The sequence below is a fragment of the Streptomyces adustus genome, assembly GCF_009377175.1.
GTDB classification, from domain to species: domain Bacteria; phylum Actinomycetota; class Actinomycetes; order Streptomycetales; family Streptomycetaceae; genus Streptomyces; species Streptomyces adustus.
Window position 1 is genome coordinate 1 of record NZ_VJZD01000062.1, and the last position, 40,715, is coordinate 40,715.

Annotated in this window: 33 protein-coding genes; 9 read left to right on the forward strand and 24 right to left on the reverse strand. The window is 71.5% G+C overall.

What is annotated here, in order from left to right:
• Positions 1–156: 156 nt before the first annotated feature.
• Entirely contained in the window at positions 157–873 is a 717-nt protein-coding gene (locus FNH09_RS17610) for a DUF4232 domain-containing protein (RefSeq protein ID WP_152888943.1), read from the reverse strand.
• A 559-nt stretch (positions 874–1,432) separates the two neighbouring features.
• On the opposite strand from FNH09_RS17610, the gene FNH09_RS17615 reads away from it, so the two are divergent.
• The 3 genes from FNH09_RS17615 to FNH09_RS17625 are packed head-to-tail and all read left to right on the forward strand — an operon-like array spanning position 1,433 to position 4,047.
• Positions 1,433–2,065 (forward strand): RNA polymerase sigma factor, encoded by a 633-nt coding sequence (locus tag FNH09_RS17615; protein ID WP_152888945.1) that lies wholly within the window; start codon positions 1,433–1,435, stop codon positions 2,063–2,065.
• A complete protein-coding gene (locus tag FNH09_RS17620) occupies positions 2,062–2,748 on the forward strand; it encodes a hypothetical protein (protein WP_152888947.1) in 687 nt (228 codons plus the stop codon). Before FNH09_RS17615 ends, FNH09_RS17620 begins: the two co-directional genes overlap by 4 nt.
• A 24-nt stretch (positions 2,749–2,772) precedes the next feature.
• Positions 2,773–4,047, forward strand: coding sequence for an acyltransferase family protein (locus FNH09_RS17625; RefSeq protein WP_152888949.1), 1,275 nt, complete (start codon positions 2,773–2,775; stop codon positions 4,045–4,047).
• A gap of 118 nt (positions 4,048–4,165) precedes the next feature.
• Here FNH09_RS17625 and FNH09_RS17630 read toward each other — a convergent pair whose 3' ends face one another.
• From FNH09_RS17630 to speB, 9 genes are all read right to left on the reverse strand, one after another.
• Positions 4,166–6,997: a SpoIIE family protein phosphatase gene (locus FNH09_RS17630; protein WP_152888951.1), complete on the reverse strand. Its 2,832-nt coding sequence runs from the start codon at positions 6,995–6,997 to the stop codon at positions 4,166–4,168.
• Positions 6,998–7,061: 64 nt separating this feature from the next.
• The gene (locus tag FNH09_RS17635; protein WP_274390237.1) at positions 7,062–8,492 is read right to left on the reverse strand and encodes an MFS transporter; all 1,431 of its coding nucleotides are present in this window, start codon (positions 8,490–8,492) and stop codon (positions 7,062–7,064) included.
• A complete protein-coding gene (locus FNH09_RS17640; protein WP_338017602.1) occupies positions 8,489–9,346 on the reverse strand; it encodes a class I SAM-dependent methyltransferase in 858 nt (285 codons plus the stop codon). The genes FNH09_RS17635 and FNH09_RS17640 overlap by 4 nt, the downstream gene beginning before the upstream one ends.
• Before the next feature lie 104 nt (positions 9,347–9,450).
• On the reverse strand, positions 9,451–11,361 hold the full coding sequence (locus FNH09_RS17645; protein ID WP_162468727.1) for a cellulase family glycosylhydrolase: 1,911 nt from the start codon (positions 11,359–11,361) through the stop codon (positions 9,451–9,453).
• Between the two features lie 316 nt (positions 11,362–11,677).
• The gene (locus FNH09_RS17650; protein ID WP_152888953.1) at positions 11,678–12,082 is read right to left on the reverse strand and encodes a nuclear transport factor 2 family protein; all 405 of its coding nucleotides are present in this window, start codon (positions 12,080–12,082) and stop codon (positions 11,678–11,680) included.
• A gap of 296 nt (positions 12,083–12,378) precedes the next feature.
• Positions 12,379–13,827 (reverse strand): gamma-aminobutyraldehyde dehydrogenase, encoded by a 1,449-nt coding sequence (locus FNH09_RS17655; protein WP_152888955.1) that lies wholly within the window; start codon positions 13,825–13,827, stop codon positions 12,379–12,381.
• 228 nt (positions 13,828–14,055) lie between these two features.
• Positions 14,056–14,448, reverse strand: coding sequence for a YybH family protein (locus tag FNH09_RS17660; RefSeq protein ID WP_152888957.1), 393 nt, complete (start codon positions 14,446–14,448; stop codon positions 14,056–14,058).
• Between the two features lie 183 nt (positions 14,449–14,631).
• Positions 14,632–16,173, reverse strand: coding sequence for a purine-cytosine permease family protein (locus FNH09_RS17665; protein WP_152888959.1), 1,542 nt, complete (start codon positions 16,171–16,173; stop codon positions 14,632–14,634).
• Complete coding sequence (speB, locus tag FNH09_RS17670) at positions 16,170–17,117, reverse strand: agmatinase (protein WP_152888961.1); 948 nt, start codon at positions 17,115–17,117, stop codon at positions 16,170–16,172. Before speB ends, FNH09_RS17665 begins: the two co-directional genes overlap by 4 nt.
• Positions 17,118–17,254: 137 nt before the next feature.
• Between speB and FNH09_RS17675 the strand changes: the two genes are divergently transcribed.
• Positions 17,255–18,691 carry a PucR family transcriptional regulator gene (locus FNH09_RS17675; RefSeq protein WP_338017603.1) on the forward strand — a complete coding sequence of 479 codons (1,437 nt, stop codon included), beginning with the start codon at positions 17,255–17,257 and terminating at the stop codon, positions 18,689–18,691.
• Between the two features lie 21 nt (positions 18,692–18,712).
• Here FNH09_RS17675 and FNH09_RS17680 read toward each other — a convergent pair whose 3' ends face one another.
• The 7 genes from FNH09_RS17680 to FNH09_RS17710 form a co-directional block, all read right to left on the reverse strand.
• Positions 18,713–19,339 carry a DinB family protein gene (locus FNH09_RS17680; RefSeq protein WP_152888963.1) on the reverse strand — a complete coding sequence of 209 codons (627 nt, stop codon included), beginning with the start codon at positions 19,337–19,339 and terminating at the stop codon, positions 18,713–18,715.
• 87 nt (positions 19,340–19,426) lie between these two features.
• Positions 19,427–20,941, reverse strand: coding sequence for an arabinosylfuranosidase ArfA (gene arfA, locus FNH09_RS17685; RefSeq protein WP_152888990.1), 1,515 nt, complete (start codon positions 20,939–20,941; stop codon positions 19,427–19,429).
• 51 nt (positions 20,942–20,992) lie between these two features.
• Positions 20,993–21,958, reverse strand: a complete 966-nt coding sequence (locus FNH09_RS17690; protein WP_152888965.1) for an arabinan endo-1,5-alpha-L-arabinosidase — start codon at positions 21,956–21,958, stop codon at positions 20,993–20,995.
• Between the two features lie 22 nt (positions 21,959–21,980).
• Positions 21,981–22,844 (reverse strand): carbohydrate ABC transporter permease, encoded by an 864-nt coding sequence (locus tag FNH09_RS17695; protein WP_152888967.1) that lies wholly within the window; start codon positions 22,842–22,844, stop codon positions 21,981–21,983.
• Positions 22,841–23,797 carry a carbohydrate ABC transporter permease gene (locus FNH09_RS17700; protein ID WP_152888969.1) on the reverse strand — a complete coding sequence of 319 codons (957 nt, stop codon included), beginning with the start codon at positions 23,795–23,797 and terminating at the stop codon, positions 22,841–22,843. Before FNH09_RS17700 ends, FNH09_RS17695 begins: the two co-directional genes overlap by 4 nt.
• Positions 23,797–25,143 carry an extracellular solute-binding protein gene (locus tag FNH09_RS17705; protein WP_152888971.1) on the reverse strand — a complete coding sequence of 449 codons (1,347 nt, stop codon included), beginning with the start codon at positions 25,141–25,143 and terminating at the stop codon, positions 23,797–23,799. The genes FNH09_RS17700 and FNH09_RS17705 overlap by 1 nt, the downstream gene beginning before the upstream one ends.
• A 139-nt stretch (positions 25,144–25,282) precedes the next feature.
• Complete coding sequence (locus FNH09_RS17710) at positions 25,283–25,594, reverse strand: hypothetical protein (RefSeq protein ID WP_238426740.1); 312 nt, start codon at positions 25,592–25,594, stop codon at positions 25,283–25,285.
• A 290-nt stretch (positions 25,595–25,884) separates the two neighbouring features.
• Here FNH09_RS17710 and FNH09_RS17715 point away from each other — a divergent pair, with 290 nt between their 5' ends.
• From FNH09_RS17715 to FNH09_RS17725, 3 genes are all read left to right on the forward strand, one after another.
• Positions 25,885–27,132, forward strand: coding sequence for a sensor histidine kinase (locus FNH09_RS17715; RefSeq protein WP_152888973.1), 1,248 nt, complete (start codon positions 25,885–25,887; stop codon positions 27,130–27,132).
• Positions 27,133–27,149: 17 nt separating this feature from the next.
• Positions 27,150–27,788: a response regulator gene (locus FNH09_RS17720; protein WP_162468731.1), complete on the forward strand. Its 639-nt coding sequence runs from the start codon at positions 27,150–27,152 to the stop codon at positions 27,786–27,788.
• 61 nt (positions 27,789–27,849) lie between these two features.
• A complete protein-coding gene (locus FNH09_RS17725; protein ID WP_162468729.1) occupies positions 27,850–28,209 on the forward strand; it encodes a cupin domain-containing protein in 360 nt (119 codons plus the stop codon).
• A 94-nt stretch (positions 28,210–28,303) separates the two neighbouring features.
• On the opposite strand, the gene FNH09_RS17730 is transcribed toward FNH09_RS17725, so the two are convergent.
• The 5 genes from FNH09_RS17730 to FNH09_RS17750 form a co-directional block, all read right to left on the reverse strand.
• Positions 28,304–30,532 (reverse strand): N-acetylmuramoyl-L-alanine amidase, encoded by a 2,229-nt coding sequence (locus tag FNH09_RS17730; RefSeq protein WP_152888996.1) that lies wholly within the window; start codon positions 30,530–30,532, stop codon positions 28,304–28,306.
• A gap of 193 nt (positions 30,533–30,725) precedes the next feature.
• Positions 30,726–31,586 carry a hypothetical protein gene (locus tag FNH09_RS17735; protein ID WP_152888998.1) on the reverse strand — a complete coding sequence of 287 codons (861 nt, stop codon included), beginning with the start codon at positions 31,584–31,586 and terminating at the stop codon, positions 30,726–30,728.
• A gap of 78 nt (positions 31,587–31,664) precedes the next feature.
• Positions 31,665–32,081: a hypothetical protein gene (locus FNH09_RS17740; protein WP_152888975.1), complete on the reverse strand. Its 417-nt coding sequence runs from the start codon at positions 32,079–32,081 to the stop codon at positions 31,665–31,667.
• Positions 32,082–32,310: 229 nt separating this feature from the next.
• Positions 32,311–33,321, reverse strand: a complete 1,011-nt coding sequence (locus FNH09_RS17745; RefSeq protein WP_162468730.1) for a helix-turn-helix domain-containing protein — start codon at positions 33,319–33,321, stop codon at positions 32,311–32,313.
• Positions 33,322–33,605: 284 nt separating this feature from the next.
• Entirely contained in the window at positions 33,606–36,608 is a 3,003-nt protein-coding gene (locus FNH09_RS17750; protein WP_152889002.1) for a carbohydrate binding domain-containing protein, read from the reverse strand.
• A 242-nt stretch (positions 36,609–36,850) separates the two neighbouring features.
• Here FNH09_RS17750 and FNH09_RS17755 point away from each other — a divergent pair, with 242 nt between their 5' ends.
• Positions 36,851–37,423: a hypothetical protein gene (locus FNH09_RS17755; RefSeq protein WP_152888977.1), complete on the forward strand. Its 573-nt coding sequence runs from the start codon at positions 36,851–36,853 to the stop codon at positions 37,421–37,423.
• A gap of 58 nt (positions 37,424–37,481) precedes the next feature.
• Here the strand turns inward: FNH09_RS17755 and FNH09_RS17760 are convergent, their stop codons facing one another.
• Complete coding sequence (locus FNH09_RS17760; protein WP_338017604.1) at positions 37,482–38,762, reverse strand: PP2C family protein-serine/threonine phosphatase; 1,281 nt, start codon at positions 38,760–38,762, stop codon at positions 37,482–37,484.
• A 198-nt stretch (positions 38,763–38,960) separates the two neighbouring features.
• On the opposite strand from FNH09_RS17760, the gene FNH09_RS17765 reads away from it, so the two are divergent.
• The gene (locus tag FNH09_RS17765; protein ID WP_238426741.1) at positions 38,961–40,031 is read left to right on the forward strand and encodes a tyrosine-protein phosphatase; all 1,071 of its coding nucleotides are present in this window, start codon (positions 38,961–38,963) and stop codon (positions 40,029–40,031) included.
• Positions 40,032–40,115: 84 nt separating this feature from the next.
• On the opposite strand, the gene FNH09_RS17770 is transcribed toward FNH09_RS17765, so the two are convergent.
• Positions 40,116–40,715, reverse strand: a 600-nt coding sequence (locus FNH09_RS17770; protein ID WP_202919684.1) for an FAD-dependent monooxygenase, incomplete at its 5' end; no start/stop codon positions are given.

Consider the following 40,715-nt stretch of genomic DNA (forward strand, 5'->3'; position numbering starts at 1 on the left):
TTCCCGTCGTCGCCCGGAGGGCGGCCCGCGGCGTCTGGTGCGTGCTCTCGGCGTGCCGGGCGGAAGTCCTCGTACTGGACGTACTCGGGCTTTCGCCCGGTGCGGCGAGAGTGCGTGCCAGGCGTCGCGGGACAGACGGGAATTTGACGACAGGGCCTAGAGGCTGAGCGCGTCCTCCGCGTTGTTCACCCACGGGGTCACGGAGTTGGTGTGCGGCGAGACGTACAGGCCGGGGGTGGTGGCCTTGAGCGGCTTCTGCTCCAGGTCGGACTCGGTGTTCATGGTCATCGCGATCGAACCCACGGTCCGCCCCTTGCCGTCGTCGGCGCCGCCCATGAGCCCGGCGTAGGCCGACTCGCCCGGCTCCAGCCGGAGCGCGTCCTCGATGCCGGGGGCGGCGCCCCGCTCCGTGGCCGCACCGTCCAGGTCGCCGAAGGTCACGATCGGATGGCCCAGCGCCCGGCACGCCTTGGTGCCCTTGTTGGTGATCTTGAGGAGGTAGCTGCTGGTCGTGGGTTCCGCCAGGCTCGCGGTGAACGTGACGTCGTACGTGCTGCACGGGAAGACGTCGAAGTCGGCCGAGGCACCGTCGCCGCCGGACGAACCCGCGGACGAACCACCGGCAGAGCCGCCGGAAGTGCCACCGGACGAACCACCGGACGAACCGCCGGAAGTGGAACCCGCCGGCTTCGCGGACGGCTTGGACGCCGCGGTGGGCTTGGACGGTCCGGACGGTGCCGTGGACCCGGGCGTACTCGCGGTCGGCGGCGTCGCGGATCCGCCCGCCGCACCGTCGTCGGAGGGCCCGCAGGCGGTCAGCGCGAACGCGGAAACGGCGGCCAGGACGACGGCGGCTCTGTGAACGGTGCTCATAGGTGCTCTTCCCCCGAATCGAGAAACGTGCGGTGTGCTGTGCCGAGCACCAGCCTCCCGGGGTTTCTTCACAGTCAGGTGACAGGTTCTCGCCGGATTCACCACTGCTGTCCTGCGCAGAGGGGAGCGCGGTCGTCACCACGCCCGACGCGGGCCGTCACAGGCTCGGTCCGGCGGGGTCGAATTCAGGCTGAACCCGCAGCCGAGCCGGCGTCTCGCGCCGGCCAGGGCGTTCGGGTGCGCACGGTGCGGAGCGCCGGCGGGACCAGAACCCGTTCCGGCACAGCGCGAAGAAACAGGAAGCCGCGGAATCCCGACCGGAAACCGTGCCGCTCAGCAGCACGCAACCAGTCGAGCTGGCCGGAATCCTCGGGCTTCAGCCCTTCACATCCATCGACGCCGTCCGCGCGTCGGCGCCTTCCCGGCCACCCGTGGTAACGCTTTTCGCGCTTCGCTCCAAGAACAGGTGAAGTGCCTTTGAGAAGCTCCGGTGAACCTCCCTGGCGGAGGTCCCCGGGACGCCAGCGCCGAGGAGGAGACGCCTGTGGACGATGCGGAAATGTCAAGGGGAGGTCCCGCCGCGGCGGTTCGCGACCCACGGCTCTTCGAGGAGTTCTACCGGCGCCATGTGGACGCGGTCATGCGCTTCGTGGCCCGCCGGGTCGACGACCCGCACACCGCGGCCGATCTGACGGCCGAGATCTTCCTCGCCGTCCTCGACTCGGCCCGCTCCTACCGGCCGCAGCTCGGCAGCGAGACGGCCTGGCTGTACGGCATCGCACGCAACGTCGTGTCGTCGGAGCGCCGCCGGGTCGCCCGGGAGGCCGAACGCGATCTGCGCTTCCGCGGGCGGAGGTTGCTGGAGGCGGACGACATCGCCCGCATCGAGGACAGGCTCGACGCGGAGAGCCCGGGGCGGCGGGCCCTGGCCGCGCTGGCGCGGCTTCCCGAGGGCGAGCGTGCCGTCATGGAGTTGGTCGCCGTGGACCAGCTGACGGTCACGGAGGCCGCTGCCGCACTGGGCATCCGCCAGGTCACGGCCCGGGTCCGGCTGCACCGGGCGCGCAAGGCGCTGCGGGAGGACGCGGAGTCCAGGACCGCCCAGGCCGCTCCCCCGACCGTCCGGACGGGCTTCCCGGGAGCCAGGACGCCGGACGCATCGCTGGTGTACGTCACGAGGGGTGAGGCATGAGCGCGAGGACGACGTTCGAGGACCGGCTCCTGGAAGAGCTGAAGCGGCACATCGAACTGCGCGAAGCGGGGTCGTGCCGCACCGGACCGGCCGAAGCGGCGATGGACGACGGCGGCAGGAGCGAAGCCGCGGACAGCGCGGCCGGAAGCGGTTCGGCCGACTGGAGTGAGGCGGGGACGCGCCGGGGCCGGGGGAAGTCTCCCGCGGGTCGTCTGTTCGCTCCGCGCCGGCTGGCTGTCGTCGCGGCGGCCTGCGCTGCGGCCTGGCTCGGCGTGGCGGGCGTCCCCGGATCACCGTCCGGCTCGACGGCGTACGCGGTGGAGCGTCATGACGACGGCAGCGTCACGCTCACCGTCAGGGAGCAGAGCATCGATGTCGGGGCGCAGCGTGAACTCGCGAGAAAACTGCGTCCGTGGGGCATCCGGGTGATCGTCGACGTGCTCTCCCCCGGATTCGTGTGCCAGGGCAGCGAGGTCACCCCGCTCGTGGCGATCGACCGGCGTGGCGACCGTGTGCCCGTCATCCCGGTCAAGTCCAGCTGGGACATCACTCTGCACTCGGGCAATGTGCTGGCCTTCGAGAACGTCCGGGGCGACTCCCGGCCCCGTGCGGTCTCGGTCTACGAGGTCACGAGTGAGGCCGAGCCCTGCCGCCCGCTGAAGGTAACCCTGCCGGACGCGTAGCTCCTGGAGAAAACCGGTCGACGCATGGAACCCCTGTCCGCAGTCCCCCCAGCCCCGAACTCGTCACTCTACGCACCAACTCGAACACTCTCGGGCACCTCACGGGTCGGTGACTCGCGCTGGGGATGGCTCGACGCCCTGCGCGGCGTCGCCGCACTCGTCGTGGTGTTCGATCATTCGTCGTATGCCTTCATGCCCGGATTCCGACAGGAGCTGGCGGCGCAGTTCAGCACCAGCCGGTACGCCGTCATGTTGTTCTTCCTGGTGAGCGGTTACGTCATCCCGGCGTCGCTGGAGCGCGGAGGCTGTGTCCGGACGTTCTGGATCGGTCGGGTCTTCCGCGTCTATCCGCTGTGGGCGGTCGCCGTGGCGGCGATGCTCGTCCTCCATCTGACAGGCGTCGTCGGTGTCCGCGCGGGCCTCGACCGGCAGAGTCCGGCCGGCGTGGCCGTCGCCCACGCCACAATGCTCCAGGAGCTGCTGGGCACGCCCAGTCTCCTTCTCGTGCTGTGGACGCTCTCGTACGAGATGGCCTTCTATCTGCTGGTCGTGGCGCTGTTCACGGTCCGTCTCCAGCGTCGGACGGCGGCGGTCGCCGTCGCCCTGGCCGCTTCGGCCGCCGTCAGCGCTGCGGCCGGTGCTGTGCTGCCGGCCTCCGCGCTGTCCAGTGCGGTCGGCACCGGCCGGCTGATCGCACTCGCCTCGACCGTCATGGTGACCGCCGTCTGCTGCGCGAGCGCCGGGGTGCCCGCACTGCGGGTGGCCGGGGGTGTGCTGGGCGGGGTGCTGGCGCTCGTCCTGGTCGCCTTCAACGGCACGGTTCCACTGTGGGAGGGGCTGGTGATCCTGGCCGTGATGTTCCTCGGCACGGCCGTCCACCGGGCCGAGAGCGGTCAGGGCACATGGCGGTGCGCGGCCCACACCGCCGCCGTGGTGGCCGTGTGCGCCGTGGGGAGTGCGTACGGGCTCGGCGGCGGCCCCGGTTTCGTCCGGCGCGGCTGGATCGCGGCCTTCCTGCTGGCCCTGCTGACCTTCGGCGCCGGGCTGGCCGTGCGCCGTCGGCGGATGCCCCGGGTGCTGACCGGACTGGGGACGATCAGCTACTCGGTCTACCTGATGCATCCGGTGCTGCTGGCGGTGAGCGACGGCACCGTCGGCCGGTGGCGGCGGGACACTCCCGTGCTCGAAGCGGCCTTCTTCGCCGTGCTGCTGCCGCTGTGCGCGTCTACCTACCGCCTGGTCGAGGCGCCGGGCCGGAGGTGGGGGCGGGCCCTGGCACGGCGGGTCGGGTCATCGTGACGAGGACCGCGTCGGGGCCCGTGCATCCCCGCCCGGTTCACCCGGCGCCGCGCGGGTGCCGGCGGGACTGCCGGCCGACTCTCCCGGCGCCGGGCCGGGCGCCGTCCGCCCGGCCCGGTCACAGGGCCTCGTCGCCCCACTGGTCCAGCAGCGCGTCGGGCATGCCCTCCGCCAGTTCCGCCGTGGTGTCCTCGTGCAGGGCCTGCTCGGTCCAGATCACCTTGCCGTTCGGGGTGTAGCGGGTGCCCCAGCGCTGTGCGAACCGTGCCACCAGGTACAGGCCGCGACCGCCCTCATCGGTGGCGGCGGCGCGGCGCAGATGCGGCGAGGTGTGGCTGCCGTCGGAGACCTCGCAGATCAGGGTCCGGTCGTAGAGCAGACGGACGGTGATCGGCGGGGCGCCGTAGCGGACGGCGTTGGTGGCCAGCTCGGACAGGATCAGTTCGGTGGCGTAGCCGATGCCGTCGAGGCCCCAGTCCCGCAGGCGGCGGCCGCACGCGGCGCGGACCGGGGCCACCGCCGCCGGATCCGGGGGAATCGCCCACTGGGCGATCCGGGCCGGATCGAGCAGCGCGGTGCGGGCCACCAGCAGGGCGACGTCGTCCCGGGGGCGGACGGGCAGCACGGCGTCGAAGACGGCCCGGCAGGTCTCCTCGGGGCCCCGCCGCGGGTGACCGGCCAGTGTGTCCCGCAGCAGTGCGAGGCCGACGTCGATGTCGCGGCCGCGCTCCTCGACCAGCCCGTCGGTGAACAGCACCAGTCCGCTGCCCTCCGCCAGTCGCAGCTCGGCCGACTCGAACGGCTCCGCGCCGCCCAGGCCCAGCGGCGGGGAGACGGGCACCTCGGGGTCGTGGACCGTGCCGTCGGGCAGGACCAGGAGCGGCCCCGGATGTCCCGCGCGGGCCACGGTGGCGAGGCCGGAGACGGGGTCGTAGACGGCGTAGAGGCAGGTGGCGCCGGTGAGGCTGCGGCCGCTGCCGACGTCCGCCTCGTCGGTGTCGATCCGGGTGACGAGTTCGTCGAGATGGGCCATGAGCTCGCCGGGGACGAGGTCGAGGGCCGAGAAGTTGTGCACGGCGGTGCGCAGCCGGCCCATGGTGGCCGCGGCGTGCAGACCGTGGCCGACGACGTCCCCCACCACGAGGGCCACGCGTGCGCCGGGCAGGGGGATGACGTCGAACCAGTCGCCGCCCACGTGTCCCGACTCGGCGGGCAGGTAGCGGTGGGCGACCTCCAGGCCGCTGAGCGTGGGCAGGGACGCGGGCAGCAGGCTGCGTTGCAGGGTCACGGCCATGGCGTGCTCGCGGGTGTAGCGGCGGGCGTTGTCGATGGCGACCGCGGCCCGGGCGGCCATCTCCTCGGCCAGGGCCAGATCGTCGTCCTCAAAGGGCTCGGGTTTCTCCGAGCGCCAGAAGCGGGCCACCCCCAGCACCACTCCGCGGGCGCGCAGCGGGACCGTGATGAGCGAGTGGAAGCCGTGCTCGACGACCCTCCGGAAACGGTCGGGATCCTGGGGCCCGAACCCGGGGACGTACCCGGGCACGTATCGGGGGACGGTACGCAGGTCGTGGTCGATCACCCCGTGGCCCCGGGTCGGGTCCGCGAGGGGGGACCCCGACGGCGCGAAGGCGACGGTCTCGCCGACAGGTGTGAACGGCGCGTCCGCGCGGATGCCGGCGGCGGCCACGCGGCGCAGCGACTGCTCCGTGCCGGTCGGCTCCTCGCCGCGCAGCACCGGCTCGGCGAGGTCGACGCTCACGTAGTCGGTGAACTGCGGGACCGCTGCCTCGGCCAGTTCCTCGGCCGTCCGGGTCACGTCCAGGGTGGTGCCGATGCCGATACCGGCGTCGTACAGCAGCTTCAGGCGCTCCCGTGCCTGTTCCGCCCGGCCGGACAGCACCCTCAACTCGGTCGAGTCCCGCAGGGTCGCGACGCTGCCGGAGCCGCCTCCGTACCGTTCCAGGGGCCGCTGGTTGACCGCGAGGACCCTGCCGCCGGCCAGCAGCACCTCGTCGGTGGCCTCACGTCCGGAGGCCAGCAGTTCGGCGATCGGCGGCGCGAGGCCCAGCTCGTCCGCGCGCCGACCCTGGGCCTGCGGCGACAGTTCGAGCAGGCGCCGCGCCTCCTCGTTGACCAGCAGCAGTCTGCGGTCGGCGTCCACGATGACCACGCCTTCGCGGGCGGCCCGCAGGACCGCGTCGTGATGGTTGTACAGACGGGTGATCTCGGCCGGTCCGAGGCCGTGCGTCTGCCGCAGCAGCCGTCTGCCGACCACGAGCGCGCCGACGGTGCTGACGACCACCGCGGCGGCCGTGATGCCGAGCAGGACGGGCAGCTGTCTCATGGCCTCGGCGCTGATGCTCGCCACCCTGACGCCGACGACGACCCCGCCGATCACTGAACCGTCGTCCTTGATGGGCTCGAAGGTACGGATCGCGGTGCCGTGTCCGACTCGGCTGCGCCCGGTGACGGTGCGCCCGGAGCGCAGCGCCGCCAGGTCGTCGGGGTAGGGGATGCGCTTGCCGATCAGGCTCGGATCCACACCGGTGTAGCGGACTCCGTTCTTTCCGACGATCACGATGAAGTCGAGATGGGTGGCCATTCTGATCGCCTCGGTCTGCGGTTGCAGCACCGCGGACGGATCGGGCGACTTCACGGCCGCCTTGATGCCCGGGGCCTGGGCGATGCCCGCCGCGACGGCGACGGAGCCGGCGGTCGCCGCGCGGGTGGTCTGACGCCGGACCGTCAGAGCCAGCAGGACGCCGCCCACGAGGGCCAGCAGCAGCAGCATCACCACTTGGATCACGAACATCTGCCCGACCACGCTGCGCACGTTCAGCAGCGACCTCAGGTCGGGTCGGCCGTGCCACTCGCTGTCCGGGACCTCGTCCGCCCGCACGGCATCGTCGGCATCGGACGAAGAGCTCGACCGGCGACGCAATCGCACCATGAACCCTATTTACCCCGATTTACGACATCACTCGCCGGACCGCACTCCGCGATTGGGCACCCGGTCAGCCGCGCCCCGTCTTCTCCGGCTGCTCCGGCTTCTCCTGCTTCTCCTGCTTCGCCGGCACGCAGCGCCAGGCGAGGGCCGCGGCGGTCAGGTAGGCGAGGGCGCCGACGGCCATGCTGGTGCGCAGCCCCGCCTCGTAGCCGGCCCCGGTGGCCAGCAGGCTGCCCCCCAGTGCCACGCCGGTGGCGCTGCCGATCTGGCGGGTGGTGTTGAACAGTGCGGACGCGGCGCCCGAGTACGCCGCGGGTGCCGCCCCCATCACGGTGGCGGTCGCGCCGGTCAGGGCGAAGGACGTACCGAACCCCGCCGCCATCATCGGCACCACCAGTACCGCGTAGTCGGGGTCGGCTCCGGCCGCCGCCCAGCCCGCCAGTCCCAGGGCGCCCAGCAGCATGCCCGAGACCACCAGCGGACGGTCGCCGGTGCGGTGGGCCAGCCGGGCCGACAGCACCGAGGCGAACGTGGTCATGACCACGGCCGGGAACAGCGCCAGTCCCGTCACCAGGGCGCTGAAGCCGCGCTGGTGCTGGAAGTACAGGCTGGCGGTGAACACCATGCCGTAGAAGGCGAAGTTGAACAGCAGGCCGATGACGGGGGTCCCGCGCAGCTCACGGGAGCGCAGCAGGCTCGGCGGCAGGGCCGGGGCGCGGGCCAGCCGCTCACGCAGGACGAACGCCAGGGCCGCCAGCACGGCCAGGCCCAGCCCGGCGAGCACGGCCGGATCCGTCCAGCCACGCCGCCCGGCCTCGTTCAGCGCGCCGGTCAGCAGGGCCACCGCGGCAACCACCGCGCACTGCGCCGGCCAGTCCAGGGCACGGGTGCCGTGCCGGGGCGAGGGCGCCACGTGCCGCAGGGTCAGCAGCAGGCAGGCCGCGCCCACGGGCAGGTTGATCAGGAAGACCGAGCGCCAGCCCACCGTGGAGACCAGCAGCCCGCCCAGCAGCGGCCCGGCGGAGGCGGCGATGCCCGCCATGGAGCCCCACAGCCCGAAGGCCCGCTTTCGTGCGGCGGGCTGCGGATAGGCCTGCTGGAGCAGGGCCAGCGAGCCGGGCACGATCAGGGCCGCGCCGAGCCCCTCGGCCAGCCGGGCCCCGACCAGGAACGCGGTGCCCGGCGCGAACGCGCACGCGGCCGAGGACGCCGTGAACACCAGGACGCCCCAGCAGAAGACCCGGCGGTTGCCCAGCCGGTCGCCCAGGGCTCCCCCGGTCATCAGCAGGCCCGCGAAGACGACCGTGTACCCGTCCGTGATCCACTGGATACCGGTGAGCGAGGCGGACAGGTCCCGGCCCACCACGGGCACGGCGACATTGATGATCGTCACGTCCAGGATGACCATGAAATAGCCGGCGCACACCGCCAGCAGCGGCGCCGCGGACCGTCGCTCCGCCGCCCCGTCCGCCGCGTACGCCCCCTCGCCCGCGGTCAAGGCCGGGCGGGCCTGCGACCCCAGGCCGTCAGCATGCCGGGCGAGAGCCCGACGTACCCCGGGGAGTCCAGCAGGCGCTCGGCCTCGTCGATCGCGGCGTCGTCCACCACGCCCGTCGCCGTCATCGCGGTACGGGCCCGGTCCCAGGTCCGGGCCCAGAAGCGGCCGAGGGGGCCGCCCGGAACCAGGGGCGGTACGTGGATCTCGGCCGCCACGGACTCCAGGCCCGCCGCGAGCATCAGCTCGGGGTAGCGCGGCACCCAGGAGATGTCGGTGCCGATCGTCTCCCGCAGCCCTTGCCACATGGCCCGCATGGCCCGGGTGTACGGGGTGTCCCCGGCGGCGTCGGTGGTGAGGTCCACCGCGTCGCTCAGGACGAGGACGCCGCCCGGCGCGAGCAGCCCGGCAAGTTTCTCGACCAGCTCGGCGGGCGACGGCAGGTGCATCAGGACGAACCTGGCGTGCACGAGGTCGAAGAGGCCCGGAGCGAAGAGGTCCGGGCCGAAGCGGTCGGAGGTCACGTCGGCCTGGAGCGTGGTGAGTCCGTCGACCGGCTCGCCGGGCAGGAACGTGGTGTGCCGGTCCACGGCCACGACCTCGGCGACGCCCGCTTCGCGCAGCAGCCAGGAGGCCACCGTGCCGGTTCCGGCGCCCACGTCCAGACAGCGCCAGCCCGGACCCGCGCCCAGCTGCCGCAGCCGCGCGGTCGTCATGGGGTCGTAGACGAGGGCTCCGAGGTCGGTCCGGTCCGACTCGCCCTCGTCCTGCGGACGGAACAGCCGCTCTCCGTATGTCCCGGGGCGCACGGCCCCCTGGGGCGTGCGGGGTGCGCGGGAGTCCGATTCACCTGCCACCCGCCCATTGTCGGGGCAGGACGGCGTGCGCACACCTCGCGGGAGTCCGGCGCGGCGCCCGGCCCGGCAGCGGGAGCCGGGGCCGGGGCCGCGCCGCCCGGGCGTCAGGCCAGCTTGCGGCAGAGCAGTGCGGCGGGGCCCCCGCTGCTGCCGATCCTGGTGGTGAAGGCGATCCCGGCGGCGTACTCGTCGTCGGCGCACTGGCCCTTGTAGTCGCCGTAGGCGAAGTCGCCGCCCTGGGCGTCGGCGGGTCGGTTGTCGGACCGGTCGAACCACACCGTCCGCCCGGCACCGCCGAGCGAGGTGCGGGCCGGGACGCACAGGGCCGCCGACGTCCGGCCGCCGCGGCGGCTGAAGCCGATCAGGAACTGGCCGGAGGGGCACTGGAACTTGGTGTAGCCCGAGGCCCAGTCCCCGCCCGACGGGACATTGCGCTCGTCGGTGACGACCGTCTGGGCGTTGCCCGCGGCCCGCAGGTCACCGGCGGTGACGTCGGTGCACAGTCCGCGGCCCGCCGTGTGGCCGAGGCCGGTCAGCCGCAGGCCGTCGGGGCAGACGGCCTTGGACGCGCCCGAGTCCCAGTCGCCGCCGGCGCGCACCCGCAGCGACTCGACGTGGTCGCCGTGGTCGGTGGCGAGCATGTGCCAGGAGGGCACCGGGGCGACGGATCCGGTGCGGGTCGGCGCGGCCATGACGTGGTTCCATCCGGCGGCGCGCCAGTCGTTCGGGTCGAGCAGACCGTACCGGTGGCCGTCGGTGTCGTAGCGCAGCAGCGCCCAGTCGTCGTGGCCCTCCCAGCCGACCAGGGGCCAGTAGGCGAAGTCCGTGTCGTGGTCGGCGAAGTAGTCGGTGAGGTTGCCGAACCAGGTGCGGGCCGCGGAGTTCGACTCACCGGCCCCGATGCCGAACTCGCTGATCCACAGAGGTGCGGTGTAGTGCCGGCCGCCGTCCTCGACGAAGAACGCCTCGTCGTAGAGGGCCTGGTAGAGCGCGTCGCGGCTGAGGTCCTGGTAACGGGCGTCGTGGGTCTCGCCGATCCCGGTGGCACCACTGTGATTCGGACCGGTGTACCCGTAGAAGTGGGCGGAGTAGACCAGCTTGTGGGCGGCGACGAGGGTGTGCGAGAGCGTGCGCGCGGGGGTGAGCATCGGTCGGCCGTGCGGCAGCCCGTCCACGGGCAGACCGGTCCAGTTGATGCCCTCGACGACGATGAGGAGGTTGGGGTTGGCCTCGGTGAGGATACGGTCAGCGGCCGACTGGGCGGCGGCGTACCAGTCGTGGTTGTCGCCCAGGCCCCAGTTGGGGTCGTCCAGGACGTCGCGGCGCACCTCGTTGTAGAGGTCGGCGCCCACCACTCGCGGGTCGGCGGCGTAGCGGCGGGCCATGAAAACCCAGTCGTCGGCCCACTGTTGAGTGCTCTGGCTGCTGTTCCACCGCTCGTTGCCGTCGACGCCGCAGCACCAACGGGAGGTGTTGGTGTGGTTGTTGAGGATGACCGCGAAGCCCTCCTGGGTGAGGGCGGCCACCACGGAGTCGAAGACCTGGAGCGGGGTACGTCCGCGCAGTTGCGGGTTGGCCGCGACCGCGGCGTCCGGCACGGTCGCCGTCGCGTGGATCATCTCGTTGGAGAACGGCAGCCGGATGCTGTTGATGCCGAGGGCGTGGAAGTCCGCGAGCAGCGCGGCCAGGGGAACGCGGTCCAGGCCGAGCGGGATGCCGTAGGAGTTCTGCCCTGCGTGGTGGTTGGCGGGGTCGGTGATGCTGCCGCTGCCGGTCCACGAGCCCTGCGCGCCGTCCCAGTTGGCCGACTTCAGCCGGAAGCGATTGCCTGCCGCGTCGACGATGTAGCGGCCGCTGGTCGACAGGGGCGGTTGCCAGGCCTCCGCCTGCGCGACGGCGGCGGGGGCGACGGGGGCCGAGGGTGCCGGGACGGCAGCGACCGCCCCGGGGGTGGTGGCCAGCAGGAGCACGGCCGAGGCCACCCCTGTCAGGTACTGAACAAGCCTGGTGGGCACAGGTCCTCCGTGGACGAGCGTCGGTGCGCGGGTGGGGGGTTGGGGGTGGCGCTGCCGACGGACGGCGCGGTGCGCGGCGCCCGCCGGCGATCTCCCGCGCAACGGCCGGACACCTCCGTCGGCGGACAGTACCTCCAGTCTACGGAGCAACTGCCGCCGCTTCAGCCTTACTTGTTCCGAACCCGGCACCCGGCACAGGGTTCCGCAGCGCGCGTTCGCTCGCCCGCACCGGTTCGGTCGCCTGCGGATCCGCTGGGAGATTCGCAGGCGACAGCCATCAAGCTTTCCTCGTCGGTGACCCGAACGAGGTCAGAAATCAGGTTCCATCGATCGTTCGGCCCGGCATCGGCTCTGCGAGCGCGGCCCGCCGGGGCGGCGCGCCGAAGGGGTCGGCGAAGTACTGCGTCTCGTGCACCACCTGCCGGTCGGCGAATTCCATGATGCTCACCGAGTACGAGGGCACACCGTCGTAGGTGATCACGCATTCGCTCACCCAGAGATCCGCGTGGCCGGTGATCCGCTCCACGGTGAAGTGACGGTCGGCCGGGTGCCCACCGCGTTGCGCCGAAATCGCCGCGCGGCCCCGGAACCGCTCACCCGACTGCGGGTAGTCCAGGATCGCGTCCGTGGCGTAGATGGCGTGCTCGGCTTCGGTGTTCCCGCGTTCCGAGGCCCGCCAATGCTCCTCGATCGCGGCCCTGGTCCGGGAGTCCTCGTCCATGGCACCGCCCTTCCGTGGCTGTGACAGCCTAGGCACCGCGGGCCACGGCAGGCCCGCGGCCCGGCAGACATGGGATGCCAAGTCCTCCCTTTGGGCGGATCCCGGGCGACAGCCGTCCACCGTGGCACCGGCTTCGAGGGATCACCACCCGGCTCACTCCGCCTTCGACCCGTTCTGTCCGGATTTCCGAGGACACCGGGCCGCGCACGCAGAACGCCCGGCCGGGAGATCCCGGTCGGGCGTCGTACGGGGGGGCATGCCGGAGGTGGTCTCCGGTGCCGTGGGTCAGCCGTGAATCACAGGGCCGTCATCACGTGCTTGATCCGGGTGTAGTCCTCGAAGCCGTAGGCGGAGAGGTCCTTGCCATAGCCGGACTTCTTGTAACCGCCGTGGGGCATCTCGGCGACGAGGGCCATGTGGGTGTTGATCCACACGCAGCCGAAGTCCAGGACCTTGGACATCCGCATCGCACGGGCGTGGTCACGGGTCCACACCGAGGAGGCCAGGGCGTACTCGACGCCGTTGGCGTAGGCGACCGCCTGGTCCTCGTCGGTGAAGGACTGGACGGTGACGACCGGGCCGAACACCTCGTTCTGGACGATCTCGTCGTCCTGGCGCAGCCCGGAGACCACGGTCGGGGCGTAGAAGTAGCCGCGCTCCCCCACCCGGTGGCCGCCGGTCTCCACGGTGGCGTGCTCGGGCAGCCGGTCGATGAAGCCGGCCACCCGCGCGAGCTGGTCGGCGTTGTTGAGCGGGCCGAAGAACATGTCCTCGTCGTCGACGCCGCCGCCGGTACGGGTCTCGGACGCGGCCTTGGCGAGCGCGGCGACGAACTCGTCGTGGACCGACTCGTGCACCAGTACGCGGGTGGCGGCGGTGCAGTCCTGGCCGGCGTTGAAGTAACCGCCGGCGGCGATGCCCTCGGCCGCCGCGGCGATGTCGGCGTCGGCGAAGACCACCGCGGGGGCCTTGCCGCCCAGCTCCAGGTGGACGCGCTTGACGTCACGGGCGGCCGACGCGGCGACCTCCATGCCGGCCCGCACCGAGCCGGTGATGGCGGCCATCGCCGGGGTGGGGTGCTCCACCATCAGGCGTCCGGTCTCGCGGTCGCCGCACACGACGTTGAGGATGCCCGCGGGCAGGTCCATGTCCTTGAGGACCTCGCCGACGATGCCGGCGAGCAGGACCGTGGACGCGGGGGTGGTGTCGGAGGGCTTGAGGACCACGGTGTTGCCCGCGGCGATCGCCGGGGCGAACTTCCACACGGCCATCATGAGCGGGTAGTTCCAGGGCGCGACCTGCGCGATCACACCGATCGGCTCGCGGCGGATGATCGAGGTCATGCCCTCCATGTACTCGCCCGCCGAGCGGCCCTCCAGCATCCGGGCGGCACCGGCGAAGAAGCGGATGGTGTCGACGACCGGCGCGATCTCCTCGGAGAGGGTGAGCGCCCGCGGCTTGCCGGTGTCACGGCACTCGGCGTCGGCCAGGTCGGCGGCACGGGCCTGCACCGCGTCCGCGACGCGCAGCAGCAGCCGCTGCCGGGTGGCGGGGGTGGCGTCACGCCACTGCGGGAAGGCGGCGGCCGCGGCGGCCATCGCCGCGTCCACGTCGGCGGCACCCGACAGCGGCGCGTGCGCGTACACCTCGCCGGTGACCGGGTCGACCACGTCCAGGCGGCGGCCGTCGGCCGCGTCCACGTAGTGGCCGTCGATGTGGTTGCGCAGCGCAAGAAGCTCGCTCATGACCTGTTTCCTCGTCGGCCCGCCACCGGCACGGCACCTCGGCGGCGCGTCCAGGAGGGCGGGAATGTGTCGTGGTTCGTCGTGGTTCGTGGGGTGCTGCCGGAACCTCCGGCGGGGCTCCCCGGGCCGGGCCGGGATGCTCACGGGCCGGGCCGGGACGCCCCTGCGCGGGGCCGGGCGCTCATGCGCCGGGCCCCGGTGCGTGAACGCGCCCGGGCCCGGACCCGCTCACGCGCCGGGCGCGGGCGAGAGGTGCTCGTGGACGGCCAGCCAGCGGCCGGACGGCGCACGGTGGAAGACGATCGTCTCGCGCTCGGCGAGGGTCTCCTCGCCGGCCGTGCTGCGCACGACGGTCGCGACGTCGTGGCTGAAGACGGCGGTGTCCTCGCCGAGCGGCTGGACCAGACGGCCGGTCGAGACGCAGGACAGCACCCGGAAGTCGTCCTCGGCGACCCAGCGGTCCCACAGGGCGCGGTACTCGGCGGTGGAGGAGAGCCGCTGAGGCGTGGTGTGGAACACGAAGGTGGCGTCGGGCGCGAACGCGCCGAAGTAGTCGTCCAGCCGGCCTTCGGCGAAGGCGGCCACCAGCGCGTCGGCGGCTTCGAGTACCTCGTCGGTCATGGTGGTGCTCCTTGCGGCGGGTGGTGCGAGATCTGAGGGGTGGGGCCGTCCCCGGAGTGGTGGCCCCGGGCGGTACGCCCGTGGCACGGCCCGGGCGGTTGCGCCGGAGCGGCCGGGCGGGGCCGCTCCGGCGGTTCCCGGGCGGGTGGTGAAGGCGGTGCCGGCCGCGCGGCCGGCACCGGTTCAGATCAGTTCTTCCACGGGCTCGGACGTCGCGTTCTGACCGGTGATCGGCGGCACCGGGGCGTCCGACGCGCCCACCAGGCGCGGTCCCTCGGGACCGTAGACGCCGCGCGGCTCGGGGAAGGCGAACAGCAGACCCAGGTAGACGACGGCGGCCAGGCCCAGGCCCACCGGCAGCGAGATGTCGACGCCGCCGGCCAGGTTGCCCAGCGGGCCGACGAACTGGCCCGGCAGGTTCACGAACATCAGGGCGAGGATCGCCGAGCCCAGCCAGGCGCCCATGCCGCGCCAGTTCCAGCCGTGGGCGAACCAGTAGCGGCCACCGCGCTGGCGGCGGTTGAACACCTGGAGGGAGTCCGCGTCGTACCAGCCACGGCGGGTCAGCCAGCCCAGCATCATGATGACCATCCACGGCGCGGTGCAGGTGATGATCAGCGTGGCGAAGGTGGAGATGGACTGCGCCAGGTTCGCCGCGAAGCGGCCGACGAAGATGAAGCCGATCGACAGGACACCGATGAACACCGTCGCCTGCACCCGGTTGAACCGGGTGAACACGCTGGAGAAGTCCAGGCCGGTGCCGTAGAGCGCGGTGGTGCCGGTGGCCATGCCGCCGATCAGCGCCAGCAGGCAGACGGGCAGGAAGTACCAGGAGGGGGCGATCTCCAGCAGGCCGCCGACGTAGTTCGGGGCGGCGGGGTCCATGTAGGGAGCCGCCTTGGCCGCGATGATCGAGGCGGTGGCCAGACCGAAGAAGAACGGCAGGATGGTCGCGATCTGCGAGGCGAACGCCGCCGTCATCACGCGCTTGCGCGGGGTCTCGGCCGGGATGTAGCGGGACCAGTCGCCGAGGAAGGCGCCGAAGGAGACCGGGTTGGACAGGACGATCAGCGCCGACCCGATGAACGCGGGCCAGAAGCCCGGCGTCGACACCGACGCGAACGCGCCCTGGTAACCGAAGTCGAAGTCGCCGGCGAAGGCGAAGAAGCCGAGGACGAACAGCGCCGAGGCCGCGATGACCGCGATCTTGTTCACGAAGAGCATGAAGCGGAAGCCGTAGATGCACACCACGAGCACCAGCACCGCGAAGACGCCGTACGCCAGGGCGAACATGCCGTCGTTCTGCGGCAGCCCCACCATCCGGTGCGCGCCGCCGACCAGGGCGTCACCGGAGGACCACACCGAGATCGAGAAGAACGCGATCGCGGTGAGCAGCGACAGGAAGGAGCCGACGACCCGGCCGTGCACGCCCAGGTGGGCGGAGGACGACACGGCGTTGTTCAGGCCGTTGCGCGGGCCGAACACGGACAGCGGCGCGAGGATCAGCGCGCCCACCACCAGGCCGAGCACGGTGGCCAGCAGGCCCTGCTTGAACGACAGCCCGAAAAGGATCGGGAAGGCGCCGAGCACACAGGTGGCGAAGGTGTTCGCGCCGCCGAAGGCGAGCCGGAACAGGTCAAGGGGCTTGGCGGTACGGTCGGCGTCGGGGATGCGATCGATGCCGAACTGCTCGACCTCTGTGAGGGCGGGAGCGGTGTTGCTCATGGGGCTTCCTTCAGGGCGAGCAGGCTGACCAGGTCATAGGCGACGTGCGAGGCCGCCACCGCGGTGATCTCGGCGTGGTCGTAGGCCGGGGCGACCTCGACCACGTCGGCGCCGACCAGATTGCAGCCGGCCAGGCCGCGCAGGATCTCCAGCAGCTCGCGGGAGGTCATGCCGCCGGCCTCGGGGGTGCCGGTGCCGGGGGCGTGCGCCGGGTCGAGGCAGTCGATGTCGATGGAGATGTACAGCGGGCGGTTGCCGATGCGCTGCCGGAGCTGGTCGGCGATCTCGTCGGCGCCGCGCCGGTAGACGTCCGCGGAGGTGACGATGCCGAAACCGAGCTTCTCGTCGTCGGTGAGGTCCTGCTTGCCGTACAGCGGGCCGCGGGTACCGACGTGGGAGAGCGCCTCGGTGTCGAGGATGCCCTCCTCGACGGCCCGGCGGAACGGGGTGCCATGGGTGTACTCGGCACCGAAGTAAGTGTCCCAGGTGTCCAGGTGCGCGTCGAAGTGGAGCAGCGCGACCGGGCCGTGCTTGGCCGCCACGGTGCGCAGCAGCGGCAGCGCGATGGTGTGGTCGCCGCCGATGGTGACCAGCCGGGTGCCGTCGGCCTGGAGACCGGTCGCGGCCTCCTGGATGGTCTCGATGGCCTCGTTGATGTTGAAGGGGTTGCAGGCGATGTCACCGGCGTCGACGACCTGCTGGGTCGCGAACGGGGAGACGTCCAGCGCCGGGTTGTAGGGGCGCAGCAGCCGGCTGGCCTCACGCACCGCGGTGGCGCCGAAACGGGCGCCGGGACGGTAGGACACGCCCGCGTCGAACGGCACGCCGACCACGGCGACGTCGGCACGGGTCACCTCGTCCAGGCGCGGCAACCGGGCGAACGTCGCGGGACCCGCGAAACGCGGTACCCGGGAGGAGTCGACGGGTCCACGGGGTTCGGTCATTGCCTCTTGCCTTTCCATCTCACACGCACCGGGACCACCCGGCACATCCGAAGTGTCTGCTCGGGAAACGTCACCCGACAATCGTGTGAGGCACAAACAGTTAGGCTGTTTTTGTGGAAGGAGACAAACGTCGCGGGGTGAGTGTCCGAGAGGTGCTGTCCTATCCGGCGCTCCAGCTCCGGCTGCTCGCCGGCCGGGCAGGTCTGGACCGGTCGGTCTCCTGGGCCCACGCCAGTGAGCTGGAGGATCCCACTCCGTGGCTGCTGGGCGCCGAGATCATCATGACCACAGGACGTGCCCTGCCGCGATCGGCCGCGGGACAGCGCGCCTATCTGGAGCGGCTGGACGACGCCGGGGTGGCCGCGCTGGCCGTGTCCGTGCAGCTGCACATGCCACCGCTGCGGCAGGCGTTCTTCGACACCGCGGAGGAACGCGGCATGCCGGTCCTGGAAGTGCCGCTCGCCGTGCCGTTCATCGTGGTGGCGCAGGAGGTGGCGGCCGCGGTGCAGGAGGACTCCCGGCACCGGCTCGGCGCACAGCTCCAGGTGTTCGGGGCGCTGCGCTGGCTGGCGGCGGAGAACCTGGACACCGCGACGCTCTTCCGCCGTCTGGAGCATCTGTCCGGCTACGACATCCGGCTGTGCACCACGCAGGGCCGGCCCCTGCTGGCGGGGGTGCCCGTGCCCGAGCCGTCGCTGGTCCCCCAGTCCGCGGACGCCCCGCCGACCATCCCGGGCGGGTTCGTCCTGCCGGTGCCCTCGCCGGGCGGCACGGCCGGCTTCCTGATCGCACTCGAACGCGACGGCGCGCGCCCGGCCGGTCTGGCCGTGGTCCAGCACGTCGCGACCGTGGCCGCGCTCCAGCTCGCCGTCATCCGCACCGAGCGCGAGACGCTGCGCCGCGAGGGTACGGAGATCCTCGCCGAGATGCTCCAGGGCACCCTGGAGCAGGAGGCTGCCGAGCGCCGGCTGCTGCGCCACTCCATCGAGGGCACGACCGAGCTGACCGTGGTGCGGGGCGTGACCGAGCAGGCGCTGCTGCGTGCCCTCGACGACGAGCCGTTCCTGTTGCTCAACCGTGGCGAGGACCGCTATCTGCTGGGTGCGCCCCGGCTGGCCGACACGGTCGCGGCGATGCCCGGCGTCGCCGCCGGGACCAGCCGGCCGTTGCCCTGCGGCGCGTCGCTGCGCATCGCCCAGCGCGAGGCCCGGTGGGCGGCCTCCCAGGCCGCGGCCTCCGGCCGTCCGCTGGTCCGGTACGGCAACGACCCGGCCGGCCGCTGGCTGCCCGACGACCCGGCGGCGCTGGACGCGCTCGTCGAGCAGGTGCTGGGCGAGGTGCTGCGCTACGACGCCGCCCACGACGCGCACCTTCTGCTGTCGGTGCGCACCTGGATGGAACGCGACCGGCGCACCGACGACGCGGCGGCCGCCCTGCACATCCACCCCAACACCCTCGCCTACCGGCTGCGCCGCTTCAGCGCGCTCACCGGCCGCGACCTCACGGCCACCGGGGCGTTCACCGAGGTCTGGATGGCGATCCGGTCGGCGGTGGAACTGGGGCTGCTGGACTGAGCCGGTCGCGAAGGGGCCGGCTCACGCGCCCCGGTCCGACTGTGCCCGGTCCGCCTGTGCCCGGTCCTCGGCCTCCCGGGCCGCGCTCTCCAGCCGGGCGCGGTAGTCGTCCCACCACGCGGGGTCGTCCGACGCCATGCTGCCGTTCGTCTCGTTCATCCCGACTGCGCCGTCCAGGAGTTCCCTGAGGATGTCGGCGTGCCCGGCGTGCCGCTGGGTGTCGGCGATCACGCGCACCACGGCGTGATGCAGCGTGATCTCGGCCTTGTCGGCGGGCCACCACGGCACCTTGCCGACCGCGTCCAGGGGCAGCGTGTCGATCGTCGCGTCCGCGTGTGCCCAGGCGCGGCGGTAGAGCCCCACGATCTCCTCGCGCGTCTCGTCGGCGGTGGCCCACATGTCGGCGTTGGTCTCGGCCGCGTCCTCGAACCAGGGAGCCGGCTCGCCGGACGGCCGTCCGAAGGTGTCGCCGAGGTAGCCCAGCTCCACACTGGCCACGTGTTTGACCAGGCCCAGCAGGTTGGTGCCGGTCGGCGTCAGCGGGCGACGGATGTCGTACTCGCCCAGTCCTTCGAGCTTCCACAGCAGGGCGTCGCGGGCGGACTGGAGGTAGCGGTGCAGGTCGGCCTTGAGTTCGGTTGCGGTCATGGGGTCAGTCTGCCGGTCCGGCGATCTCTGTCCACCGGCTTTCCCGGTCCGGGCCGGCCCGAACGGACCGGCCCGGAACCGGAGGGATCAGCCCAGCCGGATCACGTTCCAGGACAGCGGTTCCAGTACGGCCGTGAGGGTGCCGTCCGTGAGCGCCGTCCCCGCGACGGGGTGCGGGGTGACCCGGTCGGGATCGTCGAGGGTGTTGCGGGCGTCGGGGTCGGCGTCCGCGAGCGCAGTGTGCTCCACGACCTCGGTCAACTCCAGTCCGCCGAGGGTGACTTCGAGCGGCAGCGCCTCGGTGCGGCTGCGGTTGACCGCGAAGACGGTGACGGTGCCGTCGTCGGCGCGCACGGCGGTGGCGTGCAGCAGGTCGGCCTCGCCGTACCGCTTCGTCTCGTACGTCGGTGAGTCGACGCGTACGTCGAGGACCCGGCCGCGGCCGTACCGCGAGGCCTGCGCGAACGGGAAGAACGTCGTCTGGCGCCAGGCCGCGCCGCCCGGCTCCGTCATGATCGGCGCGATGACGTTGACCAGCTGCGCGAGGCAGGCGACGGTGACCCGGTCGGCGTGCCGCAGCAGGGCGATGAGCAGGGAGCCGAAGACGACGGCGTCGGTGACGCTGTAGTTGTCCTCCAGCAGGCGCGGCGCCTCGGGCCAGTCGTCCTGGGCGAAGGTGGTCGCCTGCTCCTGCCAGCGCGAGAGGTACCAGACGTTCCACTCGTCGAAGGAGAGGTTGATCCTCTTCTTGGACTTGAGCCGGGCGCCCACGTGGTCGCAGGTCGCCACCACGTTCTCGATGAAGGACTCCATGTCGACGGCGGAGGCGAGGAAGGAGTCGACGTCGCCGTCGAGCGGCTCGTAGTAGGCGTGCAGGGAGACATAGTCGACGACGTCGTACGTCTCCTCCAGGACCGTCGCCTCCCACTCGGCGAAGGTGGGCATCGACTGGCCGGATGAGCCGCAGGCGACGAGTTCGACACCCGGGTCGAGCTGGCGCATCGCGCGGGCGGTCTCGGCGGCGATCCGGCCGTACTCCCGGGCGGTCTTGTGGCCGGTCTGCCAGGGGCCGTCCATCTCGTTGCCCAGGCACCACAGCCGGATGCCGAACGGATCCTTGTCGCCGTGCGCGGCCCGCAGGTCGGACAGCGCGGTGCCGCCCGCGTGGTTGGCGTACTCCTGGAGTTCGAGGGCCTCGGCGACGCCGCGGGTGCCGAGATTGACGGCCATCATGGGCTCGGCCTGCGGGCCGATCTTCCGGAGGAAGGCGATGTACTCGGCCAGCCCGAAGCGGTTGGTCTCGGTGGAGTGCCAGGCCAGGTCGAGGCGGCGCGGGCGGTCCTCGACCGGGCCGACGGAGTCCTCCCACTTGTAGCCGGAGACGAAGTTGCCCCCGGGGTAGCGGATGGCGGTGACGCCGAGCTCGCGGACGAGGTCCAGGACGTCGGTGCGGATGCCGGCCTCGTCGGCCGCGGGGTGGCCCGGCTCGAAGACGCCGGTGTAGACGCAGCGGCCGAGGTGCTCGACGAACGAGCCGAAGACACGGGGGTCGACCTCACCGATCGTGAAGGCGGGGTCGAGGGTGAAACGGGCGGTGTGCATGGTCGCCTTTCGCATGGATGGTTCTGGATCGCCGACTGCAAATGACAGTTCCTAGCGGACGATCGGCCAGCCGTCCCTCGTCCACTGGAGGGTGTTCAGGCCCAGCTTGGGGATGCCGGAGTCCTCCGCGTCGTAGTAGTGGTACGCGAGGATGTCCCGGCCCTTGTCGCGGAACACCGACTCGCCTCCGGTGCCGACGAAGCGTCCGTGTCCGGCCAGCAGCAGATCGCCGCCGCCCGCCAGCAGCGGGGTGCCCGTGCTGTCGGTGTACGGGCCGGTGACCTTCGTGGACCTGCCGACCCTGATCTTGTAGGTGGAGTTCACGCCGGAGCAGCAGGCGTCGTAGGAGGCGAGGAGGTAGTAGTAGCGGCCGTGGCGCACGACGGAGGGGCCTTCGACGGCGTACGGGGCGTCCGGGCGGGTCGCCAGGTGGTGGACGGTCGCTCCGGGCACGGCCCGGCCGGTGACGGGGTCGAGTTCGACCAGGCGGATGCCGGTCCAGTACGAGCCGAAGGCCATCCACAGCCTGCCGTCGGCCCGGACGACCGCGGGGTCGATGGCGTTCCAGGAGTCGGTCGTCCCGGAGGTGAAGACCTTGCCCCGGTCGGTCCAGGTGCCGGGCAGGCCGGAGCGGGAGGTGGCCACGCCGATCGCGGAGTGGTTGGTGCCCCAGGAGGAGACCGCGTAGTAGAGCCAGTACCGGCCGGCCCGGTAGGAGATGTCGGGCGCCCACGGGTCGCCGGTGGCGTTGTACTCGTACCACCAACTCGGCGGTTCCGCGAAGGCGTTGCCCGCGTCGTCCCACTGTCTGCGGTCCTTCGACAGCCGGGCGCCGATGACCCCGCCCGTCGAATAGGCCACGTAGCCGCCCGACTTCAGGCGGATGACGGTGGGGTCGTGGATGATCTGCTGGCCGGTGATCGGCTGCGGGTCGGGGTAGTCGGCGGCACGCGCGGTCGCGGGCAGCAGGGCGAGGAGGACGGCGGCGAGTACCGCCGGAAGTCTGAGACGCTGCAACTAGGTAGCTCCTTAAGGGGAGTTACTGCCCGGCGAGGCCGGTGTGGGCGACACCCGCCACGATCTGGCGCTGGAAGAAGACGAAGACGACGATCAGCGGCAGGCCCGCCATCAGGCCGCCGGCCATGAGCTGGGCCCACTGGATGCCGTAGGAGTTCATGACGGTCGCGATGCCGTTCGGCATGGTCATCAGGTCGGGGTTGTTGGTCACCATGTACGGCCACAGGAAGTTGTTCCAGGAGGCGATGAAGGTGAAGATGCCGACCGCCGCGAGGGAGGGGCGGGACAGCGGGAGCACGATGGTGAAGAAGACCCGCCACCGTCCTGCGCCGTCGATGAAGGCGGCCTCCTCCAGTTCGCGCGGGATGCCCTGGAAGAACTTGTACAGGATGTAGACCATGGCGGCGGGCGCGCACTGCGGCAGGATCATGCCCCAGTAGGTGTCGACCATGCCCATCTGCTGGACGGTGGTGAACAGCGGCACGCCGAGGACGGCGGGCGAGACCATGAGCCCGGTCATGACGAGGGCCAGCAGGGCGCCCTTGCCGCGGAACTCCGTGCGAGCGAAGCCGTATCCGGCGAGCGCGCTGACCACCAGCACCACGGTGGTGACACAGACCGAGACGACGAGCGAGTTGACGAACCAGTCGGTGATGTTGCCGGTGTCGAAGATGGCCTTCCAGGCCTGGGCGGTCCAGGCCTTGGGCAGCCAGTGCGGGGGCACCTCGACGGCCTCGGTCTCGGACTTCAGGGAGGTGAACAGGGCCCACGCCAGGGGCGCCATCCACACCAGGGAGACGACGACGCCCAGCAGGGTGAGGACGATCTGGCTCGGCGTCCAGGGCTTGGCGGTACGGGACTTGACCGGGATCTGCGCGGTGGTCATCGCGCGCCCTCCTCACGCTTGCGCAGCAGCCACATCCGCGCGAAGGCGACGGACGCGATGATCACGAAGAAGATGATGGAGATCGCGGAGGCGTAGCCCACGCGGTAGCTGGTGAAGCCCTCCTCGAGGGTGTACTGCACGAAGGTGCGGGTCGATTCCTCCGGTCCCGGCTGGAAGTCGTACATGACGACCGCCTGGTCGAAGACCTGGAGCGAGGCGAGGATCTGCAACGCCACGACGAGTCCGGTGATGTTGCGCAGCATGGGCAGGGTGATGTGCAGCATGCGGTGCCAGGCGTTCGCGCCGTCCAGCTTGGCCGCCTCGTAGAGGTGGTCGGGGATGGCCTGGAGGGCGGCGAGGTAGAGCAGGAAGCTGAAGCCGACCGTCCACCACAGGGTGCAGATCACCACGGCCGGCATCGCGTAGGCCTTGTCGGTGAGCCAGGGCGTCTCGATGCCGAGGACGTGGTCGACCATGCCGGTGCCGGGGTTGAACAGCCACTGCCAGAGGTTGGCGGCGACCGTCGACGGCAGCAGGAACGGGGCGAAGAAGCACAGCCGCCACAGCCACTTGGCGCGCTCGATGTGGTGGGCGAGCATCGCCATCAGGAATGCGAGGACGGTGATGCAGGGCACGACCAGGAGCGTGAAGTACGCGCTGTGGCCCAGGGAGTCCCAGACCAGCGGATCGTCCAGTGCCTCGCGGTAGTTGTCGAGGCCGACGAAGTTCGCGCCGACGCCGGAGATGTTGGCGTCGGTGAAGCTGAGGTAGACACCGCGCAGCACGGGCCAGATCACGAACAGCACGAACAGGGCGAGGAACGGGGCGATGAACCAGCCGCCGTGCTGGAGCCGTCGTCCCATGCGGTCGCGCAGGCTGTCGGTGCGCCCGGCGACGGCGATGTCGCGCGTCCGGGCGGGTACGAGAGCGGTCTCGGCGCTTGTCGTGCTCATCAGGAGGCACCTCCCTGCGCTGCGGTCCTGCCGTCCATGGGGTTCTTCATGACCAGCAGTTCTTCGAGGACGCTCTTCATCCGGCGGGCGGTCGCGTCGGGCTTGGCGGAGCCGAGGTTGGACGCGGCGATGACCGGTCCGATCCGGGAGGCGAGGGTGCCGGTGGAGCCCGCGAACCACACCTTCGGCTCGGTGGCCTGGTGGTCCATGGCGGAGACGTACTCGTTCTGCGGGGTGAGTCTCCGGTACGCGGCGGAGGACAGCGTCGGCCGGTAGGCGGGGATGTGGCCGCCCTCGGCCCAGACGAGGGCGTTCTTGACGATGTACGCGGCCAGTCGGTGGGCGGCCTCGTTGGTGGCGCCGGAGCGGTCCGTCTGGTGGGGCAGGACGAAGGAGTGCGACTCGGCGTGGGTGGCCTGCGTGCCGAAGACGGGCGGCAGCGGGGTCGCGCCGTAGTCGATCTTCGCGCCGTTGTAGACGGGCACGGACCAGTTGCCCTCCCAGGTGAACGGCGCGCCGTTGATGAACTGTTCGGCGTCGGCGGCGCCCGCCTGGGCGTAGCCGTCGGTGACGTGCTGCCGCAGGAACTCCAGGACCTGGGTGGCCTTGTCCTCGTCGAAGGTGACCTGGGTGCGGGCGTCGTCGAAGTAGGTGCCGCCGAGCTGCTGGTAGAACGCGACGAAGAACCACCAGGAGAAATTCTGGTCGTTGGCGTGCAGGCCGAGGGTCTGGAGCCCGCTCTTGGTGGCCTTCTTGGCGGCCTTCAGGACGTCGAACCACTCCTGGGTGGAGGTGACCGGCACGATACGGCCGTCGTCGCCGAGCAGTCCCGCCTTCTTCAGGACGTCCTTGCGGTAGAAGCAGAGCTGGACGTGGATGTCGAGCGGCAGCGCGTACAACGTGCCGTCGATGACGGCGCGTTTCCACAGCGCGGGGTTGAAGTCCGCCTCGTTCAGGCCGTACTTGGCGAGCAGGTCCATGTCCCAGGGGTCCAGCAGGCGGCCCGGGGCGAATCCGGCGACGCGTCCGAGGTGCATCACGCTGAGGTCGGGGGCGCGGCTGCCGGCGGCCGCCATGGCGAGTTTGGTGTAGTAGGGGTTGCCCCACTGGAGAGTGGAGTCCTTCACCGCGATGTCCGGTGTGGACTTCCGGAAGGCGTCCAGCATCGCGATCATGTTGTAGCCGTCGCCGCCGCTGAAGAGGTTCCAGTACCGCACGCGGGTCTGCGAGCCGGCGGCGAGCGCGTCGGCGCCGGTCCCGAGTGCGGCGAAACCGAAGCTGCCCGCGACGAACAACCCTCCGAGTCCGCCCAGGAGTTGCCTGCGATTCAGGTCAGGTCGTCCCATTCCCTGCCCTAACTGTTCGAGAAATGCGAAAGAAACGCCGTTCGATCGTTCAGTGTCGTTCGATATTTCGGATAGCGCTCGCAACTTCGAACGGGACCGTAGAGTCGAAGCGCTTCCGCGTCAATGGTTTGCACACGACTCACCTGACGGCGAGCACCAAGCACAGTGCCGCGAGCGGCAGTTCGGCGGCCAAAGCCATCGCGACGGCGACGGCCAGCTCCGGGCCGGGGGCGGAGGTGGCGAGGTCGAGGCAGGCGTCGGCGAGGAGGAGCACCGCCGCGGCGGCCGCCGGCCCGCGGTGCCGGGCGTCGCCGCGCAGCAGACGGCTGCCCGCAGCGAGCAGCATGACGGCCTCCAGGGCGTCGAGGGTGACCCAGACGGCGGCCTCGGCGGGCGGCAGGGTGCCGGCGAGATAGCCGAGCCAGGGCAGCAGGACGAGACCCGCGCCCATGAGCACACGACTCTGCCGACGGCGGCCCCGGCCGAGGCGAGCGACGCCGCATACAGCGTCATGAGCGGGGCAACTGCTGTTGCCGACAGCGAGTTCGAAAGCCATCAAGGTCACGTCGGAGGTCACTTCCGGTGTCACGAACCCGGCCGTCGGGCTCGTGATCCACCCTCCGTTCTCCATGGTCCGCAGTCAGTAACACCGCTGTCCGTCTTGGGGTGGCACTGACTTCACCCCCGTCAGGGACGGCAGGTTCATGGCAGGCCACGGGGACCGGCGCCTACGGTTGCGACATGAAGATCCCGACCCGGCTTCGGCGAGCACTCACCCGCCTGAGCCGCGACACGTCCTTCCTTGCTCTGGGGGCGCCGCTGCACCTGTTCACGGGGTTCTCGCTGTTCATGGACTTCGGCCTCGTGTGGGAGATCATCGAGGGATCGGACGACAGTGCGCCGGCGCTCCTGGGGGTCGCGCTGGCGCTGACGGCGTTCTGCGTGCCGGCGCTGTCCGCGGCCCAGTGCTGGCGCTTCCGTCGGCTGCTCGGGATCGGCATCCCGCGCCCGGGATGGCGGCGGCCATGGCGTCAGTTCGGTTACCACTGCCTGGCCGGGGCCCTGCTCGGCGCGCTGGAAACGCTGGTGGTGGGGCTGCTGGTGGTGTCGGCGAGCGCGTCACTGACCTTGGTGTGGATCTACGCGCTGCCCTGGCAGTGGCGGATCGAGCACCTCGGCCAGGCCACGCAGGCGGCCTACCTCTCCGAGGCCGGTCTGGTCGTGCTGGCCACCGTCCCAGGCCTGGCGGCCGCCCTGGTACGCCTGGAGACCCAGGTGACGCCCGCCCTGCTCGGCCGCAGCAGGGAGGAGAACCTGGCACGGCGGGTCGAGGACCTCACCGAGAGCCGGGCCGGCGCGGTGGACGCCGCGGACGCGGAACGACGGCGCATCGAACGGGATCTGCACGACGGCGCGCAGCAACGACTGGTGTCACTGGCACTGAATCTGGGCCTGGCCAAGGCCACGCTGGTGGATCTGCCGCCGGAGGCGCGGGAGGTGATCGACGCGGCGCACCGGGAGGCGAAGGAGGCGATCGAGGAGCTGAGCACCCTCGTGCGCGGTCTGCATCCCGCCGTCCTGGACGAACTCGGCCTGGATGCGGCCCTGTCGGGGCTCGCGGCCCGCGCCCCGCTGCCCGTACGGCTGCGGGTGGACCTGCCGCGGAGACCGGTGCCGGCGGTGGAGGCGGTCGCCTACTTCGTCGTGTCCGAGGCGCTGACGAATGTCGCCAAGCACGCGCGGGAGGCGACCCGGGCGGATGTGACGGTCAGCCTGCTGAGCGAGACACTACGGCTGGTGATCGCGGACGACGGTCCGGGCGGGGCCGACCCCCTCAAGGGCAGCGGTCTCGCGGGACTTTCCCAGCGTGTGCGGTCGGTTGACGGAACATTCCGGATGAGCAGTCCAGTGGGAGGACCGACCATGATGAGCGTGGAGCTGCCGTGTCAGAGCCGAGAGGTGCCGTCCCCGGCACGGAGGACCGGGTGATCGCGGTGCGGCGCGCGGTGATCGCCGAGGACTCCGTGCTGCTGCGGATGGGGCTGGTCAAGGTGGTGCAGATGGCGGGCTTCGAGGTGGCCGCCGAGGTGGGCGACGCGCAGGGGTTGCTGGCCGCGGTCGAGGAGCACCGGCCCGACCTGGCGGTGGTGGACGTCAGGATGCCCCCGGGCTTCACGGACGAGGGGGTCCGTGCCGCGCTGTCGATCCGTCAACGCCACCCGTCGACGGCCTTGTTGCTGCTCTCCCAGTACGTCGAGGAGCGCTACGCGGCCGACCTGCTCGCCGCCAACACCAGCGGGGTGGGCTATCTGCTCAAGCAACGGGTCGCGGATGTCGAGGAGTTCGTCGAAGCACTGCGGCGGGTGGCGGACGGTGGTACCGCGCTCGATCCGCAGGTCGTCGCACAGCTGCTGGTACGCCGGCAGAGCGATCCGCTGGAACGGCTGACGGCCCGCGAGCGGGAGGTGCTCGCGCTCATGGCCGAGGGCCGCTCCAACGCGGGCATCGCCGTCCAACTCGTGGTCAGTGAGAGCGCGGTCGCCAAGCACATCAACAGCATTCTGGCCAAACTGGATCTCCCCAGAGCGGACGCCGACCACCGCCGGGTACTGGCGGTGCTGCGTTTCCTGGGAGTCGGTGCCTAGTTGTGCCCGGAACAGGCGGCCCGAGGGTGCGCACGGTGACGAGCTGCTAGCGTCCGGGCCCGTGGACGACAGCGTGTACGTGGGCAATGCGGGCAAGGACGCGGCACTGGACCGGGGTTGGATCCTGGGGCACTTCAAGGACGTGGACGATCCGCGCCACTGTGCGGCGGTGGAGATCAAGTGGGGTGTCCACCCCCGTGGCGACGAGCGCGCGCAGTGGGTGACGGGCGAGGAGCGCACGGCGGTCCTGGTCCTCGTCAGCGGCCGCTTCCACGTCCGGCTCCCCGGTCGCGTCGTCGTCCTGGAACAGCAGGGCGACTACGTCGTGTGGGGCCATGGGGTCGACCACTCGTGGTTCGCGGAGGAGGAGTCGGTCGTCCTGACCGTGCGGTGGCCGTCCATACCCGGCTACGCCTCCTGACGGCGTGGCCGGCTGCTCGCCGATGCCGAAGGGGTGGTGTGCGGACCGGGTCCGCACACCACCCCTTCGGTCTCCGGGTCACAAAGCCCGGCTCCTACTTCAGGTAGACGATCCCGTCGGTGGTGACGGTGGGCCGCCCGCTCGTCGCGGTGACGACGATCTTCACGGTGTGCTTGCCCGCGGCGGACCAGTTCTTGGTCCAGATCGCGCTGCGGTACGCCGTCGTGGTCGACTTCAGGTCGACGGTGGCGGCCTTGGCCCCGTCGACGTAGACGTCGGCCTGTCCGGAGGTGGCCGCGCGCGAGACGATCCAGGACACCGAGCGGCCGGTGAACGTCCAGCTCAGCGAGGCGTTCTTCGTGGAGCTGCTGAGCGAGCCGCCGCCGAGGTAACTGGTTGACGTCTTGCTCGTCCAGGTGCCGGTCTTGACGGCGGACGTCTCCTGCACGATCACCGGGGTGACCGACGCCGAGGCGACGGCGGTGTTGCCGGCCAGGTCCTGGGCGGTGAGGGCGAAGGCGGTGGCCGCACCGGACTTGGCGGTCAGCGCGGCGCTGGTGACGGTGGGGCCGTAGGTCTTGGCCGCGGGGGTGGTCAGCCGGACCTCCTTCAGACCCGCGGTGTCGGTGGCCTTCCAGGCGAGGGTCACCGGCACGGCGGCGGTGTCGACGGTTCCGGTACGCAGCGACAGCGCCGGCTTGGTCGCGAACACCGGCGGGGTGGTCTCCGCCGTCACCGCTACGGCCGGGGTGGTGGCGGTCTTGCCCGACTGGTGGGTCGCGCGCACCTGCACGGTGTGGCTGCCGACCGCGAGGGTGACGGCCGCGGAGGTCGCGGTGCCGGTCTTGCTGACGACGCTCTTGCCGTCGACGAGGACCTCGTACTTCGTGATGAGGGAAGCCGGTGTGGTGGCGGCCCAGTTGACGGTCACCGCGCCCTTGGTCAGGTAGGTGCTCCCGGACAGGGCCGCGCCGGTGAGCGACTTGACCGCGAGTCCGGCGACGGGGCCCGCCGCCCAGGTGCGCACGGTCGGCAGTTGGTTGTACAGGACCGTCCCCGGGCACTCGGTGGCGTAGGCGTCGCGGTGGCCGGAGATCCGGTTGAAGTCGGCGGACTGCCCGAGGGCGAACTTGCCGTTGGCCTTGCCGGCCGTCAGGGTCACCTTGCTCAGCGGGTCCACCCCGTACTGGCCGAGCTTCCAGGCGGCCAGCCGGGCGATGGCGGCCTTCGCGGCGACCGGCGCGTCCACGTCCGTGTACGTACCGATCACGGCGATGCCGGTGGTGTTGGTGTTGAAGCCCTCGGCCTGCGCGCCGATCACGGGCCGGTCGATGCCGCCCTTGCGGCCCTCGAAGATCGTGCCGCACTTGTCGACCACGAAGTTGTAGCCGATGTCCTTCCAGCCCTGGTTCAGGTGCATGGCGCGCAGACCGCGGACGATGGCCGGGGAGTCGGCGCAGGAGTAGGTGTTGGTCTGGGCGGTGTGGTGGACGAAGACGGCCTTGATGGTCGTGCCGTACTCGGGCGCCTCGGTGTTGAGCGACTCGTCGGCCTGCCATTCGGCCCGGCTCACCACGGGCGGCTGGGGCACGGTGGACGGCGGGCCGGCCGTCGCGCTCGCCGACGCGGTCGGCGCCGTCGGCGCCGTGGACGACGCACCGGCCGAGGGGGAGGCCGTCGTGGCCGTCGCCGTCGTCGTCGGGGCGGCCGGCGACTCGGTCACGGACTCGGACGCGGTCACCGACGGCTCGGTCGTCTCCGCCGGAGTCGGCTCGGAGGTGCTCGGGTCGGCGGGCACGTCGGTGGGGTCGGGGCTCTCCCCGGCCACGGCGTAGGCCGCCGCTTCCATCCCCCTGGGCGCGGAGACACCGGGATCGACCACGTCCAGCCGCAGCCCGGCGGGCAGCGTGCCGCCCGCCGCGACCTTGATCTCCACCCCGTCCGACGGCCCGAACCAGGCCGCGCCCGTGGCGCCGCGCATCCCCTTGCGCGGCGTGTCCTCGCCGCCGCCGTCGTCCGCCTCCAGCGTGAGCCAGGGGGACCACTTCTGGCTTCCGGCCAAACGGGTCCTGGCCGTGACCGCGCCGCGGACCTGCGCGCTCGGGTCGTCCCACGACAGTCTCAGCATGCTGAACGGCTCCGTGTCGGGCCGGCTCAGTGAGACCCCGCCGGCGCCGTCGGCATGCAGCGCGGTCGACCGCACATGGGTGGCGACCGGCCCCGCCGCCTTCGCGTCCGCCCCGGCACCGGAGGAGTCCGCCGTCCGGACGACGACGACGGCTCCCGCTGACACCGCGGCCGCCACGGCGACCGCCCCCCACATCACACGCCGCTTCACGCAGCCCACCCCATGCACACTCGGATCAGGACGGCCCGCAGCGGGGCGGCACAGCGCAGCACCCCCGGGCCCGGAGATACGGAATGTACACGATCATCTTCCACGTTCAACCAACTCCCCCTGAACACAAGTCAGTTGACTCGGCCGGGTGCGGTGCGGCGCGCGGGAGCCGGTCCCGTCAGGGTTCGGGGAACACCAGGGGTACGCCGTAGTCCCGCTCGGCACTGCGCAGCGCGGGGAAGAAGGTCGTGCGGAGGGTGCGGATCTCGGCGGCGTGCTCGGCGAGGAACCGGGTCCGCAGGCGCAGGCGGGCGGGTTCGCGGACCGCCTCGACGGGTCGCATGCAGGCGGCGTACGTGCTGCCCAGCGCACGCTCCGTGGCCGGGAGGTCGGCGGCGGCCGCACGCTGCTGGCGGGCGTCGGCCAGGGACATGAAGGTCTGCTCGTCGCGGGCGGGGACGCCGCGCGCCGCCAGACAGTCCGGCAGACCGCGCTGGGCCTTGAGCACGGCCGGGTCGTCGCGCAGGGAGGTCAGCCGACCGAACCACTGCTGCTGGAGCGGGACGTAGAGGTCGCGAACGGTGGCGGCGGCCTTCGTACCCTCCGCGCGGCAGGCGTCCACCTCCGCCGCGCTGCCGGTCCGGGCCGGGCCCGAGGAGGACGCGACGGCGGGGACCTCGGCGCTGGCGCTCAGGCCGTGCCGGGCGACGAAGTCCAGGTCGGGGAGTTCGAAGAAGCGGATGAACGCGGGCGGGATGTCGGCCGGCAGCGCGATCCCCTTCCGCTCGGCGCAGCGGGCGGTGGCGGCTCGCCCCACCTGCCGGCCGAACACGTCCAGGCCCTGGGTCCACCGGGTCTCGGCGCCGACGGCCGGAAGCACCATGCGTACGGGGTCGTCCGGCAGAGTGCGGCCCAGGCGCGCGGGGGCCACGGCCTCGGGCGTCGGGCCGGCCGGGCCGCCGGGGTCGCCCGCGCACGCGGTGACGAGCAGGGCCGTGGCGGCGAGTGCCGCACGCGCCAGGAACCGGGCCCGGAGCATCCGGGTCACTCCTCTCCTTCGCGGGGTGCCCGGGGTCCCGGCCGGGTCGGGACGGGACCCCGGGCGCCGGAATCGGGGTCAGTGCGTGATCTTGACGGTGTCGCCGCCGTTCGCGGCGCTCGCCACGGTGAACAGCGTGTTGTCGGAGACGTCGGTGCACAGCCAGTAGGTGCTGTCGTTGACGCTGTGGCTGCCGTCGTAGGCCCAGACATAGCCCGCGTTGCAGGTGACCCAGCTGCTGCTGGAGGTGTGGTAGAGACGGCCGGCGTAGCCGTCGTACCCGTACACCGTCTTGTCGTCGGTGTAGGTGAGGTTCAGGTCGCCGCAGCTGCTGGTGGACGACTTCCTGACCGTGGTGCCCACACTCTCGTAGCCTCCGGTGGTCAGCGTGCTGGTCACGCACGCGTTGGGCGCCGCGGACGCGGAGGGCGCGAGCACCAGACAGGTCGCGGCGGTCACCAGCGCGAACGCGCCGGCGGCGATGGCCTTCTTCATGGTTCCCCCTGCTTCGGGTCGTCACGGGTGGGACGGACTGCCGCACCCGGCCGTGCTTACGCCGGACACGCTCGCAGAGCCGGACAAGGCGGGACCACGACCTTCGACCGGTCTCGAAAGGGCCGGGTCGAGGGCTGGAGGGCGTTGCTCCGGTGGTGCGGGTGAAGTCGGTGCGCCACGTGTGATGTGTGGGGTGTCGTGGAGAGGAACGACCCGTCGTGGCGTGTGACTAGAAGTCGACGGTGGCCATCGGCCGGCCGGGCCCGGCCGGCGTCCGGCGGAGCATCGCGGCGCCGAGCGGGGTCAGGGTGTGCAGCACGGTGTTGTGGCGGCGATTGCTGATGATCAGGCCCGCGTCGCGCAGCACGGTGGTGTGGTGGGTGGCGGTGGCGGGCGAGACGCCCAGGGTGCGGGCCAGTTCCGAGGTGGTCGCGCCGAGGACGAGCGAGCGCAGCGCGGCCGCGCGGGTGCGGCCCAGCAACGCGGCGAGGGAACGCTCGGTGGGACGGTCCGAGCCGGGATACCGGGTGCCGTGCACGGGATAGATCAGTACCGGTTGCAGCGTGTCGTCCGCCAGGGAGATGGGTGCGTGCCAGCAGAAGTAGGAGGGGACCAGGCGCAGCCCCCGGCCGTTGAGGTAAAGGTCGCGGTCCACGACGTAGTCGACCTCCAGGACCGGCGCGTGCCAGCGGATGGTCGGGGACAGTCCGCCGAGCAGGCCGTCGATGCCGGTGTCGAGGGTCTCGCGGGCGCACAGGGTGCGCTCGCCCTCGATCGAGGCCCGGACGCGGTCGTGGTGCGGCGCGATGACCGCCCCGTGATAGGCGCGCAGGAGCTTGACCAGCTCCTCGCGGGCCCCGCGTTCCACCAGGCGTGCGGCCCAGGCGGGGGCGCCGCTGCACTCGTCCAGCATCCGGATCTCCTGGGCGACCCGGTCGGGCGGGGTGTCGACGATCGCCGTGAAACCCGCGTCCAGCCCGTCGGCGGCCTCGGGCGGCGTCAGGAAGTCCGGGAGGTAGGGGGCTCGGGGCAGGACCGGGACGAGCAGTCGGCGTACCGCCTCACCGAGCGGCGTGCCGGTGAGTACGGCCCGGGTCTCGCGGTACCACTCGGCGAACGCCCAGCGGCCCCTCGAAGTCTGGAGCCGGTGCAGGCTGCACGTGATCTCCCAGAGCGGGTCGGGCGCGCTCGCCATCCGGACGCGCGCGAGGTCTTGGGGGGTGAAGTGGACACGCAGCACGGCTTCCGCACCCTCTCCTGAAGCGTCTGTGGTCCTGCTCGGCAGTAGCCTGGGCGACCGCCGCCCCGGGGGACAACGCGGTGAATCGGTCGCTCCACCGCGTCACAGCCGACCCACGGCTTTCGGCCGCGGCACGCGGCGCTCGGCGCGCGGCCGGGGGCGTGCCCCGCCGGTGCCGCGACCGAGGACGGCCGCCTCGCCGTGGGGCGAGGCGGCCGCCGTGCCGTGCGGACGGGACCCGGCCCGTCGGTGGAGCCGGTGTCACCACCGCGGTCGAACCGGTGTCACTTCAGGTAGGGGCCGTCGCTTCCGATCTTTCCGGGGCCGTTGAGCACGTACACCCGCAGGTTGCCCTTGCCGGGTGCGGCCACGGTCAGGGTGCCGCCGGTGACCGTCTGGACGTCGCCGGTGACGGCGTCCCGGTAGGTGCCGTTGGGGATACCGGTGTAGGTGGCGCCGCCGGTGACCGTGACGAGGGCGAAGCTGTCGGTCGTCCCGCTGGTGTAGCGGCGCTTGAAGGCCATCGAGCCGCTGATGCCGTCCGTGGAGTACTGGCCCGACTGGAGGGCCGGGACGGCCCGGCGGATCTGGTTGAGCCGCTGGAGGTGCTTGACCAGGGGCTGGGCGAGGGTGGTGGCCACCGCGCCGCTGGCGGAGTCGACCTTGCCGAAGTCGGAGGCGGTGACGCTCCCCGCGAGATGGTCGCCGTAGTAGGCGCGTCCGGTGGTCGCCAGCGGGCAGGTCGGACCGCAGTCGATCTGCTTGCCCGCCTGGAACTCGATCTCCGATCCGTAGTACAGCGTGGGGATGCCGCGGAAGGTCCACATCAGGGACATGTTCTCGGCCCAGGCGTCGGTGCCGCCGCTGTAGCGGGTGCTCGACTTGTTCGGGCCGTAGTCGTGACTGTCGACGTAGACGACGTTGTACGTGGCGTCGTTGACGGAGTCGTCGGAGTCCTTGCCGTTGTTGTAGGCGTTCTGCGCGTCGCCGAAGTTCATGTGCATGCGCATGTCGATGATGTTCATCCCGGAGAACTGGCTGCGGTCCGGGGTGTGGTAACTGTTGCCGCTCAGGAAGGCGTTGGTGGAGGTGGGCTGGTTGCCGGTGCCGAGCTGCTCCTCGTAGTTGTACTGCTCGATGGAGGCGGTCTCGTCGTCGGCGCTGTACTCCTTGCGCTCCTTCCAGGTGTAGAACTGCGCGGAGTGGTTCACCGAGCCTCGGTTCCACTTGTCGTTGACGAACGCGCCGACCTCGCCGAAGACGAAGAAGTTCTTCGCGGCGTCCGTGCCGAACCGCTGGGTGACCCGGTCGTAGATGGCGGGCAGGAAGCGGCGGTTCCAGGTGACGCGCGGGATGTGCACGGCCGTGTCGATGCGGAACCCGTCCACGCCCATGTCGATGTACTTGTCGTACGCGCCGATCAGGTAGTTCTGGACGGTGGCGTTCTCGGTGTTGAAGTCGGCCAGGTCCTCGTGCAGCCAGCACGAACGCGAGTCCTCGCCCTCCCAGTTGCCGATCCAGCACTGGTGGTAGTACGCCTTCGGGAACATGCCCGAAGTGGGGCTGGGCCACTGGCAGTTGTAGAGGGTGTAGCCCTCGGCGCTCTTGCCGCCGGTGGGCTTGCCCCAGTTGAGGCAGGTGTTGCCGGAGGGTTCGGCGGTCGACCACAGGTCGCCGTTGTAGTACGACTTCCCGGACTTGGACTCCACGGTCAGGCCGTCGTACTCGAAGCCCTCGTTCTTCTCGTCGTAGTACCAGCTCCACTGGCTGTCGCGGACGCCGTACACGGTCGGGGTGAACAGGCCCTTCGCGCCCCAGCGGGAGCTGTGGTTGTAGACGACGTCCTGGTAGATCTTCATGCCCTTGGCGTGGGCCGCGTTGATGAGGTCCTGGTAGGAGGCGCCCGCGGACTCCAGGCGCGGGTCGACCTTGTAGAAGTCGTAGCCGTGGTAGCCGTGGTAGTCGTAGTCCGAGCGGTTCAGGACCACCGGGGTGATCCAGACGGCCGAGAAGCCGAGGGCCTTGATGTAGTCGAGCTTGTCGACCAGACCCTTGAAGTCGCCGCGGAACATGGGGTCGTTGTTGGCGGCGTTGCCGGACTTCACGTCCTGGCTGCCGCCGCGGTTGTTGGAGCTGTCACCGTCGTAGAAGCGTGCGGTGAGGACGAAGTAGATGGGGTCCTTGCGCGGGTCGGTGCCCAGCGGCGTCCCCGAGGCGGGTGCGGGTGCCTGCTCCCCGGTCGTGACGGTGGCCGCGGCGGAGGCGGGCGAGGTGTTCCCGGCCGCGTCGACGGCCTTCACCGTGTAGGTGTAGGCGGTCTTCTCCTCCAGCCCCGTGTCGGAGTACACCGTCGAGCCGACATCGGTGACGACGGTTCCCTTCGTCCCGCCCGTGCGGGTGAGCTGGTACTTCGTCACGGCGGTGTCGTCGGTCGCCGGGTTCCAGCTCACCACCACCGAGGTGTTGGTGGCGCTCGCGGTGACCCCGGTGGGTGTGGTCGGCGCCTGGGTGTCGGGGGCCTGGGCCGCGCAGGGGTCCTTGGCGTCGGCGGTGACGGTCCGGTCCTTCACCGTCGTGGTGCCGGTCGGGATCGTGTAGTCGGCGCTGTTGTTGTTGTCCCAGACGCCGTTTCCGTTGTTGAAGGCGGCCTTGAGCGAGGTCGCCGTGCCGATGTCGAGGGTCTTCTTCCACCAGCCGGTGCAGGCGCTCTCCATGCCGACGCCGGGGACGGTCGTCCAGGAGCCGCCCGTGGGCGCGTAGTGGATGTTGGCCGTGGTCCAGCCGGACGTGGCGGTCGAGTAGTACACGGTCGCCTGGTTGCCGCTGCCCGTACCGGTGTCGGCGCACGGGTCGCTGTGGGCGATCACGCCGTCCTTGACGGTGATGGTTCCGGTGCCCAGCGCGTAGTTGTTGCCGCCGTTGTTGTCCCAGGTGCCGCTTCCGTTGTTGAAGGTGGCCTGGAGGCCGGCGGCCGAGCCGAGGTCGACGGTCTTCTTCACCCAGTCCGTGCAGGCGGCCTCCATCACCACGCCGGGAACCGTGGTCCACGAGCCGCCGTCCGGGGCGTAGTGGAGGTAGGTGGAGGACCAGTTCTTGGTCTTCGTGTAGTAGAAGACGGTGGCCGTGTTGGTCGTGTCGGCCGCGGTCCCCAGCGCGACGGGGCTTGCGTCCGGCACGCCCGTCAGCAGGCCTGACAGGCCGGCCGCGACCGCGATCAGTGCGAGCGGGCGGCGCAGTCGGCCCAGCAGGCGCACTCCGCGCGGCGGTCTGCGTCTTCCGGGACTCATGAGTGCGGGTTTCATGGCTTCCCCTTGTTGCAAGAAGAACCGGCAAGTTCCTGAAATTTGTTGCAGCGGAAACTACAGGTGCATGACAGTCCTGTAAATGGATCGCGCGCCCCTTCCCGCAGAAAGCGCGTTCTCGTCCCGCGCAGGGCGGGAGCCCACCTCACACAAGGCGTAGGTCCGTCCGCGCCAACTCGCCGGTGCGGTGTTTGCTTCCGGAATCGGCGATCGCCACGATGAACTCCGTGGTTCTGACTCCGGGCTGGGTGTGGCAGGGGGGCCCGACGCGCCGGGCGCTGGGCACCGGCGTCCCCACCGGGCTCTTCCTCGGCGCCTTCGCCTTTGTCGAGTCGGGCTCCTGGATCGCCGCCGCCGTGGTGTTCCTGCTGCTGAGCCCCTTCCACGGCATCCGGGTGGCCCGGCGGATGGGCAGGGCGTGGCCCGGCGCCGCGCAGCTTGACGCGGCCGACCGGGCAGCCGTCGTACGGGCGACCCGGCGCGGCGCGGACCTCGGCGATCCCCGCCTGGCGCCCGCGGTGATCGACTACGCCGAGGCCCTGCGCAACGTTCGCGAACAGGACCGGATCAGGAGGTGGGTGGTCGCGGGCCTCGCCACCGTGGCCCTGGTTCTGGCGCTCTACGACACGCACTCCGGGGAGCGGGGGCAAGCCGTGGCGTCGTGGCTGGTGCTGGCGGTGTTCCTGCTGGACCTGATCTGGCGGCCCGGCCAGGAGGACGCGGTCGTCGCCCGCGCGCGGCGGGCGGCGGACGCGGCCCGCCGGACCCTGCGCCGGAATCCGGCCGACGACCTGCCCTGAGGCCGGGTACAGACCACCCCGACGGGCACGGTCCTCGCCGGGGTGGTGCGCGCGGGCGTCAGAGGCGTACGACGATCAGGGCGATGTCGTCGCGCGCGCCGTGGCTGACCCCCAGGCGCGCCAGCAGGGTGTCCGCGAGCCGTTCGGGGCTCAGCCCCACACAGCAGTCGAGAAGGATGTCCGTCAGTCGGTTCAGACCGACATCGATGTCCTCGTCATGGCGCTCGATCAGGCCGTCGGTGTACATCACCAGCGTGTCGCCGGGCCGGTAGCCGGTGCCGGCCTGCGGGCGCGGGACGTGTTCGGGCCGGGCGCCGAGCGGCGGGTCGGTGGCCTGGTCCAGCAGTTCGCAGGTGCCGTCCGCGTGCATCAGCACCGGCGGCGGATGGCCGGCGCTGGAGTAGATGATCAGGCGAGAGCGGGTGTCGATCAGCGCGGTCACCGCCGTGGCGGCCAGCGCGCCCTCCACGGAGCGGGCGTAGAGGCCGAGCACCTCCATGGCCTGCGCCGGCCCGGTGACCGCGCGACTGGCCGCCGACAGCGCGCTGCGAAGCATGCCCATGACAGTCGCGGCCTCCAGGCCGTGCCCCACCACGTCGCCCACCGCCACGGTGAACCGGCCGTTGGCCAGATCGACGGTGTCGTACCAGTCACCGCACACGTTCAGCGAACCGACGGCGGGCAGATAGCGCACCGTGACGTTCGGATGCCGGGCCAGGTCCGGGGCGCGGAGCATCGCCTCCTGGAGGGTGAGGGCCACCTGCCGCTCGCGGGCGTGGGCCCGGCGCAGTTCCTCGTTGAGCCGCTGGAGCTCCTTGGCCCGGATGTAGAGCTCGGCCTCCATCGCCTCCTCCCGCTCGCTCGACGAACCGGACGACGACCGGGCGCGCCGTCCGCGGGCCCGCACGAAGGCGGTCACGTCCTCGACCCGGTGGATGATCCACGCCACGCCGCCGTCCGGCCCGAGCACGGGCGTGTTGACCGGGGACCACCACCGCTCCTCGAACCGGCCCGGTCTGCTCACCACGGGGATGTCGTAGCGCTGCGCCGCCATCGCGTCCGGCTCCCGGGTGGCCAGCACGCGCTCCATGGAGGCCGACAGGTTGCGCACCCCGTCCGCGTTCGGGTCGTTCGGATTGTCGGGAAAGGCGTCGAACAGGTACTGGCCGATCAGCTCCTCGCGCGTCCGTCCGGTCGCCCTGCCGTACGCCTCGTTCACACCGACGATCACCAGATCGGGTGTCAGCACCAGATAGGGGCTGGGAGTGGCGGCGAACAGCGCGCGATAGTCGACCTCCCCCGTGGCCGCGTGCGCGCCGTCGGCTGCCGGGATCTCCACCTCTCCAATCTACGAGCCCTCCCCTGCCCCCGCCCGCCGGGCCGCCGGCCCTCCGGGCCACCTGCCGGCAGCCCGTACCAGGTCGAGGTACACGTAATGCCGGATTCGGATGATCATTCCCATCCTTGGACCACCGGCGTTCACCCGGCGTTGCGCCGGCACTCCCCGGGCGGGCGAACGATTTCGGCCATGACTCACATGACACGTGTCAGAGCGGCTTCCGTACTGTCGGCCGCCCTGATGTTCCCCGGCCTGACGGCGGGCGCCGCGACGGCGGCGCCCGCCCACGCCGGAGCGAGCGCGCACTCCGCACGGCACATCCCGTTCACCGCGGCCGAGGTGACCGCGCGGAACGACGGCTCGTACAAGATCACCTGGACGGCCCCCGGCGTCCACCACGTGGCCGTCCGCGCGAACGGCCGCACCGTCGCCTCCGGCGGCTCCACCGGCTCGATCACGGTGACCGGCCTGCCCGCCGCGGACCGCCAGTGGTTCGACCTCGTGCCCGACCGCGGACGTGGTCTCCACCTCGCCGACCGGCTGATCAAGCTGGACGGCACGACCAACTTCCGTGACGCGGGCGGCTACCGCACCACCGACGGCAGCTGGGTGAAGATGGGGGTCGTCTACCGCTCGGACGCGCTCGACCGGCTGACCACCGCCGACCTGGCCAAGCTCGAGCGGCTCGGCATCTCCGTCGACTACGACCTGCGCACCACGTCCGAGCGCACCGGCGCGCCCGACCGGGTGCCGTCCGGCGCGCGGTACGTCGTCGCCAACGTGATCGGCGACGACTCCGACGTCTTCGCGATGCCGACCACGGCCGAGGCCGCGGCACAGATGATGGTCGACGGCGAGAGGGCGATGGTCAGCGGCGCGACCGCGAAGGCGGCCTACTCCGAGGTCTTCGCCGGGATCGTCGCGGACGCCGACGGCTCGCTGTACCACTGCACGGCGGGCAAGGACCGTACCGGGTGGGCCAGTGCCACCCTGCTCACCGCTCTCGGCGTACCGCGCGAGACGGTGATGGCGGACTACCTGGCCTCCAACACCTACCGGGCCTCGGTCAACGCCGCCACCCTGGCCGCCATGCCCGCGGCGCAGGCCGCGGTCTACAAGCCGCTGCTCGACGTGCGCGCCGAGTACCTCAACTCCGGCTTCGCCGAGGTGAAGGACAAGTACGGCTCCTTCGCGTCGTACGAGAAGAAGGCCCTGGGGATCGACCCGGGCGAGCTACGACGGCTGAAGTCCCAGCTGCTCGTCGGCTGATCCCGCAGGCCCGCCCGGGTTCGGCCCGGCCCACCCGGGCCGGGCCGGACCCCGCCCTGTCGTGGAGCGGACGGTGCGCACCGGTCAAAGGGCAGTCGAAGCCTCCGGGTCCAGTCCGGCCATGAGTTCCGCGAAGGCGCCGTCGGCGGCCCGGGACGTGAAGAGCCGATCGAGCCGGGCACGGGCGAGGCCGCGGTGGAAGGACCCCGCGCCGGTGTCGTCGCCCGCGTCATGGAGGGTCCGGGTCAGCCAGTGGGAGAACTCCTGGTCGTTCCAGACGCGCCGCAGACAGCGCCGGGAGTATGTGCGCAGCGGGCCGTCGTCGCCGTCGCGGACGAAGTCCCGAACGGCCCGGGCGAACAGGTCCGCGTCGTAGAGGGCCAGGTTCATGCCCTTGCCGCCCATGGGCGACACGATGTGCGCCGCGTCGCCGACGAGGTGGAGGCGGCCGTACTGCATGGGGTCGTGGACGAGGCTGCGCAGCCGGAAGATCTCGCGTTCGGTGATCGGGCCGGACGGGAGGGCGGGGTCGCCGAGCCGGGTGCGCAGCGCTTCCCAGACACGGGGGTCGGTCCAGGCCTTGGGATCGTCGTCGGGCGGGCACTGGAGGTAGTAGCGGCTGGTGTGCGGGCCCCGGGAGAAGTGGGCGGCGTAGCCGTGCCGGCTGACGGCGAGGAGGGGACG

Bases quoted from the DNA above. Each gene is read 5' to 3' on its own strand.
- FNH09_RS17610 (WP_152888943.1), bottom strand. From the start codon at position 873: ATGAGCACCGTTCACAGAGCCGCCGTCGTCCTGGCCGCCGTTTCCGCG.
- FNH09_RS17615 (WP_152888945.1), top strand. From the start codon at position 1,433: ATGTCAAGGGGAGGTCCCGCCGCGGCGGTTCGCGACCCACGGCTCTTC.
- FNH09_RS17620 (WP_152888947.1), top strand. From the start codon at position 2,062: ATGAGCGCGAGGACGACGTTCGAGGACCGGCTCCTGGAAGAGCTGAAG.
- FNH09_RS17625 (WP_152888949.1), top strand. From the start codon at position 2,773: ATGGAACCCCTGTCCGCAGTCCCCCCAGCCCCGAACTCGTCACTCTAC.
- FNH09_RS17630 (WP_152888951.1), bottom strand. From the start codon at position 6,997: ATGGTGCGATTGCGTCGCCGGTCGAGCTCTTCGTCCGATGCCGACGAT.
- FNH09_RS17650 (WP_152888953.1), bottom strand. From the start codon at position 12,082: ATGGACGAGGACTCCCGGACCAGGGCCGCGATCGAGGAGCATTGGCGG.
- FNH09_RS17655 (WP_152888955.1), bottom strand. From the start codon at position 13,827: ATGAGCGAGCTTCTTGCGCTGCGCAACCACATCGACGGCCACTACGTG.
- FNH09_RS17660 (WP_152888957.1), bottom strand. From the start codon at position 14,448: ATGACCGACGAGGTACTCGAAGCCGCCGACGCGCTGGTGGCCGCCTTC.
- FNH09_RS17665 (WP_152888959.1), bottom strand. From the start codon at position 16,173: ATGAGCAACACCGCTCCCGCCCTCACAGAGGTCGAGCAGTTCGGCATC.
- speB (WP_152888961.1), bottom strand. From the start codon at position 17,117: ATGACCGAACCCCGTGGACCCGTCGACTCCTCCCGGGTACCGCGTTTC.
- FNH09_RS17680 (WP_152888963.1), bottom strand. From the start codon at position 19,339: ATGACCGCAACCGAACTCAAGGCCGACCTGCACCGCTACCTCCAGTCC.
- arfA (WP_152888990.1), bottom strand. From the start codon at position 20,941: ATGCACACCGCCCGTTTCACCCTCGACCCCGCCTTCACGATCGGTGAG.
- FNH09_RS17695 (WP_152888967.1), bottom strand. From the start codon at position 22,844: ATGACCACCGCGCAGATCCCGGTCAAGTCCCGTACCGCCAAGCCCTGG.
- FNH09_RS17700 (WP_152888969.1), bottom strand. From the start codon at position 23,797: ATGAGCACGACAAGCGCCGAGACCGCTCTCGTACCCGCCCGGACGCGC.
- FNH09_RS17705 (WP_152888971.1), bottom strand. From the start codon at position 25,143: ATGGGACGACCTGACCTGAATCGCAGGCAACTCCTGGGCGGACTCGGA.
- FNH09_RS17710 (WP_238426740.1), bottom strand. From the start codon at position 25,594: ATGGGCGCGGGTCTCGTCCTGCTGCCCTGGCTCGGCTATCTCGCCGGC.
- FNH09_RS17715 (WP_152888973.1), top strand. From the start codon at position 25,885: ATGAAGATCCCGACCCGGCTTCGGCGAGCACTCACCCGCCTGAGCCGC.
- FNH09_RS17730 (WP_152888996.1), bottom strand. From the start codon at position 30,532: ATGTGGGGGGCGGTCGCCGTGGCGGCCGCGGTGTCAGCGGGAGCCGTC.
- FNH09_RS17735 (WP_152888998.1), bottom strand. From the start codon at position 31,586: ATGCTCCGGGCCCGGTTCCTGGCGCGTGCGGCACTCGCCGCCACGGCC.
- FNH09_RS17740 (WP_152888975.1), bottom strand. From the start codon at position 32,081: ATGAAGAAGGCCATCGCCGCCGGCGCGTTCGCGCTGGTGACCGCCGCG.
- FNH09_RS17750 (WP_152889002.1), bottom strand. From the start codon at position 36,608: ATGAGTCCCGGAAGACGCAGACCGCCGCGCGGAGTGCGCCTGCTGGGC.
- FNH09_RS17765 (WP_238426741.1), top strand. From the start codon at position 38,961: ATGACACGTGTCAGAGCGGCTTCCGTACTGTCGGCCGCCCTGATGTTC.